Annotated in this window: 53 protein-coding genes (1 of these 53 running past the window's edge); 17 read left to right on the top strand and 36 right to left on the bottom strand. The window is 53.5% G+C overall.

Going from position 1 to position 57,671, the window contains the following annotated elements:
* Positions 1–117 precede the first annotated feature (117 nt).
* The 15 genes from JIN85_RS13530 to JIN85_RS13600 form a co-directional block, all read right to left on the bottom strand.
* Positions 118–741, bottom strand: a complete 624-nt coding sequence (locus JIN85_RS13530) for a hypothetical protein (RefSeq protein ID WP_200271619.1) — start codon at positions 739–741, stop codon at positions 118–120.
* A 75-nt stretch (positions 742–816) separates the two neighbouring features.
* Positions 817–1,377, bottom strand: coding sequence for a prepilin-type N-terminal cleavage/methylation domain-containing protein (locus tag JIN85_RS13535; RefSeq protein WP_200271621.1), 561 nt, complete (start codon positions 1,375–1,377; stop codon positions 817–819).
* Between the two features lie 40 nt (positions 1,378–1,417).
* A complete protein-coding gene (locus JIN85_RS13540; RefSeq protein ID WP_200271623.1) occupies positions 1,418–2,710 on the bottom strand; it encodes a type II secretion system F family protein in 1,293 nt (430 codons plus the stop codon).
* Positions 2,711–2,811: 101 nt separating this feature from the next.
* Entirely contained in the window at positions 2,812–4,476 is a 1,665-nt protein-coding gene (locus JIN85_RS13545) for a GspE/PulE family protein (RefSeq protein WP_200271625.1), read from the bottom strand.
* A gap of 19 nt (positions 4,477–4,495) precedes the next feature.
* Positions 4,496–6,175 (bottom strand): GspE/PulE family protein, encoded by a 1,680-nt coding sequence (locus JIN85_RS13550; protein ID WP_200271627.1) that lies wholly within the window; start codon positions 6,173–6,175, stop codon positions 4,496–4,498.
* 192 nt (positions 6,176–6,367) lie between these two features.
* Positions 6,368–7,516 carry an FtsW/RodA/SpoVE family cell cycle protein gene (locus tag JIN85_RS13555; RefSeq protein ID WP_200271629.1) on the bottom strand — a complete coding sequence of 383 codons (1,149 nt, stop codon included), beginning with the start codon at positions 7,514–7,516 and terminating at the stop codon, positions 6,368–6,370.
* Positions 7,517–7,531: 15 nt separating this feature from the next.
* Positions 7,532–8,320, bottom strand: a complete 789-nt coding sequence (locus JIN85_RS13560) for a LysM peptidoglycan-binding domain-containing protein (RefSeq protein WP_200271631.1) — start codon at positions 8,318–8,320, stop codon at positions 7,532–7,534.
* A 16-nt stretch (positions 8,321–8,336) separates the two neighbouring features.
* Entirely contained in the window at positions 8,337–9,647 is a 1,311-nt protein-coding gene (murD, locus tag JIN85_RS13565; protein ID WP_200271633.1) for a UDP-N-acetylmuramoyl-L-alanine--D-glutamate ligase, read from the bottom strand.
* Between the two features lie 3 nt (positions 9,648–9,650).
* Positions 9,651–10,883: a phospho-N-acetylmuramoyl-pentapeptide-transferase gene (gene mraY, locus JIN85_RS13570; protein ID WP_200271635.1), complete on the bottom strand. Its 1,233-nt coding sequence runs from the start codon at positions 10,881–10,883 to the stop codon at positions 9,651–9,653.
* Positions 10,877–12,250, bottom strand: a complete 1,374-nt coding sequence (locus JIN85_RS13575; protein ID WP_200271637.1) for a UDP-N-acetylmuramoyl-tripeptide--D-alanyl-D-alanine ligase — start codon at positions 12,248–12,250, stop codon at positions 10,877–10,879. The genes mraY and JIN85_RS13575 overlap by 7 nt, the downstream gene beginning before the upstream one ends.
* Positions 12,247–13,746 (bottom strand): UDP-N-acetylmuramoyl-L-alanyl-D-glutamate--2,6-diaminopimelate ligase, encoded by a 1,500-nt coding sequence (locus JIN85_RS13580; RefSeq protein ID WP_200271639.1) that lies wholly within the window; start codon positions 13,744–13,746, stop codon positions 12,247–12,249. Before JIN85_RS13580 ends, JIN85_RS13575 begins: the two co-directional genes overlap by 4 nt.
* A complete protein-coding gene (locus tag JIN85_RS13585) occupies positions 13,743–15,683 on the bottom strand; it encodes a peptidoglycan D,D-transpeptidase FtsI family protein (RefSeq protein WP_200271641.1) in 1,941 nt (646 codons plus the stop codon). Before JIN85_RS13585 ends, JIN85_RS13580 begins: the two co-directional genes overlap by 4 nt.
* Positions 15,680–16,021 (bottom strand): hypothetical protein, encoded by a 342-nt coding sequence (locus JIN85_RS13590; RefSeq protein ID WP_200271643.1) that lies wholly within the window; start codon positions 16,019–16,021, stop codon positions 15,680–15,682. The genes JIN85_RS13585 and JIN85_RS13590 overlap by 4 nt, the downstream gene beginning before the upstream one ends.
* 6 nt (positions 16,022–16,027) lie before the next feature.
* Positions 16,028–17,590, bottom strand: coding sequence for a 16S rRNA (cytosine(1402)-N(4))-methyltransferase RsmH (gene rsmH, locus JIN85_RS13595; RefSeq protein ID WP_234047426.1), 1,563 nt, complete (start codon positions 17,588–17,590; stop codon positions 16,028–16,030).
* A gap of 35 nt (positions 17,591–17,625) precedes the next feature.
* Positions 17,626–18,036 carry a division/cell wall cluster transcriptional repressor MraZ gene (locus JIN85_RS13600; RefSeq protein WP_200271645.1) on the bottom strand — a complete coding sequence of 137 codons (411 nt, stop codon included), beginning with the start codon at positions 18,034–18,036 and terminating at the stop codon, positions 17,626–17,628.
* Between the two features lie 422 nt (positions 18,037–18,458).
* On the opposite strand from JIN85_RS13600, the gene JIN85_RS13605 reads away from it, so the two are divergent.
* Positions 18,459–18,758, top strand: a complete 300-nt coding sequence (locus JIN85_RS13605; protein WP_200271647.1) for a hypothetical protein — start codon at positions 18,459–18,461, stop codon at positions 18,756–18,758.
* 8 nt (positions 18,759–18,766) lie between these two features.
* Here the strand turns inward: JIN85_RS13605 and JIN85_RS13610 are convergent, their stop codons facing one another.
* The 4 genes from JIN85_RS13610 to JIN85_RS13625 are packed head-to-tail and all read right to left on the bottom strand — an operon-like array spanning position 18,767 to position 22,362.
* Positions 18,767–19,846 carry a M42 family metallopeptidase gene (locus JIN85_RS13610; protein ID WP_200271648.1) on the bottom strand — a complete coding sequence of 360 codons (1,080 nt, stop codon included), beginning with the start codon at positions 19,844–19,846 and terminating at the stop codon, positions 18,767–18,769.
* 48 nt (positions 19,847–19,894) lie between these two features.
* A complete protein-coding gene (locus JIN85_RS13615) occupies positions 19,895–21,364 on the bottom strand; it encodes a hypothetical protein (RefSeq protein ID WP_200271650.1) in 1,470 nt (489 codons plus the stop codon).
* A 10-nt stretch (positions 21,365–21,374) separates the two neighbouring features.
* Complete coding sequence (locus tag JIN85_RS13620; protein WP_200271652.1) at positions 21,375–22,043, bottom strand: hypothetical protein; 669 nt, start codon at positions 22,041–22,043, stop codon at positions 21,375–21,377.
* Positions 22,044–22,086: 43 nt separating this feature from the next.
* Entirely contained in the window at positions 22,087–22,362 is a 276-nt protein-coding gene (locus JIN85_RS13625; protein ID WP_200271653.1) for an FmdB family zinc ribbon protein, read from the bottom strand.
* A 238-nt stretch (positions 22,363–22,600) separates the two neighbouring features.
* Between JIN85_RS13625 and JIN85_RS13630 the strand changes: the two genes are divergently transcribed.
* From JIN85_RS13630 to dxs, 7 genes are all read left to right on the top strand, one after another.
* Positions 22,601–23,218, top strand: a complete 618-nt coding sequence (locus tag JIN85_RS13630) for a L,D-transpeptidase family protein (RefSeq protein ID WP_234047427.1) — start codon at positions 22,601–22,603, stop codon at positions 23,216–23,218.
* A complete protein-coding gene (locus JIN85_RS13635; RefSeq protein ID WP_200271657.1) occupies positions 23,215–23,574 on the top strand; it encodes a rhodanese-like domain-containing protein in 360 nt (119 codons plus the stop codon). Before JIN85_RS13630 ends, JIN85_RS13635 begins: the two co-directional genes overlap by 4 nt.
* A 110-nt stretch (positions 23,575–23,684) precedes the next feature.
* Positions 23,685–24,854 carry a two-component system sensor histidine kinase NtrB gene (locus JIN85_RS13640; RefSeq protein WP_325109391.1) on the top strand — a complete coding sequence of 390 codons (1,170 nt, stop codon included), beginning with the start codon at positions 23,685–23,687 and terminating at the stop codon, positions 24,852–24,854.
* A 10-nt stretch (positions 24,855–24,864) separates the two neighbouring features.
* On the top strand, positions 24,865–26,223 hold the full coding sequence (locus JIN85_RS13645; protein WP_200271659.1) for a sigma-54-dependent transcriptional regulator: 1,359 nt from the start codon (positions 24,865–24,867) through the stop codon (positions 26,221–26,223).
* Between the two features lie 36 nt (positions 26,224–26,259).
* Positions 26,260–28,083, top strand: coding sequence for a glycosyltransferase family 39 protein (locus tag JIN85_RS13650; RefSeq protein ID WP_200271661.1), 1,824 nt, complete (start codon positions 26,260–26,262; stop codon positions 28,081–28,083).
* 2 nt (positions 28,084–28,085) lie between these two features.
* Positions 28,086–28,418, top strand: coding sequence for an exodeoxyribonuclease VII small subunit (xseB, locus tag JIN85_RS13655; protein ID WP_200271663.1), 333 nt, complete (start codon positions 28,086–28,088; stop codon positions 28,416–28,418).
* Positions 28,396–30,300, top strand: coding sequence for a 1-deoxy-D-xylulose-5-phosphate synthase (gene dxs, locus JIN85_RS13660; RefSeq protein WP_200271665.1), 1,905 nt, complete (start codon positions 28,396–28,398; stop codon positions 30,298–30,300). Before xseB ends, dxs begins: the two co-directional genes overlap by 23 nt.
* 79 nt (positions 30,301–30,379) lie before the next feature.
* Here the strand turns inward: dxs and JIN85_RS13665 are convergent, their stop codons facing one another.
* Positions 30,380–30,586 carry an entericidin A/B family lipoprotein gene (locus JIN85_RS13665; protein WP_200271667.1) on the bottom strand — a complete coding sequence of 69 codons (207 nt, stop codon included), beginning with the start codon at positions 30,584–30,586 and terminating at the stop codon, positions 30,380–30,382.
* A gap of 315 nt (positions 30,587–30,901) precedes the next feature.
* Here JIN85_RS13665 and JIN85_RS13670 point away from each other — a divergent pair, with 315 nt between their 5' ends.
* Genes JIN85_RS13670 through JIN85_RS13690 form a run of 5 tightly spaced genes read left to right on the top strand, consistent with a single transcriptional unit; the run spans position 30,902 to position 36,530 of the window.
* The gene (locus JIN85_RS13670; RefSeq protein ID WP_200271669.1) at positions 30,902–32,275 is read left to right on the top strand and encodes a sigma-54-dependent transcriptional regulator; all 1,374 of its coding nucleotides are present in this window, start codon (positions 30,902–30,904) and stop codon (positions 32,273–32,275) included.
* Positions 32,276–32,293: 18 nt separating this feature from the next.
* On the top strand, positions 32,294–34,111 hold the full coding sequence (locus tag JIN85_RS13675) for an ATP-binding protein (protein ID WP_200271671.1): 1,818 nt from the start codon (positions 32,294–32,296) through the stop codon (positions 34,109–34,111).
* Positions 34,095–34,724, top strand: a complete 630-nt coding sequence (locus JIN85_RS13680; protein ID WP_200271673.1) for a response regulator — start codon at positions 34,095–34,097, stop codon at positions 34,722–34,724. The genes JIN85_RS13675 and JIN85_RS13680 overlap by 17 nt, the downstream gene beginning before the upstream one ends.
* Positions 34,725–34,746: 22 nt before the next feature.
* Positions 34,747–35,676, top strand: coding sequence for a diacylglycerol kinase family protein (locus JIN85_RS13685; protein WP_200271675.1), 930 nt, complete (start codon positions 34,747–34,749; stop codon positions 35,674–35,676).
* A 14-nt stretch (positions 35,677–35,690) separates the two neighbouring features.
* Complete coding sequence (locus tag JIN85_RS13690) at positions 35,691–36,530, top strand: metallophosphoesterase family protein (RefSeq protein WP_200271677.1); 840 nt, start codon at positions 35,691–35,693, stop codon at positions 36,528–36,530.
* 67 nt (positions 36,531–36,597) lie between these two features.
* On the opposite strand, the gene JIN85_RS13695 is transcribed toward JIN85_RS13690, so the two are convergent.
* Both JIN85_RS13695 and JIN85_RS13700 read right to left on the bottom strand, forming a co-directional pair.
* Complete coding sequence (locus JIN85_RS13695) at positions 36,598–37,626, bottom strand: BON domain-containing protein (protein ID WP_200271679.1); 1,029 nt, start codon at positions 37,624–37,626, stop codon at positions 36,598–36,600.
* Between the two features lie 248 nt (positions 37,627–37,874).
* The gene (locus tag JIN85_RS13700) at positions 37,875–38,966 is read right to left on the bottom strand and encodes a lipid A deacylase LpxR family protein (protein ID WP_200271681.1); all 1,092 of its coding nucleotides are present in this window, start codon (positions 38,964–38,966) and stop codon (positions 37,875–37,877) included.
* Positions 38,967–39,190: 224 nt separating this feature from the next.
* On the opposite strand from JIN85_RS13700, the gene acs reads away from it, so the two are divergent.
* Complete coding sequence (gene acs, locus JIN85_RS13705; protein ID WP_200271683.1) at positions 39,191–41,149, top strand: acetate--CoA ligase; 1,959 nt, start codon at positions 39,191–39,193, stop codon at positions 41,147–41,149.
* A 28-nt stretch (positions 41,150–41,177) separates the two neighbouring features.
* Positions 41,178–42,047, top strand: coding sequence for a hypothetical protein (locus tag JIN85_RS13710; RefSeq protein WP_200271685.1), 870 nt, complete (start codon positions 41,178–41,180; stop codon positions 42,045–42,047).
* Positions 42,048–42,057: 10 nt separating this feature from the next.
* On the opposite strand, the gene JIN85_RS13715 is transcribed toward JIN85_RS13710, so the two are convergent.
* On the bottom strand, positions 42,058–43,362 hold the full coding sequence (locus tag JIN85_RS13715) for a hypothetical protein (RefSeq protein WP_200271687.1): 1,305 nt from the start codon (positions 43,360–43,362) through the stop codon (positions 42,058–42,060).
* Between the two features lie 19 nt (positions 43,363–43,381).
* Positions 43,382–43,960, bottom strand: a complete 579-nt coding sequence (locus JIN85_RS13720) for a hypothetical protein (protein ID WP_200271689.1) — start codon at positions 43,958–43,960, stop codon at positions 43,382–43,384.
* Positions 43,961–44,012: 52 nt separating this feature from the next.
* Here JIN85_RS13720 and folP point away from each other — a divergent pair, with 52 nt between their 5' ends.
* Positions 44,013–44,861, top strand: a complete 849-nt coding sequence (folP, locus tag JIN85_RS13725; RefSeq protein WP_200271691.1) for a dihydropteroate synthase — start codon at positions 44,013–44,015, stop codon at positions 44,859–44,861.
* A gap of 2 nt (positions 44,862–44,863) precedes the next feature.
* On the opposite strand, the gene JIN85_RS13730 is transcribed toward folP, so the two are convergent.
* The 10 genes from JIN85_RS13730 to accB all read right to left on the bottom strand — a co-directional run bounded on the left by JIN85_RS13730 (position 44,864) and on the right by accB (position 54,299).
* Complete coding sequence (locus JIN85_RS13730; RefSeq protein WP_200271693.1) at positions 44,864–45,922, bottom strand: N-acetylmuramoyl-L-alanine amidase family protein; 1,059 nt, start codon at positions 45,920–45,922, stop codon at positions 44,864–44,866.
* 184 nt (positions 45,923–46,106) lie between these two features.
* On the bottom strand, positions 46,107–46,559 hold the full coding sequence (locus tag JIN85_RS13735; protein WP_200271695.1) for a hypothetical protein: 453 nt from the start codon (positions 46,557–46,559) through the stop codon (positions 46,107–46,109).
* 27 nt (positions 46,560–46,586) lie between these two features.
* Complete coding sequence (locus JIN85_RS13740) at positions 46,587–47,426, bottom strand: phytoene/squalene synthase family protein (protein WP_200271697.1); 840 nt, start codon at positions 47,424–47,426, stop codon at positions 46,587–46,589.
* A gap of 3 nt (positions 47,427–47,429) precedes the next feature.
* On the bottom strand, positions 47,430–48,659 hold the full coding sequence (gene lepB, locus JIN85_RS13745; protein WP_200271699.1) for a signal peptidase I: 1,230 nt from the start codon (positions 48,657–48,659) through the stop codon (positions 47,430–47,432).
* 212 nt (positions 48,660–48,871) lie between these two features.
* Positions 48,872–49,504 carry a hypothetical protein gene (locus JIN85_RS13750; protein ID WP_200271701.1) on the bottom strand — a complete coding sequence of 211 codons (633 nt, stop codon included), beginning with the start codon at positions 49,502–49,504 and terminating at the stop codon, positions 48,872–48,874.
* Between the two features lie 24 nt (positions 49,505–49,528).
* Positions 49,529–50,548, bottom strand: coding sequence for a TIGR02597 family protein (locus JIN85_RS13755; RefSeq protein WP_200271703.1), 1,020 nt, complete (start codon positions 50,546–50,548; stop codon positions 49,529–49,531).
* 246 nt (positions 50,549–50,794) lie between these two features.
* Entirely contained in the window at positions 50,795–51,736 is a 942-nt protein-coding gene (locus tag JIN85_RS13760; RefSeq protein ID WP_200271705.1) for a PfkB family carbohydrate kinase, read from the bottom strand.
* An 11-nt stretch (positions 51,737–51,747) separates the two neighbouring features.
* Entirely contained in the window at positions 51,748–52,380 is a 633-nt protein-coding gene (gene thiE, locus JIN85_RS13765) for a thiamine phosphate synthase (protein WP_200271707.1), read from the bottom strand.
* Positions 52,381–52,418: 38 nt separating this feature from the next.
* A complete protein-coding gene (gene accC, locus JIN85_RS13770; protein WP_200271709.1) occupies positions 52,419–53,777 on the bottom strand; it encodes an acetyl-CoA carboxylase biotin carboxylase subunit in 1,359 nt (452 codons plus the stop codon).
* Between the two features lie 51 nt (positions 53,778–53,828).
* Positions 53,829–54,299 (bottom strand): acetyl-CoA carboxylase biotin carboxyl carrier protein, encoded by a 471-nt coding sequence (gene accB / locus JIN85_RS13775; RefSeq protein ID WP_200271711.1) that lies wholly within the window; start codon positions 54,297–54,299, stop codon positions 53,829–53,831.
* Positions 54,300–54,479: 180 nt separating this feature from the next.
* On the opposite strand from accB, the gene trmB reads away from it, so the two are divergent.
* The gene (trmB, locus tag JIN85_RS13780; RefSeq protein ID WP_234047428.1) at positions 54,480–55,106 is read left to right on the top strand and encodes a tRNA (guanosine(46)-N7)-methyltransferase TrmB; all 627 of its coding nucleotides are present in this window, start codon (positions 54,480–54,482) and stop codon (positions 55,104–55,106) included.
* On the opposite strand, the gene JIN85_RS13785 is transcribed toward trmB, so the two are convergent.
* Together JIN85_RS13785 and JIN85_RS13790 are read right to left on the bottom strand one after the other, a co-directional pair.
* Positions 55,096–57,351, bottom strand: a complete 2,256-nt coding sequence (locus JIN85_RS13785) for a ComEC/Rec2 family competence protein (RefSeq protein WP_200271713.1) — start codon at positions 57,349–57,351, stop codon at positions 55,096–55,098. The genes trmB and JIN85_RS13785 overlap by 11 nt on opposite strands.
* Positions 57,352–57,357: 6 nt before the next feature.
* A protein-coding gene (locus tag JIN85_RS13790; protein WP_200271715.1) for a tetratricopeptide repeat protein crosses the window boundary here: on the bottom strand, positions 57,358–57,671 show its end. 373 nt of this gene lie beyond the right edge of the window; only the last 314 of its 687 coding nucleotides appear in the window; its start codon lies beyond the right edge, outside the window; the stop codon is at positions 57,358–57,360.

Raw genomic sequence — 57,671 nt, forward strand, 5'->3', positions numbered from 1 at the left:
GGGGACGGCAGATGAGGAAAGCTAATAGGCTTCAAATAGTCGTACCAGCTTTTTATGAGATCTTTCGGCAATTATTTTTGGCAAACGGTCTATGCAATTCATTGAAATCCGAGCGGATCAATCGCGACGCCGACGGGCACGCTCTTCCAAAAAGATCTCGGAAAGCCGGAAGCAGCGACGTGCCAAATCCCTCGCATCCTGATCATTGATCAGCGCCACTCCTTCCTCACTGACTTCAGCGAGGAAAATTTTCCACGCTTTTACAGCGACAACATCTGGATCCAATTGAGGGCGCGGATTCGGATTGTTCCGGTTCTGGGGCGCTTGACCAACGGAACCTTCTGCGACTGTTTCACCTGCAGCCTGACTTTCCTCATGATGGGCGTTTGCCCCCTTTCCTTTCCGACGACGACGCTTCTTCTTCGAATCGTGCGATGGCTGACCGGAGGAAATCGTGGCAATCGGTTCCTCGGAAATGGTGGGGATCACATCGTTTTCCGATACATCAGAATCTGAAGAGGTCGGCTCGGATTTCGGCGCTGGTTCCTGAGCAACAATTTCAGCAGATGCTTGCTTTGGCTCAGCGACCATCTCAACCGGAGCAGACTCCTTCTCGGCCGTGTCCGATTCAACCTCGACTGCCTTTTTCGCTTTTTTCCTGGCGCGAGGGTTCGAGATACGGCGGACCTTAGCTGCCGGTTTGGAACCGGTATCTTCCGGTGTGATTTCTTCTTCGCTCATGTTGATATTGGTAGAGAAAATGCCCACCGACTCCGGCGGGCATTTGAAAAATCAGGTAGATTCTAACTGAATGAATTAGGACTTATTCAGGATATCGTCTCTATTCGAAGGGTCTTTTTGATCCGTGGTGCTGGTTTTGCCGTCTTTGCCAGCAGACCAAAGGTCGAAATCTGGATTCCAAGCATCTGTATTAACCTTACCATCTGGAAGTTCACCTGGACGATAATAGTATTCATTACCCCAAGGATCGACAATTCGGGCAGATCCGCCAGATCCATCAATCCAACCCTGAGGATTATCGTCAGGGTTCAATTGAGGCAGGTAAACCTTGTGTCCGTTTACGGCACCGCCTTCTGTGTCGTCCTCCACATCGCCCCAATACAGAGCGCGATAGAGGGGATTAGAATCATTCGGCTTTTCTCCACCAGCTGGATAAACGCCGTTGTCCAATTTGTAGTTTTCTAAAGCATCGGAGAGCAATGCCAGTTGAACACTAGCGGTGCTCCGCGCCTGCTTGTCCTTCACGAACCCCATGCCAACCATGATCATGGCGGCAAGGATAACAATGATCGTAATGACCGCGAGGAGCTCGACGAGCGAGAAACCCCGAGCCGAGGTGGATTTGGTGATTTTCATGTTCCTTCGAATAATTCGGATCCTATGAGTATTCTTGATCTCACGTTTGCTCGCCCATAGCACCGATGACCTTGATCAGCGGGAGGAACAGCGCGAAGACCACGGAACCAACAACCAATGCCAGGAAGACGATCATGATCGGCTCGAGAATCGAGGTCAAAGCGGTCACGGCGTTATCAACTTCATCGTCGAAAACGTCTGCTACTTTCAGAAGCATTTCAGGCAGCTGACCGGTTTCTTCACCCACGTCCACCATGGAAATCACCATGTCTGGGAATACGCCGCAGGCCTGCAGTGGGCTGACGATTGATTCCCCTTCTTTCACGGCCTCGTGAACCTTCTCGATGGCTTGGGAAATAATCACGTTACCCGCTGTGTCACGGGTAATGTTCAACGCTTGGAGAATCGGCACACCTGAGGTTACCAGGGTTCCGAGAGTTCGGGAGAAACGGGAAACGGCACTTTTGCGCTGGATGTCACCAAAGATCGGCATCCGAAGTTTCATGGTATCGATTTTCTGACGGCCACCTTTGGTTTTACCCCACATGTTGTAGAGGAAGACCAGCAAGCCGATGAACACAAAGATGAACACCGCGTTTGGAAGGAAGAACGGTCTTGCGATGAAGAACTCGGAGGCACCGAACACGATCCGGGAAATCAGCGGGAGTTTCTCATTCCCCATTTCCGCGAACATGTCCTTGAACTTCGGAACGATGAAAATCATCAGGAAGACCAAGATACAAACGGCGATGAACATCACGATCACCGGATAGACCATCGCGGAAACGATCTTGTTCTTCAGTTTGGCCGCTTTTTCCTGGTACTCAGCAAGACGGTTGAGAACGATTTCAAGAACACCGCCCAGCTCACCGGCTTTGACCATGTTCACATACAGCTTGTTGAAAATCCGTGGATGCTGGGAAAGCGATTCCGAGAACGTCGAACCACCTTGCACCGAATCAGCAAGAGTCGTAACGGTCGCTTTCAAAACCGGATTGGGCTCCTGTTTTGCAAGCACGCTCAGACTCCGAAGCAACGGCAGACCGGAATCGATCAGAGTTGCGAGCTGGCGAGTGAAGATCATGAGGTTTTTTGCCTTCACCTTGCCGCCGACAGCGGACTTGGTCGCCTTGCTCTTAGCGGCGGCTTTGCCCTTGGTTTTGGCGGCTGCTTTCTTCGCACCCTTCGGAACTTTCCCTTCTTCAACGATTTGAGTCGGGTAATATCCGCTGGCGCGCAGTTTCTGGATCGCCTCCTGTTCGGAAGCGGCGGCGATGACACCTGTGGTTTGCTCGCCCTTTGAATCGAGCGCTGCGTATTGGAAGTTGGCCATGGAGGTAGGTCTTTACAAGGAGTGGGGTCTTTTTTTGGAGGATTAGAACGGCTGGCTTTCGAAAGAGCGATTTGAAAAACCACAATTTCCGAAAAAGGGCATCAGGTGTATTTGAGAACTTCTTCAATCGTCGTCGCGCCCATGTAGATGCTGCGCAGACCATCTTCACGCAAGGTGTTCATTCCCAACTCCATCGCCTTCTGCTTGAGCACAACGGACGGAGCGCGATCGGTGATCAATTCCCGAATTGGATCTGAGATATTCAGCAACTCGTAGAGGCCTCGGCGCCCCTTGTAACCGGATTGGCCGCATCGTTCGCAACCCGCACCGGTGTAAAACTGTTTGTCTCCCAACTCATGCGGAGAAACACCAAGCTGGCTAAGGATCGCCTCACTCGGCTCGTAGGGTGATTTGCAATCCTTACAAATGGTCCGCACCAGACGTTGAGCAAGAACACCTTCCAATGAAGCTGAAACCAGGAACGGTTCGCAACCCATGTCGACCAGACGGGTCACAGCACCTGGCGCGTCGTTGGTGTGGAGGGTGGAAAGCACCAAGTGTCCCGTAAGCGCAGCTTGGATCGCAATCTGTGCGGTATCCTTGTCCCGCATCTCTCCAATCATGATGCGGTCCGGATCCTGACGGAGGAATGCCCGGAGAACCCGTGGGAAATCCAAACCAATCGACTCATTGATCGGGATCTGGATGATGCCGTCGATGTCATACTCGACTGGATCTTCAGCGGTAAGCAACTTGGCATCAACGGTGTTGATCCGGCGGAGTGCTGCGTAAAGAGTGGTGGTTTTACCTGCACCGGTAGGACCGGTCACAATGAAAATGCCGTTTGGCTTCTCAATGGTGTCGCCAATGTATTCGTAAATATTGTCCGGAAGACCGAGGTTTTCCAAAGACAGGTTGACCGAAGAACGGTCGAGAACCCGGAGCACGACGGATTCGCCGTGGTGGGTAGGAAGTGACGAAACCCGCATGTCGACCTGCTTGTCGCCGACCTGCTTCACGATCCGGCCGTCTTGAGGAATCCGGCGCTCGGCGATGTTCATGTTCGCCATCACCTTGACCCGGGAAAGGATCGGCAATGCGAGGTGAACCGGCGGTGGCGCCATTTCATAGAGCGCACCGTCCACCCGATAGCGGATCTTGAAGTCCTTCTCGAATGGCTCGAAGTGAATGTCAGACGCCTTTTCCTTGATCGCTTGATAGAGAACCAAGTCGACGTAGCGGATGATCGGGGCCGAATTCGCTTCGGATTCGGAATCACCTTTGAGCTCACCACCACTTTCAAGTTGGCCGAGGATGTCATCCATCGCTTTGCCTTCTCCGCCGTAGCACTCGTTGATCTTTTGTTCGACGAGGTAATCAGGAGCGATCACGAGGACCACTTCACGACCGAGCGCGAAGCGAAGATCCTCCATGGTTTGTGGATTCAAAGGATCCACCAAAGCCACGTGGAGGCCGACATCATCGAAATTCACGGGCAAGGCACCGTGGAGGCGGGCGGTACCTGCTGGAAGCAGGGAGAGCAAAGCGGCTGGCGGGGTGTAGCCGGAAATATCCACCTGCTCTGCGCCAAGTTCGGAAGCAATCACTGGCCAGATGTCATCCTTATCATTGATGACTTGGTAGTCGGCGAGGATTTCGGCGACTTGCTTGCCGCTGTGGTCAACCTCGGCGAGAATATCCTGGGCGAGAGCGCGATCGACAAGACCGCGGGATTTGAAAAGATCAATAAGCTGTTTGTTGTCCATGGACGAGAAGCGGTGGGATTTATTCGGCGTCGGACATCGTGGCGTGGACCACTTCGTTGCCGGAGGTGAGACCAGAAAGCACTTTGCGGATACCATCCTCGCGGAGGGTTCGCATGCCAAGCTCGCGAGCACGGCGTCGGAGTTCGGTAGTGGTAAGGCCGTTGTTGATCATTTGGCGAACTTCGTCATCGATCACGAAGATCTCGAAGATACCCATCCGTCCGCGATAGCCACCGCCACGGCATTTGTCACAGCCGACAGGGCCGTAAATGGTCGCTTCTGCTAGGCGGGTAGGATCCAGCGAGAGGGATCGAATTTCTTTTTCGGTCAATTCGGCAGGAGCTTTACAAACCGGGCAAAGTTTACGCACCAGACGCTGGGCAAGAACGGCGCGAACCGCAGACGCGATCAGGAACGGCTTGACGCCGATATCGGCCAGACGGGCAACGGCGGACGGTGCATCGTTGGTGTGCAAGGTCGAGAAAACCAAGTGACCGGTTAGAGATGCGTTGATCGCGATATTCGCGGTTTCCGCATCCCGGATTTCCCCGATCATGATGATGTTCGGGGCCTGACGAAGCATGGCGCGAAGAGCGGCTGCGAAGGTCATACCGACATCCGCTTTCACCATCACCTGGTTGATACCTGGCAGCTCATACTCGACCGGGTCTTCCACCGTGATGATCTTTTTGTCCGGGCGGTTGATGACGTTGAGACAGGCGTAGAGGGTCGTCGTTTTACCGGAACCGGTCGGACCAGTAACGAGGAGAATGCCGTCTGGAAGTCCGAGCATTTGTTCGAACAGCGCCTGGTCATCGGAGAAGAAACCAAGCTCAGGCAAACCGAGGACCAGCGCGGACTTGTCGAGAATCCGCATCACGATGGACTCGCCGTGGTTGGATGGCACGGAAGAAACCCGGAGGTCGATTTCCTTGTCGCCCATCTTCAGCTGGATCCGACCGTCTTGTGGCAGGCGCTTTTCCGCAATCGACATGCTGCCGCTCATCACCTTGAGGCGGGCAATCATCGGCGGCAGGAGTTTCTTCGGATGCGAGTCCACCTGAACCAACTTGCCGTCCATCCGGTAACGGATACGAACGGAGGTTTCGAGAGGCTCGATGTGAATATCCGAAGCTCTCAAACGGAAGGCTTCGGTGAGAATTTGAGTAACCAGGCGGATCACCGGGGCATCTCCGGTCTCCGAGCCAGCTTCAGCATCACCAGTGGTGACTGAAAAGGATGAAAGATCATCGCTGCTCGCGGCATTTTCAGCGCCGTAGATTTCCCGAATGAAATGTTGGATTTCCCGGTGCGTGGCGCAGGTCAGATTCAGCTCCCGCTCCAGAATGTGCGGCAGTGTGTCGAGCACTTCGAAATCGAGCGGGTCAGCAACGGCAACAGTGAGGTAAGTCCCATCGTCGACGACAGGCAGCACTTTATAGCGTCTTGCCACATCGGCTGGGATCGTGGATGTGATCTCAGAATTGAAATCAACGTCCGCCAAACTGACGTAGGGAACCCCTGCGTTCGTAGCGAGGGTATGAGCGACGTGCTCTTCGCCGAGAGCGGTATGGGCGAGCAAATGCTCAACCAACGTCTCATTTCCCGAAAGGGAGGCGCGCGCGTTCGCCACCTGTTCCGCGCTCACCATACCGGCTTCGGTGAGCAATTCCGCGAGATAATCTTCGTTTGAAAACACTGGGCTTGGAGTCCTTGGAGTGAAAGTTTAACCCAACAATGGGCGTATTACCCACGCTGTGCGTGTCGCAGATTGGTCAACCCCGCCCACCCTTGTCAACCTGGCACCGCGTAAGTTTTCATTGAATTTTCCCTTACATCCGTTTCAAGCCCACAAGTGATGGCTCATGTAACCACCATGCACATCCAGTAATCAGAGCCGAACCGCCATCCGTTGCTCTCGTGCAAGCGGGTATTCCAAAGCCCGCACTTCTCGTGTATTTCGTTGAATGCCAACTAGCAAACCAACCGAGATCAAGCTACAAACCAGGTTGGTTCCCCCATAACTCACGAAGGGTAAAGCAACACCATCATTCGGCAGCAGAGCCGTGGTCACTCCCACATGCATCATAGCCGGAATCACCAGAATGCAGGTCAATCCAAGCGCGAGGCATCGATTGAATACTTGATCCGCCTGAACGGCGATTCCAACGCCACAAACCGCGATCAGCACGTAACAAATGACAATCCCCAGGGTGGCGACCAGGCCAAGCTCTTCACCGATGGCCGGGAGAATGAAATCGCTGTAAGCGAGGGTGAGAGTGCCGAATTTTTCCACTCCATTGCCCAATCCAACGCCAGTGGCGCCGCCATTTCCGAGCGCGTAGAGTGCGTGCAGGTGCTGGAAATTGATGCTCTGGGAATAGGCTGGGTTTTCGAGATCAAGCCATGCCTGAATCCGCGCCCAGCGGTTCGGATCATTGTAGACGTAAAAAGCTGCCGCAAACATCCCCCCCAAAGCGGTAGGAACCAGATAAGCCAGTCGAACGCACACGCAGAAGAAAATAGCACCGGTAACCACAGCGAGCGAAAGCGCGGTCCCCACGTCCGACTCAAGCATGATCAAAAGGACCGGCACACCCGCCATGGCACCTGGAATGATAAAGCCACGCCACAAGGTCTTGGTCTCGGTCTGCCAACGGGCAAACCAACCGGCGAGTGATAGCACAACGGCGATTTTAGCAAATTCTGATGGTTGAATTTGCCCGGCTCCCGCGATCCCGATCCAGCGCTTGGAGCCCCATTGCTCCACGCCGATCCCCTTCACAAAACAAAGCGCCAGAGCGATGCTCGCAGCGATCAGTATAATCGGATAAAATTTCCGCAGCGTGTTCTGGTGAATAAAGACACAGCAGATCGCAATGACCAGCCCGACTCCGAACATGATGCATTGCTTGAGCAACAACCCGTAGGGCGTCGTTGATTCAGATGCCCAAACACTCGTGCTCGCAAGCATGGTTAGCCCGAGTGCAACCAGCGCACCCACACATACAATCAACAAAATCGAAGCGTGGCGGAGCATGCGAAGTTAGACAGGTTAACGCGGGATTTTCAAATTCATGCCCACACGAAGCTTGCGGGCGTCGGTGATGCCATTGAGTTTCATCAATGCCTTTTGATCCACTTTGAATCGGTTCGAAATCCGCCAGATGCTATCGCCCTCCTTGACCGTATAGCTTTCAGACGAAGCGCTCGAAGTCGTAGTGGCAACAGTTGGGAGCTGTCTGTTAGGGCGGACCAAAATAGCCCGTGGAGCAGTCTCGGATTGATCATACGGCTGAGACTCGACCAAACCTCGATCCCGATCCGACACCGCTGCCTGACGAATCTTTTCCACTTCAGGCGGGTCGACAGCAACGATCCGTTGTGGTGGAAGTTTCAAAATGGCACCCGGCACCAGATCCATACGGTTATTTGCTTCGCGCAACTCATTTTCGTCGACTTTCTGCTGCTCGGCAATCCGCGAGTAGTTATCGCCGGCTTTCACCCTGTAGGTCGAGTCCTCAGGACTGAGTTTAGTTTGGCGCTGCTGCACCTGGACTCTCCCCGAGGTGACTGTGGCAGCTGCTGCCACTCTCTTCGGAGCTTCCACATGATTTTTGTCCAAAAATCTCTGGTGGAAAATGATCAACCCGATCGCGACCACGTGAATCAAAACGATGATGGTTAATGCCCGGGCAATCTTCGAACTATGATCGCCAGGATAATCATCGGCCGAAGCAACGGCAGCGCGCTGTTGCTTCCGACGCTGGGTCACAGCGCTGAGGCGCTTCAAGACGCTTTTCCGAACTGGGCGGCGTTTGACGGGAAGGGTGTGCGGTTTCATGCGTGGGAACTAAGAGCTAACGGAGTTGATGGACGAGGGCGCGGAAGGTATCGCCGCGTTCCTCATAGCCGGAAAATTGATCGAAAGATGACGTGCCAGGTGAAAGGATGATGGTGGAACCACGAGGAGCCAATGTGCGGGCAGCGGCGATCGCTTCCCCCAGGGATGGAACCGATCGGCTGGTTACCGATTTGGAAAAAAGCTCAGCAAGCGGATCTGCAATCTGACCGAAAGTTACTGCAGCCAGCGCTTTCTTTTCTAACAAAGGCAGGACCGGTCTGTAGTCCAATCCTTTATCTTTGCCACCGGCGATCAGGATGACAGGTCGCGTTTGCGAACGCAAGGCGCTTTCCAACGCATGGAGATTGGTCGCTTTTGAATCATTGAGATACTCCACCCCATCCAAAGTGCGAACCAGTTCACAACGATGTGGGGGTGGCGCGTAGCCACGCATGGCTTCCCGCATGACATCCAATTCGATCCCCAACTCTTTGCAGGCTGCCAGAGCGGCCATTGCATTTTCCGCATTATGCAAACCGCGCAATCCAGTTTCATGATCGAGATCCAAAACGATCTCGCCACCGTGTTTCACGACATGGCCATCCGAATACCAATCAGCTTCCGGGTTGGTGGTCGAAAACGAAATCCTCGGCGGCGCCAGATCCCCGATTTCCTCTCCATCACGGACCACCGCGGCATCAGACGAAGTTTGATTTTCAAAAATCCGCAACTTGGCCACCCGATAGGATTCGACGGTTGGATAACGGTCCATGTGGTCCGGCGCGAAGTTCAGCCAGACAGCCACTGCAGGATGCAGGGTGCGAATGGTTTCCAGCTGAAATGAACTCAACTCTAACGAAACCGCCGCAGGTTGGTCTTTTTGCAATACGATCTCTGCAAAAGGAACTCCATAGTTGCCGCATGCGGAACCTCCCAAGCCGGCATGGGAAAGAATCCGGGCCACCAGCTCGGTCGTCGTGGTCTTGCCGTTCGTTCCGGTAATGCCGACGATACGGCCTTCATAGTAGCAGGACGCTAGTTCCACTTCACCGATCACCTCACCGGCATGCTTCGAAAAAGCTTCCACATACGGGCCATAGGTATCGATGCCCGGGCTCACGACCAACAAATCGCAAACCAAGGAAGCCCCCTGCTCTGCTGTTGCATTCGGATGGATTTCCACCTGTTCCGGCATGCCCTGAAAGGCAGCTGGACCCGCACTATCCCACGCTGAGACAGTCGCCCCTTCACGCAAAGCCAAGGCCGCAGCCGCACGACCACTGCGGCCGACACCTAAAATTGCAACATGTTTCCCTGTTAGATTCATCGGTTAGGCAATCTTCAGAATGGCGAGGCCGAACAGGGCCAACATGATGGAAAGAATCCAAAAACGGATGATCACCTGGCTTTCGTGCCAGCCTAACAACTCGAAATGGTGATGGATCGGCGACATTTTGAAGATGCGCTTTTTCCGCAATTTAAAGCTACCAACTTGGAGAATGACAGACATCGCTTCCATCACAAAGACACCACCGATGATGACCAGCAGCAGTTCTTGTTTAGTCGCAATGGCCGCCGTCCCGAGCGCTCCACCAATCGCCAACGATCCGGTATCGCCCATGAAGACTTTGGCGGGATGGCAATTGAACCATAAAAATCCAAAGCATGCTCCGACCAATGCCATCAGGAAAACCGCAAGCTCACCAACGTATCGGTTGTGCGGGATCACCAAATACTCAGCGGCCATAAAATAGTGACCAGCAAGATAGGCCAAGAGCGAGTATGACAATGCGACACTGATGGTGCAACCGGTGGCCAAACCATCCAAGCCATCGGTTAGATTCACTGCATTGGAGCAACCAATGATGACCAGCACGAAGAAAGGGATCACCAGCCATCCAAGGTTGATCAGTGGAGTCTTGAGCAATGGAAAGGATATCGCGCCAACGTCAATCGGGATATCCTTACCTGAAGCATCCTTACCGAGAATATATCCCGCAAAACGGCCTGCCAGTTGATCATGACTTGCCCCATGACCTGAAATTTCAGGCTTAAAGAAAATGAACAACACCGCGACCAGTGCGATCATGAACTGCCAGAAAAGTTTGGTGCGGCTGCTGAGTCCATCCGATGATTTCTCGACCACTTTTTTATAGTCGTCACAAAATCCTAACAACCCACACGCGGCCATAGTGCAGGCACACACCGCTACGAATGGATTCAGCGGACGTGCAAATACCAAAGTCGAGATCAACACCGCGCCGATGATGATGACACCGCCCATCGTTGGCGTGCCAAGCTTTCCGCCGTGAAGCTCTGCCAGTTTGTGAACTTCAGCTGCCGTCCGGATCGGCTGACCGACTTTGAGCGAAATGAGTTTACGAATGACTCTCGGACCAAAAACAATGGATAGCATGAACGACATCAGCCCCGCGCAGGCAGCTCGGAACGTGATGTATTGGAACAAATTGAGAAAACTGAAAGTATGAGCCCACGCGAAATCACCTGTTGGATTTTCGTGTTGAAAAGCTTGATACCAAAAATCGTAAATTGCGGTCAGCATGAGGTTCGGGGAAAGGCAGCGTGCATCACTTTTTCGATGGTTGCGGTCCGGCTTCCTTTGAAAAGCACCGCATCGCCGGGCTTGGTCTCACGTGTCAGCCAGGAAGCGGCTTCATCAAAATCGGTAAAATAGGGAGCATCGCCAGCTCCAACGGCAATGCCTTCCGCCCCTTGACCTACGGCGATCACCGTAAGATTGCGGGCCGCAGCGAGTTCACCGGTCCGTTGATGAGCTGCGGGCGCAAATGGCCCAAGCTCGCCCATCCGGCCCAGCACGATGATTCGTCGCGAGCCAGCCTCAACCGGAGTCTCCGCGAGAGTATCAATCGCCGCCGCCATCGATTCAGGATTCGCATTGTAAGTATCATCAATCACGGTGACGCCCTCGTAATCGAAACGCCGCAACCGTCCACCGGTGAGAACAGCATACTGCAAAGCATCTGCGATTTCTTCAGGAGGCACCCCGAGCTTCCAGCCCACACCGGCTGCCAACAGGGCATTGGTAACCATATGTCGACCTGGCACCGGCAAGGAAACCGAGACCGGTGTCTCGCCGTGAATCACCAGATCAAATTGCGAACCATCGCCCGTGAAGCGGAGATTCTCGGCTCTGACCAAACCACGGCCATTGCCCACTGGTATGAGCATGGCATGCGTTCGCTGCCGGAAGTATTCGTTAAAGTCACAAGCGGCGGGAACAAACAACTTCCCGTCTTCCGGCAGTGCTCTGGCGAGTGTGCCTTTTTCCTCCGCGATCGCTTCCCTCGATCCTAAAAACTCGATGTGGGCCGTGCCGATGTTGGTGATGATGCCGTATTTCGGTCTGGCGATCTCACACAATGGTGCAATCTCACCAGAGTGATTCATGCCCATTTCCCAAACGGCCGCGGTATGCTCTGGCGTGGTCGAAAGCACGGTGAGCGGAACCCCGATATGATTGTTGAGATTCCCTTTGGTCGCTGAAACTTGATATCGCTTCGACAGAACGGCCGCCGTGAAATCCTTGGTGCTGGTTTTACCGTTCGATCCGGTAATGGCCACGACCGGAATGTCCAACTGCTTCCGCCACCAGCAGGCAAGCTGCTGAAGACAAAGCAGAGTATCGGTAACAACGATGACCGCAGTACCAGATGGCGGAGCTTCACCTTCCCACGATTGAACCACCGCCACAACGGCGCCATTTTCCAGAGCTTTGCGGGCGAAATGATCGCCGTTGAAGTTTTCACCGCGTAGCGCGAAGAACGCCGAATGATCCGGAAGCTTGCGTGTATCTGTTGATACTCCACCGCTCACCACAACTTCGCGATCTCCTACGGACACCGTAGTGCCCAGGATTTGCGCGAGTTCTCGAGCGGTGATCGGTTTCATCTCTGTTCGGAAAGTTCCTGCGCACGATCGCGCAGCGATTTGGAAGCGTGCTTCCGATCGTCAAAATCAATAGTTTTGTCTGCAAACTGCTGGTAGGTCTCGTGCCCTTTTCCAGCGATCAGAACAATGTCACCGGAGCGTGAAGCACGGATGGCGAAATCGATGGCTTCGGCACGATCCACGATGCTCCGGTAGTTTTTATTCGTCATACCGGCTTCGACCTGGCGGATAATTTCAGCCGGGTCTTCCGAGCGCGGATTGTCGGACGTGATAATGCAAGCATCGCTATGGCGGGACGCTGCAGCAGCCATTAAGGGACGCTTGCCGTTATCGCGATCACCCCCACAACCAAATACGGTGATCAATCGACGAGGATTGAGATCCCTCAATGTGCGGCAAACGTTTTCGAGAGCATCAGGCGTATGGGCGTAATCCACAAAAACCGTGGCACCACCGGCATTTCCCACGTTTTCCAGGCGACCTGGGACTTGTGGTGAATCAGCCAAAGCCGCAATCGCATCGCGCGGACGAATTCCGCAGGCATTGGCAGCGGCAATGGCAGCCAGGATATTGTAAACATTAAACCGCCCGATGAGCGGCGAGCGCACCAGGAAAGTCCGGCCTTTTGCCTGCAGCTCGAACTCCATGCCCCGGGCATTTTGACGAAGGTTGTTCGCCCGGAAATCGCAATGCACGCCGAAGCCGAAACGGATCATCGGCAAACGCCCTTCCAGCGAAGCGGCGAGATCCGCTCCGTAGGCATCATCGATGTTGATGATCGCGGTGGATTTCTTCCCACGTGGATCTGCGGCAAGCGCTTCGAACCAATCCGCCTTCGCCTGGAAATAGGCTTCGATCGTGCCATGATAATCGAGATGATCCTGGGTGAGATTGGTGAACACCGCCGCATCAAATCCGATGGCAGCGGTCCGTTTTTGATGAATCCCGTGAGAGGAAACTTCCAATGCCACACCACGGCAACCGTTGTCACGCATCCGACCGAGAAGCTCGGATAACTCCAGAGATCCCGGTGTCGTGTGTTTGGCAACATCAATGGTTTCACCATCGTCCGTTAAAATCGTTCCGAGCAAGCCAGCCCGATGCCAGGCGGCTTTCATGATGTGATGAATCAGGAAAGTCGTCGTGGTTTTTCCATTGGTTCCGGTCACTCCAGCAACGGCAAAATCCTTCCAGGGATTGCCATAAAACTCGGAAGCCATGAGCGAAAGCGCCAACCGGCTATCCGGCACGTGGATCCAAGTGATCGTGGACGCCAAATCTTTCGGAGGTGCGGTTTCCGCAAGAATCGCGACTGCGCCGGCAGCGATCGCTCCCTCGATGAATTGATGACCATCGACGGTGGTGCCACGGATGGCAGCGAAAAGAGTCCCAGCCTCAACATGCTTCGAAGATGCGGTAAGGGAGGCAATTTCCAGATCCAACGGACCGGAGACCGTGAGACGGGAAAGACAGGTGGTGAGATCACGCAAATTCATCGGGAAGCAGAAGTGGCAACAGGTGGTGAGACGGGTTCCGATGGCTGCAAATTCATGCGAATGGCGGCACGGGCAGCAATACGGGAAAAAATGGGACCAGCTGTGGTCCCGCCGACGCGGCCTACCCCCACTGGTCTGGGATCGTCAAGGACGACGTAGCAAACAAAGGCCGGATCTTCCGCTGGCATCATTCCCGCAAAAGAAAGTATGTAGTGGCCTACCATGTAGCCTTTGCCGTCCGCTCTGAGTTTCTGCGCGGTTCCCGTTTTCCCCGCGACATGAAATCCTTGTACGTTTGCCCTGGTCGCCGTGCCTCCGGACGAAGTGACCTTCGTCAAGGCCGCCCGCATTTCGGCAGCAGCCTTTGGCTTGATCGTTTCACACACCACTTCGGGATCAAAACGCTGCACCACCGTGCCATCATTCGCCACGATGGACTTTACAATATGGGGTTTGCGGAGCTTGCCATCGCCAGCGATGACACAGTAAGCCGTCGCCATTTGAAGCGGGGTCACGCTCAAAGCATAACCAAACGCTGCTCTTGAGAAGGTTGTAGGATTCCGGCTCTTGGGATTCAGACCACGACTTTCTCCACTCAGGCTAACGCCGGTCTTACGGCCAAAACCGAATCGATCCTGATAGTCGTAAAAACGATTCATCCCAACCTGCCTCGCCAGGCTGTAGGCGCCGATGTTGTTCGAATACTTCAGAATTTCTTCGACCGAAATCGTTCCTTTGGGGTGCTCATCGGTAACAACCGCCCCATTGTCGTCCTTGAAATAACCGTTGTGACAAAAGATTTTGGTTTGAGGACTGACCAATCCTTCATTGAGGGCACTCGAAACCGCTACGATTTTAATCGTCGAGCCCGGTTCATAAATCGCCTGGATCGCAAAGTTGTAGCTATTCTTAGAAACGGTCTCGAGCCGATTGAGATCGAAATGGGGACGACTTGCCATCGCCAGGATTTCGCCGGTTTTGGGATCCATCATCACCACCGCTCCCCGCTCGCCGTTGAATTCCTTCAAACCCGCATCCAATTCCTCTTCAACAATGGCTTGCAATTGCATGTCCAAAGTCAACTGGACGTTCAACCCGGCTCTCGGCGGCAATAAACTTCCCGGATCACCCGGCAATCGCAATCCGCCCGTAGAGCGCCGGTATTCACGCCAGCCATCTTTGCCAGCGAGATACTCTTCCATTGCTGATTCGATCCCGAATTTTCCGACAACTTCTTCATGTTTGTTGCCATCTTCATCCGTCCGCTCCGAATAACCGGTGAAGCCGATGACATGTGTCGCCAAGTGAGGTGACGTGTAAACCCGTTTCAGCGAGCCATCGAAATCAAATCCATGGATGCGGTTTTCATCCACGATGTCGCGAAGTTTTTGCGCAATGTCATCCGGGATATCCTTGGCAATCGTGAAGTATTCGCCGGTGTTGTCCACGATTCGCTTGCGTAGGTCCTCCTTCCGCATGCCGAGTGGCCTGGCGAGAATTCCAATTGCATAAGCGAGATGTTTCTGAACGATGACATCCTCGGATTCCGTCGCCAAAATATCATTCCGCAGCCGCTTGATTCTGCGTGACTGATCACGAGGTGATAGGCTCGACCAATCCGGGCTGTTGTGCGCCTCCTCATAGGCCAAGCCCCATGACGCTTCATTCTCGTCGTAAAGGTGATTTTTATCCACCCACAGGCTGCAAACTGGAACACTCTTGGCCAGGGGCTCATCGTTGCGATCCACGATCATGCCGCGGATTGCAGGGAGTGTTTCACGACGCTCGAAAACGCTGCTGGATTGCTCCGCGTAGTGTTCGCGTTCGACCAACTGAATTTGGACCAATCTTGCCGAGAGCGCACTCAGCCCGGCCACCAGGACCGAGCACAGAACGATGCAGCGAGATTGGAATTGTCGGGTCACTATGAATTTCAAGGGGTGGCCGAAGCCACGCTTTCACGAGCGGGAGGAGCTGGATCGACCTGCTCAATCAGTCCCAGTGGAATGGCACACAAAGTGGATGAGTTTTCCTCAAGCTGCTTGCGAATCGCATATCGGTTCAGTAACTGATCCATCCGGTAGTCGGTGGTTTTGACATCAAGTCTGTATTGGTCCACCCGGCGATCAATGGCGTCGATTTCCCGCACCACCTGGATTTGCTGGTTCTTGTAGTAGACGTGCAACATGCCTCCGCAAGCTGCGATCAAAGTGGCAGCGATCAGAGCGAAGTAGACGGATGCGGGAGTGCGTGGATCCGATTTGCGACGATTCATGAGATTTTAAAGGAGTTGGGCGACCCGCAATTTGGCACTGCGCGATCTTGGGTTTGCGGAAATTTCAGCGGCTCCAGGAGCGATTGCCTTGCGGGAAAGCAGACGAAATTGGAAATCAGGATTTGGGCGTGGCTCAGGCCAGCCGGGTTCATCCAAAAACTCGGTAGAGCGGTGACGCAAAAAGCGCTTCACCATCCGATCTTCGAGGCTGTGGAACGTGATAATGAGCAATCGTCCGCCTGGTTTGAGCACGGATGGCGCAGCAGCCAAAGCATCGGCCAGCGATTCCAATTCCTCATTCACCGCCATGCGGATCGCTTGAAAAGCTCGCGTTGCCGGGTGAGTCCTGCCGTGGCGGCCGATGTTTTTTTCGATAAAATTGGCCAAATCCAACGTGGTGTCGAATGCCTGTTGCTCGCGTCGCTTGACGATGGCGGCTGCGATACGCCGGGCTTTTGGCTCCTCGCCGAATTCAAAGAAAATCCGAACCAGATCCTGCTCCGACCAGCCGTTCACCACGTCCGCCGCCGTCCTTGGGCTGGATGGCCCCATGCGCATGTCGAGCGGGCCATCTTTCTGGAATGAAAACCCACGAGCTGCTGAGTCCAGCTGCCGCGATGAAACTCCGAGATCCAGCAACCAGCCATCGGCTCTTTCACCGTTGCGGATGGCGGGCGTTTGCAGTGCTTGTGAGAAATTTCCTTCCCACGTCGAAAAGCGATCTCCGAACGGCGCGAGCCGCCGGCTCGCATGCGCAAGCGCTTCAGGATCGCGATCGATTCCTAGAACACGAGCGCCTGCTTTCAGAAAAAGCTCGCTGTGGCCGCCACCGCCGAGTGTTCCGTCGATGATGAACTTGTCCGGGCCAGCCTCCATCCATTCGACCGTCTCCTGCGGAAAAACCGGCAGATGATAGCCGCCCGGTGCAAGAGGTTGCTCCGAGAAATTTGCAAAATCATCCGGCTGCCGCACCGACAACCAGCCAGAAGCGGTGCGGGCAGCCGTCTTTTGATTGGCGGTAGAAAGTGCTGTCCCGAGCACTTCCGGCCGCCCAGCCAAGAAATCTCCCAATGGCCGCACCGACAACCAGCCAGAAGCAGCGCGGACCATTGGTCTAAAAAGCGAAAGAGCATCCATCCCGAGAGCGCTCTTCCGCCCAGCCAGAAAATGATCCGAATGCCCCACCGACAACCAGCCAGGAGCGGTGCGGGCATCCGTTGGATCGACGGTATCCGGCGCCGTCCCTTGCGCCGCGAATCGTCCAGTCATGAAAAGTCCCGATGGTCGCGCCGACAACCAGCCAGAAGCGGCGCGAACCATCGATTTGATTAGCGAAAGAGCGTCTGTCCCGAGATCACTCTTCCGCCCAGCCAAGAAAACCGCCGGACGCCGCGCCGACAACCAGCCAGGAGCGGTGCGGACATCCGTTGGGCATGTTGGGGAAAATCCTGTCCCGAGGATTCTCCCGCTGCCGGAAAAAATTCCCAACGCCGACGAGCAAGCGAGAGCGGCCGGAGCCGCTGTGGGGCGGACCGCTTGCTTCGACGGGGTTGGTGGGGTGAACAGCATGTTGCTGTTGGGTGTGTTGTTTGGTGAAAATGAAATCAGTCGTAGGTTCCAAGATCGTCTTCTTCGGCTTCGCCGAATTCGATCTCCATGGCTTTCTGGTAGTAGGCTTCGTTCCAGAGCTCGAAGTAGGAATTGCGGCCCAGCAGGACCACAGAACCTTCCGGCTTCAGATGCGCGCTTTCGCTCAAATCTTTGGGAACCAGTAGCTTCCCCTGCTCATTGACGATTACCTCGCGGCAGCGCCCCGCAAGACGCCCCAGCCTTCTGGTTTTGTCCGCGGTGGTCAGTTCCGCTTCCTGAATGTCTCGAACCCGGCGCTCATAGTCCGCACGTGGCAAGACCTTCACCACCGGCATGTCGTGACTCTTGGCCAACATCAAAATCAAGGACTCCCCTACAGGAGGCCGATACCCACTCGGAATGGAGGTCCGATATTTCGGATCCATTTTGTGGATATGAAAACCCAGGAAAGTCTGACCGGTATCAATCAAGAGGAAAACTACAGTGCGCCGAAGTTCTCTCAAATACACCAAAACTCACCAATGGCGTCAATTCCAAACTAAATGCCGGATCGTAAAATTTTAGATCGCTTATTTTTAACAACTTACAGGATAAATGCGAATGGGTTAATCATCAAGTTTTCCAAAATTTTTTAACCCCAACTGAAGTTTTTAAACAAAATTGCGCTCTCAAGCAATGTAAGTAATATCGGGGATTCGATCAATCTCAATGGCATTCAGCAAGCCAAGTGTACTGAAAAACTCTCAAAACCACCTTCCGAGGCACCTCAATGGAGAAAACCGAAAAAAGGGTGAACTTGTGGCGTTTTTGCTCGCGAATCGCCATCCCCTCTTCGGAAATCAACATCATGAACGCCGCCGAACTCGCTCAATCCGCCGCAAATGATGCCACACCACCACCGGGCATCAGCCCAGCGTTGCGCGCCTTATGGTTGGCAAGAGCTGGAAATTGGGAGGCCGCCCATGATCTTTGCCAAGACATTCCCGGGAAAACCGGCAGCTGGATTCACGCATGGCTGCACCGGGAAGAGGGCGACCAGTTCAATGCCGAATACTGGTATGGCCGCGCAGGAAAGCCCGTTCCTCCGCGCACCATGCCGTTGGCAGAAGAATGGATGAAAATCGCCGACGCCCTCTCCGGGGATTGAGCTCTGACTCACAAATACCGGGTCAGCTCATCCACCGTGGTCTGATCCAGCTTTTTGGCCAAGGCCACGGCCAAATTGACCATGCACTCGTAGTCTTTGAGATCGATGATGGCGTTGTGAGAATGAATGTATCGCGCTGGTACACCGAGCACAATGCTTGGAACCCCTTCATTGGCCAGATGGAATGAACCCGCGTCTGTTCCTCCGGCACGGCGCATGGCGATCTGATGACTGATTCCTTCTTTCCGTGCGGTATCGATGGCAAGATGTGCCAAGCGCGGGTTCATGATGGCGCTGGGGTCAAACATCCGAATCTGGACACCGCCCCCCAAGCGGCCTTGGGAATCCGCATGGGACATCCCAGGCGTATCATCCGCCGGCGGCCCTTCGAGCACGATCGCGACGTCCGGTTTGATGTAATTCGCGGCCGTTTTGGCACCACGCAGACCCACTTCCTCCTGCACCGTCCCACCAAAAATCAACCGGTTCGGATAGGTCGATTGAGTGAGAATTTGTCCCGCCTGAATCGCCCCGGCCATGCCAACTCGATTGTCGAACGCCTTGGCCATGAACCAGTCCTTTTGCTTCATCGGTGTGAATGGCGACCATGGTGCGATTGGATCTCCCAGTGAAACCCCAAAAACCTCCTGCGCCTCGCGCCGTGATGTTGCACCGATGTCGATGAAAAGCTGATCGATGGTCATGACCTGACTACGCTGGGCCGCTGTCAGTTGATGCGGTGGCTTTGAGGCGACCACACCGTGGATTTTTTCACCACTCCGCGTCAGAACCTCCACGCGCTGGGCCAATAAATTGTGTTCCCACCAACCACCAACAGCCACGAAGGAAATGAACCCATCGAGCGTGATCGATTGCACCATGAATCCCACTTCATCCATGTGACCGGCGATCAATACGCGCGGCCCTGGAGCGTCCGTCTCGCAAAAGACCGAGCCGTTTTTGTCCGTGGAAAGATTTCCGCAGCCTTCCATCTCATCCACAAAAATTGCCCGGACTTCATCCTCGTGACCGGAAACCGAGTGGGCTTCCGTCAATTCCTGTAAAAGAGAAACGGCCTTCTGACGCATGGCGAAATCTCACTTCAGAGCCAGCCCCGTACCAAGCCTCAATTTTGCTCAATGAGCGGGTTCAGGCGCTTCTGGATCATCGGAACGATCAAACAGTTTCTCCATGCGATCCAGATAATTGGAGATTTCGTCATCGCGAGTTTTCGGCTTCGATTTCAGCCGCTCCTTCAATTTCAGATAGTCATCAAATTCACCACTGGTCTCGCGCGCTCTGGTGATTTCGAACCAATCCAGAACATCCCTTCCGCGATCAGCCCGGGTGGACATCACGCTGCGATGCTCCTGCAGTTCCTGGATTTTTGCCGCAAGACCGTTGGAATCACCGTGCGATATCGAGCTCAGCACGGATTGGTATTCTTGAAGCAAAGGGCGGTAAGAGGGAAAGCAGCGATAACTCAATCGCAACAGGGCATCTTCCGCGATTTTTACCGCGTCGGCCCGCTCGCCAGCATCCAACTTGATCACTTCCTCCCAAGAACCTAGCGGCACATCTTTGGATTCGCCATCCTTGTTGCGGAAACGAAGCCGCAAAATGTCCTCCAGCCCTTTTTCCGTATCCTGAATCGTCAGGATGTCCGTTAAGGGAGGTGTTCCATTCATCGCAAGCTGGAGCATCCACCACTTGGCCATGCTGGTTTCGGACAAATTCAGTTCCGGGAAATACTTTCTCAACAAGTAGGGCATTTCTCCTTGGTAAGAGGCAGCTTCACCGAGGAAGTCATGAAAGCCTTCTTTTCCCTTCGGCTGCTCTAACAACGCCAGCACCAATGCCCCCGATGAAACCTGGAACGCCGCACGGGTGGCAGCATCCAGATTCGCCCAGTCTTCCTGTTTCACCGCAAAAAGACCATCGAGCTTGAAAAGCCCACCCCGCTTGAACAAGGCATCATACAAACGTCGATCGCTCTCGCCATTTTTCCAAGAGATGGCTTCGGTCATTCCCGCAACAAGCCAAGCAGGAACTAACAACGGAGTTGTCGAAGCAGTCGGCCGATCCCGTAGCGCCCGTTCGTAAATCAGCGACTCAAGCACGCCGCGATTCAACAGATCCTTCTGAAGCCCCCTGCCCATGTGCATGAACAAGTTCAACCGGTAGCCAGCTTCATTGAAGGTGCTCTGCACCGCCAACGATCGCCGTGGAAGCGGATCGCCCTGTTTGCCGACCAAAGTGATCACGATCGGGATCACTGGGGCTTTCGCATCCGGCTGCGGCTGGTCGTCTTGTTGTTCGGTTTCCCCTAGCAGTTTTAAAAAATCCGCCTTCGTTTGCTCAGCCAAAATCGCGACCATTCCGCGTTGCGTACCATCTCCCCCGAGCACCTCAAACTGATGCGAGCTGCTGATCACCTTCTCCACTTGAGGACCGATTTGCGGCGGCTCAACAATCGGAAGATCGACGGGCGGCAATTCTGCGGGTGCCTGCTCCAGCGGTGGAGCCTCCACCTCGGGTTGCGAATCCTGAGCAAAGCACCAACTGGTGGTGATCAGCGCGGAGATGATCAGGCTTTTCGCTTTCATGAAGAGTAGCTTAGAACGGCGAAGGCTGCCCCAAGCCCATTTGATCCGGCAACCTAGGCTGCAGAATCAAGCGATCTCCATCAATCTTGAGCACCGCCATTTTCCTGGCGATTTCGATTTCCGGTTCCAGCGCTTTTGCCAGATTGCGATAGGATGGGAGCACCAGCAGCAGAAATCCTTGCGGCACCACCAGCTTTCCGAATCTGCCGCCACTCAAGGGCTTGGGGAGTCCGCTGAAGTATCTGCCACCTTCGAATTGGAGTTCTCCCGATTCCTCGTTCAATTTCAAAAACATCGATACCGTGAACGGCTTTCCGAAAACGGTTCGCTCCGTGATCACCTCGGCACGGCCATCCTCCATTCGGATCCACACGCCTTTCAGTTTAACCATGCCGGAGAACCAACCACCCTGCTTCATATCAAGGGATTGGTAAATCCAGGCATTTAGCTGCTCCTCATTCAGTGGCAGCGGATAGCCGCGATTCAATGAGTTCTGCAATACCGCACGCATGTCGCGCTGCTGCACCTTGTCGATGCCGACATAACCGCCGATGTCCGTCAGATCCTGCGGCTGAGCAACAAAATAGAGCGCGACGACCAGTCCCACCGTGCAAACGAGCAGCGCCAGCGATACCAGCGTGCCGAAACAGCCCTTCTTCTTTGGTTCGTCTTCGCTCATGGGTGGCGTTCTAACATGCGAGTCGTTTTCTGGCAAAAAGAACTCATTCAGCGGATTTAGGTCCAGCGCTGTCGGACTTTTTCTCAGATTTGCCACTTCCGCCATCGGCCTTAGCGCCAGCTTGGTAGGAGGATGACCGATAGTCGGTCTGATAAAATCCAGTCCCCTTGAAAATCAACCCGCCGCCTGTCCCCAGAAGACGCTTCACTTGACCGCCGCATCCTGGCTCCGGGCAGTCAGTCAGTTTGGCATCATTCATACTTTGGAAAACCTCAAAACGTTTTCCGCACTTTTGACATTCGTAGTCGTAGTTGGGCATACAGTCTAGCTCCCGTTACCAAAGTCCAAAGCTGGGCGCAACCCCATCGGCGGGAATATTTCGCTCTGATTCCGGGGTTCCGTTGATTTCCCGATGAAATACCTGGCAAAAGCACTATCTTGCCGCCCCTTCGCTTAGGACCCGAGGAATAACCCCGTGGTCTAATGCGTCTCACTTGCACAAATGGGTGATCTGTTCACTTGACCTCATCGCCCATCCAATCAAACCTCCCATGTTCATGAAATTCATTTCCCCGCTTGCCCCAATCATCGCACTGAGCGCTCCCGGGCTTTTGCTAACCTCATGCTTTTCCAACCCTGGCTCGGATTATCTGGCAGGCATTGGCGGTCCGGTGCAGCGCCAGACTTCCGGCGAATATCACAAGCCACCTGCCATTCCGGATGATGTCTCGTATTGGGACGGCGACGGCGTGCAAGGCTCTCCGTTGGTGAAAATCAACCGCGCCCAACAAAAGGCCTTTTTCTACAAAGGCGGAGTACTTGTCGGCGTATCCCGCATTTCCTCAGGAGATGAAGATCATGGCACCCCACCGGGGACTTATAAAATCACGGAAAAAGACAAAGATCACGGTTCTTCGGTTTATGGCGTTTTCAAAGACGCGGCGGGTCACACGATTGATGACGATGTCGACATTCGCGTGAAGCCGGTTCCACCTGGTGCCCACTTTGTTAAAGCACCGATGCCGAATTTCATGCGCTTCAACGGTGGTGTTGGCATGCACACCGGTTACCTGCCCGGCTACGCGGCATCCCACGGATGCGTCCGCATGCCGAATCACATGGCGGAGAAATTCTTTGAAAACACGCAGGTCGGCACCCCTGTGATCGTCGAATGAGTTCGTTTTTACCCGATCCTGCCACGACTGCTGAGATCTCCCCTTCAGCAGTCGCCGCTTGGATCAACCTTCCTCCGGATCAACGACCACGACTCATCGACTGTCGGGAGGCGGATGAGCTGGCGATTTGCAAACTTCCGGGCATCGAATGGATTCCATTGGGTGCCTTTCCCGAAAGATGGCAGGCTTTAATCAGCAATCCGAATCTGGGCGTCGTCATCTACTGCCACCACGGCATGCGCTCGCTCCACGCCGCCATGTTTCTCCGCTCAAAGGGATGCGCGAATGCATTCTCGATGTCCGGCGGAATCGACCTTTGGTCGACCTCCGTCGATCCTGATATTCCACGCTATTGAGTCGCCCTCAGCCGAAGACACCATCACTCGCTGGCTTGAGGCGCGACTGATCCCGGTGTTGGTTGCGTTCCGGAGCAAACCGTGTCAATCTGACGCGCAACCGCATCCCTGTGTCTGTGCAATCCGGCTTCCTTGAAAAACTAATCGCTCGGCTTGATCGCGTTGAGCCCAGCGAGGTTCAACAAATTCTCGTTCGGCTAATCCGGGAGAAAGGTTTTTTAACCAAAGTCTTCGATGCCTTGCACGAAGGGGTCATCATCATCGATCACGATGGGATGATCGAATTCATCAATCCGGCCGCTTGCCAGTTTTTCGGCCTCAAGGCTGAAAAAGCAATCGGTCAAAAAATCTCCAGCCAGATCCGCGGTCTGGACTGGAAAATCCTCAGCAAACCCGGTCGCACGATTTCCCGTGATCTGGAAATCTTCTATCCAGAAAACCGCTATCTGAATTTTTACCTCGCGCCGATCGAAGACACCGGCAGCCCGCTTGGGCATGTCATGCTGATCCGCGACTTGACCGTAACCCGAGCCGAAGCCGAGCAAACTCTGGAATCCGAGCGCCTCAATGCTCTCACCCTCTTGGCTGCAGGTGTAGCTCATGAAATCGGCAACCCATTAAATTCGCTCGACATTCATTTGCAGCTACTTGGGAGAAAAATCCGTAAACTCCCCCCCGGCGATCGGCCAGCGCTTGAAGAGCACCTTTCGACCGCACGGCAGGAAATCCAGCGATTAGACACCATCTTAAAGCAATTCCTGCACGCCGTGCGCCCCACGGCGGCAGTGCGTGAACGGTGCGATATTCACCAGATTTTGCATGAAACCCTGAAGTTATTGGAACCAGAGCTGGCATCTCGACACATCGCGGTGCAGCTGGATCTGGCGCAGAATTTACCTCCGGCCCAGCTCGATCCCGGGCAATTTCAGCAGATTTTCTACAATCTCATCAAAAACGCCTATCAGGCGCTACCCAGTGAAAACGGTCGCATCATTCTGCAGACGAAATTCAGCGAGTATGAGTTTCTCATCACCATCCAGGATAACGGCACCGGTATTTCTCCAGAGCACATGGGCGCGCTATTCGAGCCTTACCGCACCACCAAGCAATCCGGGACCGGGCTAGGACTCCTCATTGTCCGCCGCATGATCCGGGAACATGCAGGAGAAATTGAGATCGAAAGCGAAGAGGGTCACGGCACCCGAATTCTCATCCGCCTGCCAAGAACCGAACGGACGGTACGCTTACTGGGTCCACCTACTCCAACCATCGATCTCTAAAGCTACTGCCATGCTCCCCACCTTGCTCATCGTCGACGACGAACGCGCTACCCGAGACGGCCTCCGGGCCGCGCTTGAGGAAGAATTTGAGGTATACGTCGCATCCGGCACCCAGGAGGCGCTTACGATCCTCAAGTCCGAGTCCATCCAGCTATTGCTGACAGACTTGAGACTTGGTGGAGAATCCGGGATGGATTTGCTGCAAGCCGCACTGCAGCTTCCCGATCCGCCGGTTGCGATTATGATGACGGCTTACGGCTCGGTTGACACAGCAGTTGAGGCCATGCGGCGTGGCGCTTGGCATTTTGTGACGAAACCGCTGAATCTGGATGAAGTGGAAATGCTTCTCAAACGGGGCCTGCGTTCGAAAAACCTCGAAACCGAAAATCGCCAATTGGTGACTCAAGTTCGCCAAAGCCATAAAATCGACAAACTGATCGGCAAATCATCGGCCATGAACCGTGTCTTTGACCTGATCCGTCAAGTCGCCCCCACCCGCGCGACGGTTTTGATCGAGGGCGAATCAGGAACCGGAAAAGAAGTGGTTGCGCACACCCTGCATCATCTTTCGGGACGTCCCGCGGCCAAACTGGTCATCGTCAACTGCGCAGCCCTTTCTCCGCAGCTGCTGGAGTCCGAGCTTTTTGGCCATGAAAAAGGAGCTTTTACCGGAGCCTCGCAGCGACGGATTGGCCGCTTCGAACAAGCCGATGGCGGAACCTTATTTCTCGATGAAATCGGTGAAATTGACGGCTCAACCCAAGTTAAACTGCTACGATTGCTCAGCGAGCGGACATTGGAACGGGTCGGCTCGAATCAACCGATCAAAATCGATGTTCGCGTGATCGCGGCGACCAACAAGAATCTCCGTGAAATGGTCGATGCAGGAACTTTCCGCGAAGACCTTTATTTCCGCCTGAATGTGGTAAAAATCGACATGCCACCGCTGCGAACCCGCAAGGAGGACATCGTTCTGCTGGCAAATGCATTTTTGCAGGAATTCGCAAAAGACAACAATCGGCCACAAAAACCGCTCACGGATGGCGCCATGCAACTCTTGCTCAATTATCCATGGCCCGGGAACGTGAGGGAATTGCGAACTGCGATCGAACACGGCGTCGTGATGAGTAACGATTCCGTCATCGACACCAAGCACCTTCCGGCATTCCTTTTCACACCGGTTCACGAAACCCTGCCTCTGGTTAAAAACTCCCTTGATGCACCCGCCGAATTCAATTTGCATGCGCTTGAAGTCAACGCCATCCGCGGTGCTCTCGCTACCGCTGACGGCAACCGGACACGGGCGGCGGAACTTCTGGGCCTTAGCCGAAGAACGCTCCAGCGCAAGTTGAAGGAACTCAATCTCTAGAATCGCCCCCTTGTTTTTCCCAAATCCTTTCAATTCATGAGTAACAGCTCCTCCGTTGTTGATACCGGCACCTTGATCCGCCGGATTTTGTTTTTCCTGGTGATGGTCCTGTTAGCTCTGGGTAACCTTTTCACACTTTTTGGCGGCCTGACTTCGCCGCAAGCGATGGATCAGGCGCAAATCGCCCGGGAAATTGCTCGTGGTAACGGCTTCACCACCAAATTCATCCGCCCGGTTGCCTACTATCAAGCATCCCAAGCCAAAGGCGGAGCGGTGCCGTTTGACGGATTCAAAGACACCTATGAATCCCCGCTGAACCCTCTCATCAACGCTGCAGTCTTCAAATTGATTGGTGCCGACGATGCCGACGCCTGGAAAATGGGACCAAAAGAAATGGTCTATCAACTGGACCGGGTGGTGGCGACCGTCTGCGTGTTCTTCTTTCTACTTTCGATCGGTGTGACTTACCTGTTGGTTTCACGGATTTTCGACGCAAAAATCGCCGGAGTCACGGCCTTGCTGATGCTGTTCTGTGAGACGTTCTGGAATTATTCGCTAAGTGGATTGCCGCAAATGTTGATGCTGTTCCTCTTCTCCTGCGCGATCTACTTCGCCTATCGAGCCGTTGAAGCATCTTCTGAAGGACGCTCACCGTTTGTTCCTGCAATTGTCGCCGGGGTATTCTTTACGCTTTTGGCGCTCGCACACTGGATGACCGTCTGGATCGCGCTTGGTTACATCATTTACGCAGCAGTCGCCTTCCGACCACGCGGTGTGATCGGCATCTCGGTCATCGTGTTGATCCTGCTAGCTTCGATTTACCCAATGATACGGGCCAGTGATGCCTCAGGAACTCCATTTGGCACCGCCTTTTTGACTGTCTACAACGGTCTCGCCAGTGGATCGGAAGAAACCGTCATGCGCACGGACGACTTGGAAACAGCTCCTCTATCACTGGATGGACTCACCCTGAAAACCGTCCGCTCCACCCTGATTCAGTTCTCTCAAATTATCCCGTTCTTAGCGGGAATTTTGGTCGCCCCGGTGTTTTTCCTGTCGCTTCTCCACCCGTTCAAGCGCGCAGCAATTGCAAATTTCCGCTGGCTGATCCTCTTGATGTTCGTAGGAGCGGCAGTTGGATTGGCACTCTATGGCATCACTTCTGACCCATTGGACCCCAATCAGATTCACCTCCTATTCGCTCCAGTGATGACCGCATACGGGTTGGCATTCATTTCCATCCTCTGGAGTCGCCTTGAAATTGTCGCCCAAAACAGCTTTTTGAAAAACGCTCACCTGTTTGTGATTGTTACGATTTGCGCTGCCCCACTTGCCATCGCGATGCCAACCAAAGCCATAGCTGGTATTCGTCAACAAGGTACTGGTGGTCTGAACAACTGGCCTCCATATCGCCCGGATGCGCTCAATATTCCACTGCGCCAGTGGATTCCGGAGAATGAATTGATCGTATCAGATCAACCATGGGCCGTAGCTTGGTATGCAGACCGCAAGAGCATTTGGATTCCGCCTACCGCAAAAGCCTTCAAAAAATACGAGGAAATCGGAGAGAATTTCCAAACACCCATTGGCTGCATCCTGATTTCACCGACTTCGCATGAAGCAGGTGGAATGGCTGGAATTGCCTATAAATACCGGGATTTCACCTCGTTGGTCATCGACGGCAGAGTTGCAGCCTCCACACTCAACACGAAAGACACGGCGAGTGCTTTCCAACTGGATCAGAAACCCGATGTCCAGGAAATCGCCCGACGCTACCATTACCGTTTCGCGCTCGTTCCTCTCGATCTTGTGATCTATATGGACCGTCCACTCCGCCTTGCAGACGAAGCGTCCCAGTAAAAATGGCAGCGAAAAAGTCAAAATCCGCCGAAGCTCCTGACGAGGCGACCTTCGAGGAAGCCATTTCCCGACTGGAATCCATCGTCGAATCGATGGAGCACAGCCAGCTAGCTCTGGAGGAATTAGTCGCTCATTATGAAGAGGGTTCCAAACTTCTAGGCCGCTGCGAAGCAGTGCTGAAGTCCGCTCGCAACCGGATCGAATTGATCACTCTGAAAAACAGAAGTGAAATCGGACTCGCATCGGATTCAAGAATCGACCACTCTTCCGGACTCCAAGATTCAGCCGCCCCTCCGGACGATAACGACGACGATGACGACATCCGCCTCTTTTGAGCCATACGCCCTCGGGCCTATCCTTTCATTCATCAAATCCCCCGACGATGTCAAACACCTCGCCGATGATGAGCTTATCGATCTCGCAGCCGAGATTCGCGAAACATTGATCAAATGCCTGTCGAAGACAGGCGGTCACCTGGGACCCAATCTTGGCGTTGTTGAACTGACCATTGCGCTCCACCGGGTTTTCAACACCCCGCAGGATAAGTTTGTTTTCGATGTCGCTCATCAGGGGTATGTCCACAAAATGCTCACTGGAAGGGCTGATCGGATCGACACAATACGGACCTACAAGGGCCTGAACGGGTTTTTACTCCGATCGGAATCGGAGCATGATTCTTATGGCGCCGGCCATGCCGGAACCGCGCTTTCGGCAGCCCTCGGGATGGCCGCAGCACGGGACCTCGCTGGCGGTAATAACCACGTGGTGGCTGTTGCGGGAGACGCTGCTTTCACCTGCGGACCCACTCTTGAAGCTCTTAACAACATCGCGGAAACGACTCGCAAATTCATCGTCATTCTCAACGATAACGAATGGTCGATTGATAAAAACGTCGGAGCAGTCGCGCGATATTTCAATGCGCTCCAAACTCATTCCACGTATTCCGCAGTCCGAAGCAAGGCTGCGGAATTCGTCGAAAAGGTCGCTGGCAGAACCATGCGGTCTTTTGCCCATAAAGTGGAGGAGGGAGCCAAAAACCTGATTTTCCCGAACGTATTGTTCGAAAAATTCGGCCTTCGCTACTTCGGCCCCATCGACGGACACGATCTACCTTTGCTGGTCAAAACCTTCGAGCATCTGAAGACTCTCAACGAACCAGTTGTCCTTCACATCATCACTGAAAAGGGCCGTGGCTATCAGCCTGCACTCGATAATCCGGGCAAATTTCACGGCCTCGGGGCCTACAAAATTGAGGACGGCTCGACCGATGTCGCCACCACTCCGACCTGCTCGGAAATTTTCGGCCGAACCGTGACCGACATGGCCAAGAACGATCCGAAGATCGTCGCGATCACAGCGGCCATGCCCGGCGGAACCAAGCTGGATATTTTCAAAGAAGAGCTGCCAGATCGCTATTTTGACGTCGGGATTGCTGAAGAACACGCTGCCTTATTTGCATGCGGGATGGCAGCCGAGCACTTCCGGCCGTTTTTGGCAATCTACTCGACTTTCATGCAGCGCGCCTACGACATGATCATTCATGACATGGCCTTGCAGGGCTTACCGGTGCGCCTCTGCATGGATCGCGGCGGCCTGTCTGGTGACGATGGCCCGACCCACCATGGCCTATTTGACATTGGCTACCTGCGGCACATTCCGGGGCTGATTCACATGCAGCCAAAAGACGAGAATGAGTTCGTCAACATGCTGCACACGATGGCCGCGTATGACGATGGCCCTTCTGCCATTCGTTATCCGCGGGGCACCATCAAAGGAACCAAGATTGATGAAACTCCAACCATCCTGGAAATCGGTAAAGCCGAGGTCGTCGCCGATGGTACCGATATCGCCCTGATCGGACTTGGGACCATGTTCGAGATGGCGGAAACCACGAAAAAAGCCCTGGAGGAAAAAGGCTACTCCGTCGCACTGATCAATCCGCGTTTCATCAAGCCCCTTGATGCCAGGGTGATTCAGGAATACGCGACCAAATGCAAAGTGATCTGCACCTTTGAAGATCACGTCCTCATGAATGGGTTTGGTGCTTCCGTGATTGATTTACTCCACACCCAAGGAATTTACACCCCAGTCGAGAGAATTGGCTGGCCCGATGAATTCGTGGAACATGGGAAACCTGAAGTGTTGCGCGAGCTTCATGGACTCACAGCCCAGAACGCTGTCACCAAAGTGCTGAAGCATTTTTCCAGCGCCCAGTGACACAAAAAATCCCCGGAGTTTGAACTCACGGGGATCTCTTTGTTTTCGTAGGTGTTATGGCTAAAAATAACAAAGAAACTTATTCGGTGCCGCCAGTTTTCACGGCCTCGGTCTCTACTTTCTGACCAAGTTTTTGCATATCCTGCCCAAAACCCTTTGTGGTCGCGCAGGAACTGGTTGCAAAACTAAAAGCCGTAGCAGCGGAAAGTGCGAGAAGGCCGAGGGCACGACGACGCATTTTTGATTTGTGACTGGAAAATTGGTGGGAGATGAAGATCGGATGCATGATCGAGTCATTGCAAGAAGTTTGCCATCATTCAAAAACTCACTCATTGCATTCATAATCAATCATTTACGATTTTCCTCAGTTCCAACCGCGTCCTTCTAAAAATGCAAATTGCACGAGGAGGTTGGATTTCGCAGCATCATGCATATTGCAATATGCATCACGGTCGAATTTCGATCTGCACGATTTGCCACCTTCCACAATTACCCCAATTCCATATTACTCATTGTCTGTCATAGCCTTACAAGTAAACTCGATTAGGGCACGCTGAATGATAAAGAGAGAGATTCCCACCGCCTCTTCTCCCGAAACTCCATGGACATCCTTATTGTTGACGACGAAAAATCGATTCGCCTCACCACTTCACTCGCTCTTGAAAATGAAGGGCATTATGTTGAAACCGCAGAAGATGGACCAACCGCCCTTCGGCGTCTAAAAGAAGAGAATTTCGACCTCGTGTTTTTGGATCTCCGCCTGGGAGATGAAGATGGCTTGGAGGTATTGCAGCAAATTCTTTCCTCCAAACCACGCCAACTGATTACCATCTTCACCGCTCATGCTTCGGTGGCTACAGCGGTGAAAGCCACCCAGCTCGGTGCATTTGACTATTTGGAAAAGCCGTTCACGCCGGATCAACTGCGCGCCATCTTGATTAAGGCGAAAAAAGCCATCCAGACTCAAGGTGAAGTGACCCGACTTCAGGAAACCGTGCAGGAACTGAAGAGCGAGGCAAAACACTCATCCCCTCCCCTTCAGTTTGCATCCGAAGACAAACGAACTCGGGATGAATTCGATACCCTGTTCCGTGCTGCAGCCACCAACGCATCTGTGCTCATCCTCGGAGAAAGTGGAACGGGCAAAAGCGTCATCGCACGTGAGGTCCATGAACGATCCCATCTGCGAGACAAGCCTTTCGTTACCGTCAGTTGTCCATCGCTCTCCAAAGAATTGTTAGAGAGTGTTTTGTTCGGCCACATCAAAGGATCATTCACCGGAGCAATCCGCGATACTTGGGGAAAAGTTCATGCTGCTGAGGGCGGCACCTTGTTCCTCGATGAGATCGGTGAACTTCCCATGGAGATTCAGCCAAAGCTGCTCCGTTTGTTGCAGGAACGCGAATACGAGCGATTGGGCGAAAACAAAGTCCGCTCCAGCAACGTGCGCGTCATTGCCGCTACCAATCGGGATCTAACAGAAAGTATCGCTTCCGGCGATTTTCGTGAAGATCTCTACTATCGCTTGAACGTGATTTCGATCACGGTCCCTTCACTCCGCGATCGCCCGGCGGATCTATTCCAATTTGCAACTCAGTATCTGGAGTTCTTTTCCAGCCAAATGGGTCGAAAAATCGATGGCTTCAGCGAAAGCGGCAGATCCGCCCTGATGCGCCATTCATGGCCAGGTAACTTGCGGGAACTTCGCAATGCCATCGAGCGCGCGGCGATCCTTGCACGTGGCAACAAGATCGAAGCGGAGGACTTACCTCGTCCAGCTCCCCTTGCTGCAAACGATCTCAAAGAAAAAGTCGGTGGTCTCGGCATTGGTGGCGAACATTCGCTCGATGAGATCGAGCAGGCCCATTTAGGCAAGGTGTTGGAATGGGCACCATCCCTCCAAGATGCAGCGGCTATTCTCGGGATCGACAAAGCGACCCTCTACCGCAAAAGGAAACGCTTTGGAATGGAGTAAACGCCATCGATCTTGATCATGCTTCGCGTCCGACTTTTCTACGGTTTATTGACACTTGTTGTCCTCCTCTGGGCAGTGGGAGCTACGGCTTTGCTCCTGATGCGGGACGCGAGTAAAAATTACGAACGTCGCCTGGAGAAAAACTACAATGCGATCAGTACTGCGCAGGGGATTCGAACCATCACCTCAACCATCAATTCGCGCTACCTTCCTGTTCTCGCTGGCCCGCCTCGAGCTGAAGGACCGGAGCGAACCAGTTATGACACGATCTACAGTGAACTGGATTCCCGCCTTGCGACTTTAAAAGAAGAAGCAAGCCATGAGTCGAACTGGGATGACGCGATCACAAGGCTCGAAAATTCGATTCAAGCTTACTCCGATGGCTATGAAAAATATTTCGGTGGCGGCGTCACGGAACGTGATGAAAGAGAGCTGCTCCTTGTATTCATCGCCAATCAAACTCAGCAACTGACAAGCAATGCTGACACGATCGTCAGCCTGGCAGAGGAAAAACTTTTCTCCGGGACACGCCAACTGCGTGAAGAATCTCGAAAAGATGTCTACTTCGTTACCACCCTGGTTCTGTTAGGTACGACGATTGCCATACTCATCTATAGCCAACTGGTTCACCACATGGTTGATCCGATCGTTGGTCTGAAGCATTCGATTGAAGAAGTGAGGAATGGAAATTTCGAGCTATCCCTGCCTACTCCCACCCCCGGCAGTGAATTTGGCTCCGTCGTTTCCGCGTTCAATGACATGGCCCATGAGCTGCGAATTCATCGTGGTGAAACGGACGAGCACATCAAACGTGCGAGCCTGGTAAATCGCGCCATTCTGGAAGCAATCCCGTCGCCACTTTTCGTCTTGGGGGACGATGGCCGTATCCTGCAGATCAATCCGTCTGCAGAGAGATTAACCGAAAGCTTGGGAGTTTCCGGTCGGCTTCCGCTGAAAATTCAGAAGATCATGGATCGATGCAAGGAGGAAGGAAGCCACTTCCTGCCCGAAGATCCACGCGAAGCCCTTCTGTTCCGTATTAACGAAGAAGAATTCTTCTACCTGCCCAGAATCTTCCGTTTCATCTCAGAGGACCAAACCCGTTCAGGTTGGGCGGTGCTGCTCCATAACGTCAGCCGCATTCGCTGGCTGGACGATATGAAAACCAACCTGCTTTCTACGGTCAGCCATGAGATCAAAACACCTCTAACAGGAATTCGCATGGTTCTCCACTTGTTGTTAGAGGAGAAATCCCTCAAGCTAGACCCGATGCAACACACCATGGTTACATCTGCCAATGAGGACTGCGAGCGTTTGTTAGTAACACTCAATACGCTGTTAGACCTATCTCGCGCTGAAAGCGGAACGACCTATTTGGCAAGGGTTCCGGTGCAACTTGCTGAGAGCCTCAATCGGGCGGCGCGCCTCTACAAGAGCGCTGCTTCGGCAAAAGATATCGTGATCGATGTCGAACTGCCGGAACTGGAATTACCTGAAGCTTATGCAGATCCCTTGAGATTGGACGAGGTCCTCAATAATCTCATCTCCAACGCCATCAAACACAGCCCCAGCGGCAGCACCATTACATTGCGACTAAGCAAGCCTGAAGCCGAGTTCCTCCGCGTTTCCGTCATCGACCAGGGCGATGGCGTTCCGGAAGAATTTCAAGGAAGAATCTTCGAGCGTTTCTTCCGTGCATCCGATGAAAGCATTGATGGTGTAGGTCTCGGCCTATTCATTTCCCGGGAAATCATAAGAGCCCACGAAGGTCGCATTGGTCTGTTAGATCGGACCAACGACGAAACTGTTTTCTATATTGATGTTCCAATCGCCTGACAATTCCGGAGCAGCAAGAGGCACCGCCCTTCGCCACATTCTGGTCGTGGATGATGAGCCCACGCTCAGGCTCGGATTTGCTTACGCACTCACGAACGCATACACCAAAGTCGAAACTGCATCCTGCGGGCGGATCGCCCTGGATAAAATCGCGGAAGCACACTTTGACCTCATCATCCTCGATTTGCGCATGCCGGATATTGACGGAATCGGGGTGATCGAAAGCCTCCGCCGCGCAGGAAATCAAATTCCCATTGTCCTGTGCAGCGCCGCTTTAACACCAGGTGCCGCCCTGAAAGCGATCCGCAACAGCGTTGTCGATTTCCTATTAAAACCAGTCCACCCCGCTGACCTGCGTGAAGTGGTGCAATTCATTCTGAACTCGCCTGAAGAACCCATCGCACGGGCACTGAAATCTGCGCGTGAAGGCCGTTTGGAAGATGCTGTGGAAGTACTTGCCGAGGATCAGGCACCTTCAAAGCGGAGCAGCGCATGGTTGGATTTCCTCAAATCCCTGTTAGCTGAAGATCGACCAGACGACGCAACTTTGTCCGATAGACTGTTGCGCTTCACTCTTTCCAGTCTGGCATTCCGCGCCGCTCACACGGCCTAACTACCATTTCCAACCAATCCCGGTGAAAGTTCAGTTGATTATCAATCGTGGTTCCGGTGCCAGTGATCGTGGGCTGAACATCGAGGAGTTCGCGAAAGAGCTAACAAAAGAATTCGCCAAAAGCGGCCACGAAGTGACCTCGCACATGGTTCCGCCTTCATCGATAGAGCAAACGATTCGCAGTGCGATGAATGAACGTCCGGACGCCATCATCATCGGTGGTGGAGATGGGACTGTTTCTACTGCGGCACGCCTATTGGGCGGAAGCGACATCGCGCTGGGAGTCTTACCCATGGGCACATTCAATCTAGCAGCAAGAGACTTAGGAGTTCCTTTGGATTTGTCTGCCGCCATTCAATTTTTGGCCAATGCCGAAGCTCATCAAATTGATGTGCTTGATGTATCCGGCCACGCCTGCCTGTGCACCACGATTCTCGGATTCTACCCTGAGTTTGCCAGCATCTTTGAACGACGGGATCACGGTGGCGTATGGTGGAAAAAGACCATCAAGCTCATCACTGGCGTGCCAAAAATTTTCAGTCACGCCAGACATTTGAACATTTCATGGATCGGCCCAAATTTGATTGGCCACGCCAAAACCAAGTTCTCTGCTTTCGTTCCTGGTTCATATCGAGCTACGGCAGGTATCGTACCTGCTCGGACTGACTTCAACTGTGGAACCCTGACCGGCTATGTTGGCATGCAGAAAACAGCATCATCTGCTCTTCGAGGAATCATCGATTATGTGCTCGGCAGGCATGAACTCAATCCCGAGCTGAAGGTTGTCAAAGCTTCTGAATTGGAACTTCGAGCTCATCGCCGCAAGCATTGCACCATCATGCTTGATGGTGAAATCATGCGTCTGCCATTTCCGATCAAACTTCGCATCCTACCCGGGCACCTCAAGGTTCTCACCAGTTCTGAAAATCTCCGACCAGAGACTGAAAAGTAGTTCTTTAATCCGTAATGCCCTGCCTGCTTCATTTATCAGATCCTCACTTCGGCGCCCTTGAGCCGATAGCCGCATCGGTTTTTCTTTCGCACGCGGCAGATCTCGCTCCCGACATCACTGTCTTGAGTGGGGATCTAACGATGCGCGCCAGACGTGATGAACTCGAAAGTGCCCGCGATTTCGTCGATGCCCTACCCACCCCGCGCTTATTGATTCCCGGCAACCATGATGTCCCGGGGTTTAATGGTCCATTCTCGCGCTTTTTTGCCCCATTTCATCGCTACCGTTCTTATTTCGGAGAGGATCTCGAACCTGAACTCATTCTCGATGGGGTGCATTTGGTATCGTTGAACAGCACGCGGCCGTTTGGCCTGAACTTGGATTGGTCAGAAGGGTTTCTAACCGATCATCAAATTTCCGGTATGGTCTCGAAATTCAAAGCCGGATTGCCAGACCATTTTAGAGTCCTGATCTTGCACCATCCATTGCTCGCACCAAGCCATCATCAAAGGAATGTGGTGAGTCCATTGCCTGAACTTTTGGCCGCCATGGGTAAAGCCAAAGTGGACCTTGTGTTATGTGGTCATTTCCATACCTCTACCCTAGCTACAGCAGGCACGATCGGCGGCTGGGCCTCGGTCGTTTCACAAGCTCCAACGGTTTGTTCAACGAGGATTCAAGGTGAACCGCAGGGTTTCCATAAAATCTCTATCTCTAACAATCGTCTGGAAATTACACCATTCGTTTTCGCAAAAGATCGTTTTCTCCCCAGACAATCGGTCCACTTCCATCGGGGAAAAGATGGTTGGGGCCGCGAAGAGCAATCACCTGCAAACGAACTTCTAACCACCTAATTCTGACACCAAAAAGCGCTGCCAGGATTTTTTCCCGACAACGCCTATGGCTGGATTTAAGAAGTTCTTATCGATTTCCTGCACCCAGTGAAACCATTTCACGGGATGGACCGATTTGGATTTCATTTGCAACTTTCATCACTCCTGGGACTCCGCGCACGGCGATTTCAGCAATCGCTTTTGCCTCAACCGAACGGACTCGTCCTTTGAGAGTGGCAGTGCCTTCAAAAACCGTGGCAGAAATCGAATCATCATTGATGCGTGGATCCATCTTCAGCACTCGTGCCGCAAGTTCATTGATGCGATCCGGCGAATAGTTTTTGTCACTCATCGCTTCCATCTTCAGGTCGCTGTTGATGTTTAATTGATCCGCATTCACATCGAAGATCCCGGTCACGTAAACATGGCGAACGAGGCGGTCATACTCGCCTTTGCTACCAACTTCGCCGTGAAGTTTTACCACTCCGTCTTTGACCTCAGCTGAAATGGAAAGGCCATCATAAAGCGGATCATCAGCGATCAGTTCGTTGATCTGCGCTGCCATTTGCCGATCGGTTCGTATCCCTTCAAAGGATACCTCCAACCGATTATCGATCATGGTCACGCCTTCGATGTGGGACACAATTTCTCTCGCAATTTCCTGTTCATCCCAAGTTCCAACCGTTCCGTCGAGATGCACCAAGCCTCCTTCACTGGAAACTGAAATATTGCTCGCATCAATCGCTGGATCCTTTTTAAGCGCTGTAGCAATGCTCTTGTTGAGGTCATTGGTATCACCCGAATACTCTGTGATCTGGATTTGATTGGAAACTGCCAACACATGATCGACCGCCATCGCCCTGGCCGCTGCACGCTCAGCGATGTTCAGGGATTTCGCCTTACCGGTGAGAATCGCGATTCCATCCTTCAATTGGATGTCGAGAGGCGATTTGGAAAGCTGGGAATCGGAATTGACTTCTAAGGTAACGAATTCCGCCGTTTCTGCGCCAGGTGCAGGTGGTGCAGCAGGAGTGGCGTAAGCCATGGTGGAGCTGATTGCCATCGCCGCGAGCCACAGGAAGCGATTGCCTGGTGATTGATGCGTTTGTGTTTTCATGGCGTCCAAAAATGAGTTGATCGTCGGTTGATCCGACAATTTCCTCATCGCAATCGCTGTGCCAGACACCCACTTCTGCAGCTAACTCACTGATGACGAGCCGCCTTCTTAACACTTCAGCTCCACTCCACCACCTCGGGAGTTTTCTGAATTCATGCATGAACCCTTTTCAGATCAGGCATTTTGCATGATCAAAATGAGGATTTTAATACGCCGCCAACCCGACGATTTGAGTGATTCAGCGGCTCTTAAAACATCACCCGAATGGCTACCGTTCCAAAGTTTGAGGCCTCATCCTGCTCACGGTATTCTTGGGTTCGGATCGTGTGAACGTAGCTGAATTCAACATTCCGATAGCGCACGCCTAGTCCGACAAACACTTCGCCCACCCAGACTTCCCGTTTGTTGCCAGTCTCAAAGGATCGAAAAACCGGCCCATCCAAGGTCGCATCGTAGCCAACCACCCGAGCAGTCGCGCCAAACAAGGTGTAGATTGACACGTTGCCAACGTAGAGCTCGGAGCCATCACTGAAATAACGATGCGAATAGGCGGTGGATGACAATCGAGGATCGGAAAAATCGGTCGGAAGATTGAAACCCGCGCGGAAAAATCCGCCGAGATAGGCCTCAGTCCGGAATGTCCCCAACCGAAGGCCCCATTCCGTCAATCCGTCCATTCGGAACCAGCCACGTTCAATATCGACGAAGTCTGCACGACGCTTTTGAACAAAACTGATATCGGCAGTGACTTCGTTCGGGACCTGATCGTCCCAGCCATTGAACTTCTCCATGTTACGAAGGTCATGGATGAAATCCTGCGTTTCCTCTGCCTTCGAGTGTGGGCCGATAGTCCCTACCGTAAACTCGACCGAGTTCAAAATCCGATCGTCTTTGACATGGAGTGAAAATCCGAGCCCGAGCCAACCTGCGTAGCGCCTTTGGCCGACAGGCTGGGTGTAAGGTTCATAGTCCTCCGGTGTGTACATCAACTGGGTGAGGGAAAACCCATAATTGTAGCGGACTTTGTCAGGATCCTGGAACCCGGTGATTCGGCGGAAAATGTTGAACGACTCATCATCGCCCGAAAACCGACGCAAGACCCCTTGGAACGCGCCCAGATCATCGGCTGTTTCGTTAGGTGAAATCCACGAAAGACGGGCACCGTTGGTGTAGTCACGGTCTTCTCCCGCAAACAAATCGTTATCCAGATAGAAAGTCAGATATCCGCCGTTTACTGAAGTCTCGCGCTGAAGCGGGATATCATCCCCATACGATACACTAACAGCTGTGGTAAGGGTCGAGAGGACCGCGATGGGGAGAAAGGGCTTTTTGAAAATCACGGCGGAAAGTTGTTATAGAGAGGGAAGCGGACGATTTTAGTCGAATATCCGGTGCTGTCTAGCAGGCGAAATCGATTTTTCCAGTTCAATCCCGGCACCGCTCCGAGAATCGCAATCAACTCACTTCCCCCGCACTGCCGACTTGCCCACGCAGCCAGCCGATTCTAGTTTTCTAAACAAGGACGCCAAACCCAGCGTTACTGAATCCTCAAAACCCAGATTCCATGAGTTCCAAGAAATCCACTTCGGCTGATCCAGCGGAAGCCACTTACAAGCCCGACAAGAAATTTGCCAAGAAAGCACGCATCTCCTCCTTATCAGAATATCAGGAACTCTATCAGGAATCGATCCGTAAACCGCAGAAATTCTGGGCCAAAGAAGCGAAGGAATTGCAGTGGAGAAAACCCTGGTCCAAGACCCTAAAGTGGGATCCGCCATTCGCTGAATGGTTCACGGGGGGCGAACTGAACGTCTGCGAAAACTGCGTGGATCGCCATGCCGAAGGCCCACGGAAAAACAAAGCCGCCATCATCTGGGAAGGTGAACCTGGCGACAAGCGGGTCATTACCTACGCCCAGTTAAAGCGCGAGGTCTCGAAATTCGCCAATGTTCTGGAAAAGAACGGCATTGAAGCTGGCGACCGCGTGCTCATCTACATGCCGATGGTCCCCGAAGCGGCCATCGCGATGCTTGCCTGCGCGAGAATTGGAGCCGTTCACAATGTCGTCTTTGGTGGCTTCGCAGCGGATGCCATCCTGGATCGGTTAGAAGATTCCGGAGCCGTTGCCGTGATCACTGCGGACGGTGGCTGGAGGCGCGGCAAAGTCATTCCACTGAAGCCAACCGTTGATGACGCACTGCAAAGATTTTCCAAAGTCCGCCGCGTCATCGTTCTGAACCGCTGCGGCAATGATATATCCATGCAGGAAGGGCGGGATGTCTGGTGGGCAGATGAAATGGAAAACGTTTCGGCCCAACACACGGCGAAAGGGTTCGATTCGGAACACCCGTTGTTCATACTTTACACCTCCGGCTCCACCGGAAAACCCAAAGGCATTCTCCATACCTCCGGCGGCTATCTCACCGGAACCTATGCGACCTGCAAATACATCTTCGATATGCGGGATGACGATGTTTATTGGTGCACGGCGGACGTCGGCTGGATCACCGGTCACTCTTATATCGTCTATGGCCCATTGGCCAACGGAGTGACCCAAGTCATGTATGAGGGCGCGCCCAATTTCCCGGATTTCGGGCGATTCTGGCAAATGATCGAAGAATACGGAGTCACCATTTTTTACACCGCTCCCACTGCCATTCGCGCCTTCATCAAGGCGGGGGATGCATTCCCGGCAAAATATGATCTTTCCTCGCTTCGCCTCCTTGGCTCGGTCGGTGAGCCGATCAACCCCGAAGCCTGGCTGTGGTATCACGAGCATATCGGCGGCGGCAAATGTCCGATCGTTGATACCTGGTGGCAGACGGAAACCGGGGCCATCATGATTTCACCTCTGCCGGGGGCCACACCGTGCAAACCGGGAACCGCCACCCTGCCCTTTTTCGGCATCGATGCTGCCGTGCTGGATGACGCCGGTAATGAGTGCAAACCGAATGAGGATGGCCGCCTGGTGATTCGCCAGCCCTGGCCATCCATGACGCGCACGCTCTACAAGGACAAAGCCCGATTCAAAAAAGTCTACTGGTCGGATTATCCCGGATTCTATACCGCCGGAGACGGTGCCCGCCGCGATAAGAAGGGCAATTTCTGGATCATCGGTCGACTGGACGATGTGCTGAATGTTTCGGGCCACCGTCTCGGAACTGCTGAAATTGAAAGCGCACTGGTGGCGCATCATGCCGTTGCTGAAGCGGCGGTGGTAGGTCGCCCTGACGATCTCAAAGGGCAAGCAGTCGCAGCCTTCGTGACGTTAAAGACTGGCTATGAAGAATCGCCGGAATTGGTGGTCGAACTGCGCAATCACGTCGCCCACGTGATCGGCGCCATCGCCAAACCAGACGATGTCTACTGCACGGCCGCGTTACCCAAAACGCGTTCGGGAAAAATCATGCGCCGCTTGCTGAAAGAGCTTGTGTCAACCGGCAAAATATCTGGTAACATCACCACGCTTGAAGATTCAGAAGTAATCACTAGCCTTCAAAAAAAGATCACTGGCGGAAGTTGAGATCCGCAGCCTTACTTTCCCGACCCAAATGACCCGAACACGATACTTTTTCGCCAAAATTGCTCAAAATTTCGGCATTCACCGGCGAAATATACGGATGACAGATGCTGCCAGCGAGATGCATCTCCTGCGCGAGGCGGAAGCTCATTTGGGAGAAATCATTTGGGATCGGGTTGAAAACATTGAGGCTCTTTCCGTTGAATATTGGAATCTTCGGAAACTCATCAAGGAACGCGAGGCGCTGGTGGAGGAACTCAAGCAACGGGAATCCCACCTTTCGCTGGCTCACGAAGAACGCTCCACCCTGCTGAGCTCCACCGCCAATCCGCAGGAAGCCTTGATCCAGCAACGCCAGGCGATCGTTTCCCAAATGGAAAAACTCACGATCCGCCGTGATGAGATCGTCCAGCAAGCGCGGGATGTCCGCCGGACTTACGATGGGCTCAACTTGAAATTGGAAGTTCTCACCCGCGACAATGGCGCGGCGGAAGAAATCCATTCCGTGAAAACCAGACTCGCCGCGTTGAAAGCCAACTTCGCCGCGTTAAAAACGGAACGGGTCCGGGTGGCCAACGAAATTGATGCCGGTGAGGCAAAAATCGACGCCCTCAACGAGGAATATCAGGAAACTTCAAAAGGCATCCGTAGCCAAGCCTCGCAAGCGTCTCAACAAATCGGAGAAACCAACCGCGGCATTTCCAGTCTGCGTTCAGAGCTTGCGTCGATCGACACCCAGATGAATCACCTCTATACCGAGATTGGTCGCTACGTCAGCCGCAACGTCGAAGCCGATCCCGCTTGCGCTCAAGCCGCCAAGCCTAAGAACGGTTTGATTCAGGTGATGAAGGCGTTGAGACACTCCATTCTTCTGAATCACCAACTTTCCGGCATGAACTGAGCAAGCCCTCTCAATTCATCAATCGCTCCGCCGATTCTTTGGTGGCGACGTTGATAAAACGGACTTGGTCCTCTGATTTCCGAATCAGAGCCAGATAGCGACGCTGACCGGTCAGCACGAGCTCGCCTGCTGTGACTGGCTGATCGTTCTCGCGTGCGGACGCCACGAGGATCAACCCCGATGCCATCAACTTATCAGCAGCATCTTGCGAATCCATCCGCACATCCCAAACGACGGCAGCCGATACCTCGCCATCGGGAAACAGCTGGTAAGCATCGCCTAACCAATGTGAAGAGATCTCGTTTGCAGCCTTCTCATCCTCCAAAGCATCGAGCCAAAGCTTCAATCCAAGCCGCCCCGCTGTTTCGGAAAGGAATGGTTCTTCCGGCAAGTCCGGCAGACTCATCACATTCGGCGTGATACCCCCAACCTGCTTGGCAAAAATCTCCGCAGTCGTCAGTGGAGGATTTCGCAGAACATTCTGGAGTTTGTCATTTCCAGCCTGATAGAGCGCTTCCGCATAGCCTCTTCCTTCGGACTCTGGAAAGCGAACCAAGCCCCGCATGAATGGCGACAGACTCTCAAAAAATGCGGCCGCTTCGGGATTTTCGTTCATTTTCATGAACCCGATCGATCTCGCCATATCGGAGAAATATCGCATCTCGGCTGCAGCGGCACTTCCTTCGTGCAGGGCCTCACGCGCGCGATCTTGGTCATCTCCCGGATAGGCTGGTGGCGGTGCAAAGTTTTGATTCAACAAAATCCGGACCAGCACCCGGAACAGCGCTGCCTGATTCGGAATGTTCTCGATATCAAATCGATCCGTCACCCAGCCATCGCCACTTTCTTCATCAAACCAAGCGATAGCTCCGAGCGAATTGATCGCGGAAAATTGCCCAAGAAGACGGTCATCCGGCCCCAACCATCCGATCAACGAATAAGCTTCCTGGCGATCATCCATCCCGGCTGGGCCATATCGGCTTTCGTACGATGCAGCGATGCGATCGCTCAATTCTTCCGTGGCGATCCGGTGCACCACCGGATTGGATTGGAACTTCAGGCTGAACTCACGTTCCGCTCTGTCCAAAAATTCCTGAGGCACCGCAAACTCACCGCCACCTTGTGCCAGTGACCGCAGCGCTTCGTTCTCCCTCGCCAGGAGATCATTTTCCTCACGGGCAATACGAAGCTGGTTCAGCAAATCCGACTGGTCACCACGCTGATTGGCAGCTTCACGATGAAGCCCCCTCAGAATGCCTCCGGCTCCGATAGCAGCACCAATTAGAATTGGCAGAACCGTTCTAGCCGAAGGCACGGACGAAGAAATACTCGAATTAATGGCCTACAGGCTTCGCCTTGGGATTTGCCAGCTTTTCCTTGGCATCTGCATCGAACGGGTTGACCTCGATTGCGGAAGAATCCGAACCATAAATTTCACGGAAGGTTTTGCCGGGAAGCAGGTTGATGGTAATCGGAGCACTTCGCTGGCCCTCTGCATTGTAGAAATAAATGACCCGTTGAACTGGGATTTCCTTGCCAGAGTTCTTGTCGATCCGGCGGGTCCGGCTATCAAACATCTGTTCTTCCACCAATTGGCCGTCCGTCTTCCGATAACCATAGCGGACTCTGAATAATTCCTGCTTCTGGCCGCCGTCGTAAATGATGCAGCTCAGTGGATTGCCAGACTCATCCATGCGATAAATGGTCACCATGGTTGGATATCCACCTTTTGCGGCGAATGTTTTCTTCACCATCGTCTTATTGTTATCCATGCGCTCAAATTGAGCCTGGGAGCCGTCACGATAATGGATGACGCGAACATTCTCCCCCTTCACCTCAAGATCCTGGCCTTGTAAAAGTGTTAGCGATGCCAGAAACAAGGCCGTCAGCTTCAGGGTTTTCAGTCGCTTCATGTGACGAAGGCTAGAAATTCAGTCGAAATGTGCAAGCCACCAATTTCACTCCATGCACTGGAAAATACGCGGAAATAAGGTCGATCTCAGTCAGATAGGCATGATCATGGGAATTCTGAACGTAACTCCGGATTCGTTTTCAGACGGCGGCAGTCATGCGGATGTCCCGACTGCACTTGCCCATGCTCATCGCATGATTGAGGACGGTGCCGACATCATCGATATCGGTGGCGAATCGACCAGGCCTGGCGCCGCCGCAATTCCAGTGGACATCGAAATTCAACGAACCTTGCCGATCATTCGCGCATTGCGGTCTGAATGGGATGGGTTGATCTCGATCGATACCCACAAGAGCGCTGTCGCAGCCGCTGCGCTGGAGGCAGGCGCAGACATCGTGAACGATATCTCCGGCTTGGAAGGCGATCCCGAGATGACTGCAGTCTGCAACGCCGCCGGATGCGGAGTGGTCGTCATGCACATGCAAGGTGATCCGCGTACGATGCAGCTAGCGCCTGCCTATGAAGATGTCACGGCAGAGGTAAAAACGTATTTCACGCGTCGACTGGAAACATTGGAGCGTGCTGGAATGGACCTTGCGTCCATTTGTCTCGATCCAGGTATCGGCTTCGGCAAAAGCGCCGCACACAATCTCGAACTCATCCGCAATTTGGATAAAATCAGCCCGGCAGCTTCGCCCGTGTTGCTCGGCGTTTCCCGCAAGTCCTTTATTGCCAGCACGCTTGGAAACACCGATCTTTCCTTGCGCGATTGGCCGACGGTGGCGCTCACCTCATACGCCCGCGAACGTGGCGTCATGATTCACCGTGTCCACCAGGTGAAACGAAATGCCCAAGCACTTCGCATGACCGAAGCGATCATGGGCCTGAGCCGAAAAAACTGAGATTAGCGTCTACCGGCAGTCGCTGTACTGACGTTACTCCGGTAGCACTCTACCGCGTAGACGACTGACTCAGCGATCAGGTTCTGGTAAGCATCACTGCTGATGAGTTTTGCTTCGTATGGATTCGACATGAATCCACCTTCAAAAAGGATTGCTGGATGGCGCACGCCTGACAAAACGCTGAAGCGAGCGCGCTTGATACCTCGGTCGAATGTGGTGACGCCTTTCTTTTGCAAGAGCCGCAGGGTGTATCCATGAACCGCAGTTGCCAACGCGATGTTGGCTGAATCGTGTTGATTGCCAGCTCTGGAAATGCTGTCCGCAGCGACAACGCCACGGCCATAGTGCGCCACTCCGGGAGGAGAGAGGGTGAAAGTCTCAATTCCTCGCGCGCTTCGGCCTCCAGAATTGAAATGCAGCGAAATGAAAAGCGCATTCTCTTGCACCGCATTGGCGATATCCACCCGCCCTTGTAGCGAAACATATCGATCGGAGTCACGTGTCATGATCACCCGAAATCTTTCGGGTCTTGATTCAAGGATCGCTTTGACCCGATAGGCCAGCTTCAGGGTGTAATTTGCCTCTGTTCCGATGGAATTGGTGGAACCCGGATCTTTGCCACCGTGGCCGGGATCGAGAATGATCGTTCGGAAATTCCCAGCATCGGAGATGAATTGCGGCCTCAGAACCGGATCGATGAGCTTCGTTAAATCGAGGCGGGAAACGTAAGTTTTCGAGCCTTGCTCCACGACAGGATTCGAGAGGATGAACTTCACATTGTTCATCAGGCATTCTTGCGCACCGACCTGCAGCTTCATTTCGATGCTCTTGCTATCGAGGACCAATCGATCTCCGGACTGCTTGAAACTGGTGAACTTGTAAAAATTCTTCACCCCTTCAACCGCCACGTATTCCTTGCCGTTGATCTTCGTAACATCCCAGCCTGCCTCATTTTCAGCATGCGCAGCCGTTGGGAAACCAGTTCCGATGGTGATCAAACCTGTTGTCAGAAATGACAAACACAGACGTAATAGGGATTTCGGGTGGGGAAAAACGGCCATGAGATTTGGGTTCTGTGGCTTATCGAGATCCCAGAAATACCTTTTTCACCGATAGTTGACAACCGGTTTTCCCTTACTTGAAACAAATGCCCGGGTTTTATGAAAATCCGCAAGCACGAGCTGTGCGGAAATTCAATCAACCAGATCACATGCCGGGCAGCTTAATTAGCTTAATTCCAGCACCTTAAGGCACACGAAAGATTTTATGATCTGATGTAGTTGGATCTTTCACATACTGCCCTGATGCGAAGCCAGATACGTCAACTTCATTGTAGGGCGGGTACGGACTCAAAACGATATTCGGCTTCACCGTCTTTTCTGCAACCGGGTATCTAGAGGAATCGGGTCGACTCGTGGGCACATCAGAGCGATAGGAATCGTTCGATCCATAAGCTCCACCCTGGCCATAAACATCGCCAGCGCGTCGTTGCTGATTTTCCTGATACGCTGCAACGCCTGTTCCGACTGCGGCGCCAATTGCAGCACCTCTCACGACGTCGGCACTGCTGTCACCCGCAATCGCGCCAAGCGCGCCACCACCCAATGCTCCAAGACCAGCTCCTTGCTGTTGATAAGGGGAACAAGAAGCCAGGAGAAGGAGCAAGCCGGCAGCCGCTGGATAGATGATTCGTTGCATGTATTTTTGACGGGTGTGTTTGCTAGGTTATTCGATCATGTGGTTTCTAGCAACTAGTTGCTTCGAAAGTAGGGCAAGTTTTCTGGCTTTCGATAACTCGTAGCGCTTGTCAAAAACCCGGAATCCATCGTCCCGCATCTTTTTCAGCAGGGTTCGATAGATATCCCCCATCACTCTTGCAGCGATCAATTCCTGAAAGTCCTCCATGGGGAGCAGCCGATCAGCTTGATCAAAATAATCTTCAGCGCGTGCTGCCTCGAACTCCATCAATTCGATAAAACGTGCATCGCCCAGCTTCGATTGGAGATCTTCCACCCCATAGTCAAATTGCTTCAGATCTTGTAGTGGCAGATAAATTCTGCCGCCATTATTCAGATCCTCATGGATATCGCGCAGAATATTCGTAAGTTGCAAGGCCTTCGCTAGGGTCAGCGCGTAGGCTTCGCTTTCAGGATTTTTGCAGCCAAAAAGCCGGATCGATACAAGGCCCACAGCTCCGGCCACGTGCCAGATGTAATCTTCAAGCGCCTCCCAATTATCAAATCTCTGGATTTCCAGATCCATTTTGCAGCCTCTGGCAATCGCACCGAGCAAGTTTCCCGGGATTTGATGACGAAGTTTCAATTCCTCGACTTCCCGCTGGAAATCATCAGGTGAGGTAAATTGATTTTCGACTCCATCGATCCAGGAGGCCAATGCCGCCGCTCGTTCCGCAAGTGGCCGATCCGGCTCGTCGGCGAGATCGTCCATGGTCCGGCAATACGCGTAAAAAACCACCATGTCGTCGCGCCGCTCCTTGGGAAGGAGCTTCAGCGCCAATGCGAGATTGGATTTCGCTTTGCGGGTGATTTCAGACGCGGACCGCACAAGTTAATGGATAAAGCCCCAGTGACCGGTCGAAAATGGCCAAAGTGAGAACAAAGCAGGGCCAACCAGGTTGAACTCTTTCACCGTTCCCCAATAGCGGGAATCCAGAGAGTTCCCGGTGTTGTCACCAAACGCAGCATACTCGCGTAGGCCTGGAGGTGCATCCGCACTCAGAACCAGTTGATCCGTAGGCTTGGTCAGATACTGATACTTACCCACTTCAGGTGATGCCAAAACGTAGCCGTGATGATCCTTTGAAAAGGGCGGACCTCCTTTAGCAACTCGCTGGAATCCCGGCTCCTGAGCCACTTTCCCGTTCACGAGCAAATTCGGTGTTTGGATCGACAAGCTATCCCCCGGGACGCCTCCAAGTCGTTTGATGTAGTGAGTTCCACCAGCCTGCTCATGAGCTCCACCCGGTTCAGCGCTCGCCTTCTCCCGATCATATTCCTCGATTCCTCGAATACCCAACGTATCGAACACGAACACTTCACCCCGGTGTGGGCGGCGGAATTGATAGGACATTTTATCGACCAGGACCAAATCGCCTGAATCCAAATAGCCTTCGCAAAGCACCGTTCCCGCAGGAATCATACCGCCGTTGGTGTAGGCCTTGTTGAATGCATCACGCAGTCCAATCTCAAGCATTTGGGAAGCCGGGCCAGGCAACTCAATGCTCGAACCATCACGACAAATGATGCGTGAGCGGGTGAAGAAATGAAGCTTTTGGTAGTCCATCACCGGAAAATGCCCACCTGGAAAACTAATGAGGCAGTCACGATCGCTCACCACTTTGACGTAGTTGCGCCCCTTGGTTGCCATCTGGAGCATCCGAGTCGGGAAGCTGGGCCATTTTTCTTTCGACTCTTTGGTGCCGACAATGCCGTTCAAAGTTGGCTGCATCGAGCCGGTTGGAATCCGGAATGGCTGCAAATAATACGCTCGAAGCCCAAGTGCGATGACGATCGCAACGAACATCACTTCGACATTCTCCTCAAACCAGCCTTGTGGCTTTTCACGTGGAAGCGAATTCTCGCAGATCGCTTTCAATTGCTTTGAGGCTTCGTTGCTCTTTTCGCGATCCCCCTCCTTCACGGCTTTCAGCAGATCCGCCCGCCGGGATTCAATTTCCTCCACCCTATCCGGCTTGAGAAGATCCCGCTTATAATTGACGAACTTGCGAGCGCCTTTGGCCAAAAGCTTCGCATCCTTCTTCCACTTTGCCGTGAACATGGCTGGAGCATCCTATTCGTTGCCCAAAACTGCAAGCGCCAAGCAAACCGTAATACAATCTGGAAGAACCAACTCAGACCTTCCTAAGAACCTTCAAACTCGATCCAGAGGAAGAGATCGATTTTGAAACCAAGCCCAAACCATCAAAACAAAAGAGGCGGGCCGAAGCCCGCCTCTAAAAAATATTCAGGAATCAAAATCCCGTCACCGCATTAGCGGCGGCGGCGAAGAAGCCCAAGAGCACCAAGAGCACCAAGAAGTGCTACGGAAGGTTCTGGGACAACTCCGAATGTAAGACCAGTTGCTGATCTGACAGGGTCGGTTCCTACAAAAGGATCATCATAGTCAGAGGCAGATCCATCAGCAGGAAGAATAAATGACGCATCAGTCAGAATGCCTGCCTGAACTCCATCTGAATCAAACCAAACTATCGAGAAACTATCTCCCTGAGAAATACCGAGTTCTCCAAGAACCAAGTCCGTAATTCCCGTAATTCCGCCATCACCACCGGTGGTAACAAAATCACCTTCAGAATAAAGGGAGGTGTCGGTGGTTAAATCACTTGAAAGAACCAAAACGTTGGTTGTAGCAGTGCCACCAGTAGTTAACACAACTTCAGTGCCGGCAGTTAAATCAACAGAGTCGTATGTGGTGGATAAACCAGATCCGTCCGTATCAATGATAATACCCCAGTAGAGACCATTAGATACCGTACCGCTTGCATCTGCAAAATTTGATGTCACACCACCAGCAAATGCATTGTTAAAATTAAGTGTTACAGTAGCAAAAGCAGGACTAGCAAAACCAAATGCGGCAACCAAGCTCAGTATAATTTTCTTTTTCATAATTTAATTAATAACAAGAATCAATTAAAGTTCACTAACATAAGAAGGCGTAGCAGTCCAGTCGATATCACCAACAGGAGCAGTCGATACGCGTCGATAAACATAGCCTACGCCAGCTTTAATCGTGTAAGCGTCCGTTTGAATACCAGAGACTCCAAGAAGACCGATCCAATCAGTTCCATTCCAAACCAAAATCTCACTGGCAGCTTTGTTCACACCCGTCGATGCATTATTGAATGCAAGCAAACGGTCACCAGCTGTGAAGCCCAATCCAAGGGATCCAATGGTCTGGTCAACAGGACTAAAGAAACTAATGCGATTATCCTGATTGCCCGTACCAAGCTTAGAGATGAGCGCTCCACTCGCATAAGTAGGAACCTCTCCGCTAACAATCAGACTTTCGATAGCGGTAGCACCACTCCGAAGGATGAATGATTCGCCTGGATAGAGAATTGTATTCGAGGCTGTACCTGAGCCACCAACGAGCTGAACCCAGCTACTACCGCTCCAAACGTATTGCAAGTTAGAAGCGAGGTTCTCACCTGCTGTTGTTCCACTGAATGCAAGAACGCGAGTTCCAGCAGGAAGATCGGAGGAAAAGAACGAAGATAACGTCCACGCTTTGGAAACCGAGACCATATCTCCAGCAACAACAGCGGAAAGATCACCACCACCAACAACTGACACAGTCAGTGAATCTGTGGAAGTAGCAGTCACAAGGGCCATCAAACCTTCGCCATCTCCCGACGTTACAACGCAAATGTAAGGGGTGCTAGAATCGGATGAAAACTCATCGGCCTCAAATGAAGCACTTGAAAAGGAAATCACAGACCCGGAGACCGAAGTTACCGCTCCTGAAAACTCTGTAGACCTCTGAAGAGGAATAGAGATAGCAACATCAGTATTAGCAGGAACTGCAGCGCTACCATCGGTAACACCAAGGCTAACATACCCAACAGGAGTGGTTTTCGCGGTAACCTGCGCGGAGGCAGCGCCGCATGCGGCTAGTGCGGCTAAAATTGAATAAGAAATGAATGGTTTCATGACGGCTTGGAGTTTGGCTGGGGACTGATTTTGTTCGAGAATAATCGTGTTTGGGTTTGTGGCATGTTCGTCACATGCATGGTATTTTTTGAGGCTGATTCAGCTTTCACCGCTAATAAAGCAGGCCAGCGGCCAATCCCGCAAGAAAATTTGTCGAAATTTTTTCGCTAATTTTGGTTTTTTTTGGCCAGTCAATATCACTCCTAACTCGTTCGCTACCAATGATTGGATTGCAGCGTTTGAAAATCATGGCCAATGAGTGATCGATTTCAGGAAGGTCAGACGATCTGCTATTTCCTGCTGGGTGAGCGTTTGAAGCCGACGGGTGGAAAATGCTTCGCAGGTGAACGATGCCACCACAGTTCCCTGCACCACTGCCTGACGAATATCATCGAAAAGGAACTCGGATTTGGTGGTTGCGGCGAGGTAGCCGGCCAGGGCTCCGAGGAAGGAATCGCCAGCGCCGGTCGGGTCAGCAACTTCGGTCAGAGGAATCGCCGCACAGCGGAAAAGTTGTGGTTCCGCATCGCTGCCCGATGAAAACAGAATCGCTCCAAACTCTCCGAGCTTGATGACTACGTGCTGCGGCCCTTTTTCAAGCAATCGTTTGCCTGCAACGATGAGATTGCTGGTCCCCACGAAATCCCGTGCTTCGCTCTCATTGATGACCAGGAGATCGATCCGCTTGAGCACCTTGTGGAGCGACTCATTGGCGATCGAGATCCACAAGTCCATGGTATCGGCCACGACGAATCGCTTTTCCGCCGTGCATTGATTGAGCAGCTCCAATTGGTTATCGGGCGCCATATTGGCCAAAACAATGATCGGAATGCCTGCAGCCGTGCTCGGAACACTCACTTTCCAGTCTTCCAGCACGTTGACCGCCACCTGCTTGGTCGTCCGGTCGTTCATGTTTTCATGATATTCGCCCGACCAGAAAAAGGAATCACCCTCGGATTTCTCCAGGCCATCCAGATTGATTCCGCGACTTTCGAGCAGATCGATGTGCTCTTGTGGGAAATCCTTGCCGATAATCCCCACCAGATGAACGGAAGGAGAATAGTATGACGCTGCGATAGCCGCATAGGATGCTGACCCGCCGAGAAGGTTAACGGCCTCTGCTGTTGGAGTCTTGACGTTATCGATCGCGACCGAGCCGCCGATTAGGATGGGGGTAGGATTGGCCATAAAAATGGAGTTCAGGAATGATTTAGCGAGTCTTTGAAAAATCGGGCAGCTTCAGAAATGTTCTCAGCTTGGAGCAAATCCGAAACCACGACGATCCGACGCGCTCCAGAATTGATGACCAAGGGCAGCGTCGTCCGGTTGATCCCGCCGATGCAAAACGCCGGCAGCGCTGAACCGACTTCAGCTTCCATGATGGGGATATTTTCCAGTCCGATGGCCGGGCGTCCGGGTTTGGTCGGCGTTGGGAAAAGCGGACCAAAACCAATGTAGTCAGCCCCTTCCGCCAAAGCGGCTCTCGCCTGATTCAGGGAATGCGTTGAACGGCCGACGATTTTTCCGGGGCCGACGATTTTTCTCACTGCCGCAATTTCGCCATCGTCCTGGCCGATATGGACACCATCGGCATCCAATCCAGCGGCCATTTCGGGGAAATCATTCAGAATGAAAGGCACTTGGGCTTCGCGACAAAGCGGGATGAGCCGCGAAGCGACATCGCGAATGAGATCAAGCTCCTTCCCCTTCGCTCTCAGCTGCAACAAATCCGCCCCGCCCTTGAGCAATTCCCGAGTGACCTCTTCCGCATCGGTCGCCGAAACGTAGCCGAGATCAAGGATCGCGTAGAGCTTCGGGTCGGAAGGAAGCATCAGCTTGGAGAAATGGGGATCGTGTCAGCTCAGCAGGTTCACTTCGACTTCAGCCGCTCTTCCAAATAGCGAGCAACCCAGCCGATATCGTAATTTCCTGATGCAAAATCCGGATGCGCGATGATTTCCTGCTGGAAAGGAATCGTGGTCTTGATGCCGTTGATCATGAACTCCGACAATGCCCGGCTCATCCGAGCGATCGCGATTTCCCGGGTGGCACCGGTGACGATGAGCTTGGCGATCATCGAATCATAGTAAGGAGGAACCGAGTAGCCCGAGTAAACGTGGGTATCGACCCGGACTCCCTTGCCGCCGGGCGCATACCAGAGGGTGATGGTGCCTGGGCTTGGGGCGAAATTGTTGTAGGGATCCTCCGCGTTGATGCGGCATTCGATGGCGTGGCCGCGTGGAATCACTTCCAACACGTGGCGGGAAAGCGGCTCACCCGCAGCGACCCGGATTTGCTCTTTGATCAATTCACAGCCCATCACTTCTTCCGTCACCGGGTGCTCGACCTGGATCCGGGTGTTCATTTCCATGAAATAGAAGTTCTCTGCGGCTTCATCGACCAAATATTCGATCGTTCCAGCATTCTGGTAACCAATCGCTTTGATCAGATTCACCGATGCCTCACCCATGCGTTCGCGCAATTCGGGAGTCAGCAGCGGTGAAGGACATTCCTCGATGATTTTCTGGTTGCGGCGCTGCATGGAACAGTCCCGCTCGCCAAGGTGAATGAAATTGCCATGGGAATCGGCAATCACCTGAAATTCAATATGGTGCGGATTCAGCACCAGCTTTTCCAGGTAGCATTCACCGTTGCCGAAGGCAGCTAGAGCTTCGTTCGAAGCGGCTCGGAACAGGGAGATGAATTCCTCTTCCTTAAAGCAAGGGCGCATTCCGCGTCCGCCGCCACCTGCGGTGGCTTTGATCATGACTGGCAGGCCGATTTTCTTGGCTTCTGCCAAAGCCGTTTCCGCATCAGCCATGATGCCGGAGCCAGGAGTTACGGGCACTCCATTGGCGACCGCCGTTGCGCGGGCAGTCGCTTTGTCGCCCATCATCGAAATCACTTCCGCAGATGGCCCAATGAACGTGATGCCGGAAGTGCGGCAAATTTCCGCGAAGCGGGCATTTTCCGAAAGGAAACCGTAGCCGGGGTGAATCGCGTCAGCACCGGTGATTTCCGCAGCGGCGATGATGCGATCCGGCTTCAGATAGGATTCCTTGCTGGGGCCGGGTCCGATACAGACGGCTTCGTCTGCAAGCTGGACGTGCATGGAATCCACATCCGCCTCCGAATAGACGGCGACAGATTCCACACCCAATTCGCGACAGGCGCGGATGATTCGGAGGGCGATTTCGCCACGGTTAGCTACCAGAACGCGTTTGAACATGGGTCAGTTGGACGAATTTCTGTCTTTCAGATTGCGAGGGCGGATCTTGAATTACTTGATCCGGAAAAGCACATCGCCGAATTGAACCGGTGTCGCGTCTTCGGCAACCACGGCGCAGATCGTGCCGGATTTCTCGGCTTTGATTTCGTTCATGACCTTCATCGCCTCGATGATGCAAAGCGTTTGGCCTTCGGAAACCGTGCTGCCGACGTCGACGAAATTCGGCGCGTCAGGAGCGGACTTGCGGTAAAAAGTTCCAACCATCGGCGAGGTGATTTCCGAACCTTCAGCAGCAGGAGCGGCGGCCGGGGCACCAGAAGCTGCAGGAGCGGCCACGGCGACAGGGGCTGCGGCAGGTGCGGCAGCCGGAGCGGTTGGCAAGCTGGCGAGCAACGCGCGAAGATCTTCGAAGTCAGGACCTTTCTTTAATTTTAAATGAAAGTCCTTCTTGGTGAGATCGAAATGAGTGAGGCCATGCTCGTTCATGAGCTCGACGATTCGGCGGATTTCCTGGAGGTCCACGGTAAGAAGGGGATTCGGAGTTGGTAAGAAAGGGAGACCGCCCGGGCGGCGCGCCTCAGTCCTTCAAGGTAGAAGGCCGAAGGAAACAGCGTCAAGCGTCAACCCGAGTCGAAATCTTTCCAAACTAAAATCGCATTGCTCCGGAGCGCCCCGCGACTTTGAATCCGCGCCGCCAACGTCATGCAACCGTTCAATGTCCTTCCCCGCCCCGCCATGCCCGGGGAACTCGTTCCGGCTGATTATTTTGCGCCCTTCAACGTCGAAGAAATCCGCAGCAATGGCCGACCTTTGGAAGTCGATCTCGGCTGTGGCGATGGCGCATTTCTCCTGGCGATGGCTCGAGAATACCCGGATCGGGATTTTATCGGAGTCGAGCGCCTGCTTGGCCGGGTCCGCAAGCTATGCAAAAAAATCACCCGCAGCGGATTGAGCAACGCCCGCATCCTGCGACTGGAAAGCCGCTACACTGTGGAGTGGTTGTTGCCCAAAAACTGCGTCTCCCGCCTGCATCTGCTCTGCCCGGACCCGTGGCCGAAGTACCGCCATCACCGCCGACGCCTGATGCAGAACGATTTTTTTGAAGCCGTCCGGCAGGCCCTTGAGCCCGGTGGTGAGTTTCTGTTCATGACCGACCACGAGGAATATTTCCACTGGGCCTGCGAACGGATGGATGCTTACGGGAAATTCGAACGGCTCGAATGGCAGGAAGACACGTTCTTCTATCCAAAGACCGATTTCCAAATGCAGTGGGAAGCGGAAGGCAAATCGATGTGGCGCCTGCGCTGCCGCAAACCGATCAATGCGTGAGCCGCACGGAGGATTGATCGACAAAGCCATCGACCCACAATTCGCCATCGCTGCCAATCCGCACGGTGACGCCACCCGTTTTTCCCTGATCGATCACTTGGATGCCGCGCGAGCTCCAGTAGTCGATTTCTCCCGGCTTGAGCCTCTCCTCCGCCGGATAGCTGGCATTCGAGGCGATGATTGCCTTTGGGTTGACCCGATCCAGAAAGCGATCGCCTAAATGTGAGTCGGTTGGATGTCTGCCGACGATGACAAGATCTGCGCTGAGGTCTTTGCCGCTCTTGAGAAGCTGCTGCTCGATCACATCCCCGGCATCGCTCATGAACAGGATTTTCCAGTTTCTCCAATGAAGCCGGTAAACTGCAACGCGGTTATCCGCCATGATGTTCTGAGCACGAGATGGCGGCGTATTGAGACACTCCAGCCATGCTCCATCCGGAAAATTCAGGCCTGCGGTTTCCTGGACGAAGCGCTTCTTGAGGTCACGATCCGTGTCTGACAACCAAGACCGATAGGCTGGGCTGCGTGCCAGCTCCACCGGCAGCAACACTTGTTTGATCGGGAATGCCTCCCGCACCATCGGCTGCGTCGCGATGTGACTGCCATCGGGATGACTCAAAACGACGGAATCCGGAGAAATTCCCAATCGCCGCAACGACGGTGCGATCCGGTATTGAAATGAATTCCGATCGCCACAATCCATCAACACCGCGCCCTCTCCCCAACCGCCGGAGAAACACCCCGCACCGGCTCCATACTTCAAATCGTAGATCAACAACTGCGCCGAACCCTTTGCAGGGATCTGAAAATGCGAAGCTGGCAATCTGCCAAACCAAGCCGCCGTAGCCACGCAAACATTCGCCAGTGAGGCCGTGCCTTGAGTGGTCCAAGCCGCTGCCCGGCTCGAAAACGGATGCAGCGCCGCCGATAACAACGCCAGGGCCATCATCGGATAAACGATCAGAATCAGCGGCAAATTCGCGATGATCGAAACCGGAGTCAGCAACCGGAAATGCCAAATCGTCAGCGGCGTCGACCCGATCCACGCCGCTGTCGACACCGCGAGCGATTGCGCCGTGCGTCGACGAATCCACAGTCCCCCAGCTCGCCATTTGCCCATCAGTTCAGACGGCAAATAATTCTCCTCCGCTCCCATCCAGGAAAATGCCCGCATCGCCCACGCGGTCCCGATCGCGATCACCGCGACCACGCCGTAGGACAATTGAGCACCCGCTTGGAAGATGAGATTCCCATTCCAAAGCAACATTCCCAGCAACACCGCACCCAGCACATTCAGAAGATCGGGTCTGCGTTTCCAAACGAATGCCATGAGAAATACCGACGCCATCCAGGCCGCGCGAACCGCTGGCGAACCATTCCCGGTGATCCACGCGTAGCCGAACACCAATGGGATAAGCGCCAAAACCGCCGTGCGCCGGGGAACTCTAACAACTCGCAGCAACAGCCACGCAATCCCGGCAACCATCGCCACATGCATGCCACTCACCGAGAACAAGTGAAGTGTCCCTGAACTCCGGAAGGCATCTAACAGCTCATCCGAATCGCGCGGATGATCGCCCATCACCACCGCACGGATGACTCTCGCCTCCTGCGACTGCTCGTCCAAACCTGCGGTGATTCCCTGACGAAAACCGACCCGAATCCGTTGAGCCAATTTTGCCCAAGCTCCGGTTTGCACCACGATTTGCCGCCACCTTGAGGCCTCAAAAACCGCAGAAATCCCCTCACGCCGCAACCACGCAGCTTCGTCGAATTCTCCCGGATTCCTTGGTTCTGGTAGGGGCAAGAAATCGCCACCCGCCTGCACCATCGCTCCTGTGACAGGGATTTCCCCACTGCCAGACCAATCCACCTTCGCCCCTGCAAATGGACCTTCAGTGACCTCGACCGGGGCTGACCAATAGCGGCCCGTGCCAGAAGCCGAGTCCAGCACCCTGCCTTTCAGCTCTGCATGGCCACGTTGCAGCATGGCCTCTCCCAGTTGATCGCGATGCGCATTCCGCTGTTGAAAAATGCCGACCGCCACCGCGCAAATCAGCGCCAGGGTAAACCCGCGCCGCCAATTTCCATCGAGAAACCCGAACAGCGAAAGGCACGCCGCCATGGCAAAACCGAGCCGACCATCGATGTCCGCCAAGACGATGCATGCGACAACGCAGATCCCCGCAACGAACAACGGGTGCCGCCCGCAAAATGCCGAAACCACCCTCGCTGCTTGCTTCATCGCCGTTCAGGACATGCCCCACTCTTGCAACTTGTGACGGGCATTCCCGGCATGTCTGGAATCGGGAAACTTCTCGATCACCTTTTTCAACGCAAGCGCCGCGCGGCCACGATCTCCGAGTGACTCTTCGAAAATCTCCGCGATGCGAAATTGGAAAAATGCTTCATCATCCTGCGACCACTTCTGATGCAGCAACGCGGAGTGAAGGGTGGCGATGGCCTCCATCGGCTCATGAAGTTCTTCCCGCTGCAGCTTGGCCATTTCCATCCAAGGAACCCGATCATCCGGCCTCTGCTCGGCAATCGCCCGAAATACTTCGA

Source organism: Luteolibacter pohnpeiensis, assembly GCF_016595435.1.
GTDB classification, from domain to species: Bacteria; Verrucomicrobiota; Verrucomicrobiia; order Verrucomicrobiales; family Akkermansiaceae; genus Luteolibacter; species Luteolibacter pohnpeiensis.

Bases quoted from the DNA above. Each gene is read 5' to 3' on its own strand.
- JIN85_RS13530 (WP_200271619.1), bottom strand. From the start codon at position 741: ATGAGCGAAGAAGAAATCACACCGGAAGATACCGGTTCCAAACCGGCA.
- JIN85_RS13535 (WP_200271621.1), bottom strand. From the start codon at position 1,377: ATGAAAATCACCAAATCCACCTCGGCTCGGGGTTTCTCGCTCGTCGAG.
- JIN85_RS13540 (WP_200271623.1), bottom strand. From the start codon at position 2,710: ATGGCCAACTTCCAATACGCAGCGCTCGATTCAAAGGGCGAGCAAACC.
- JIN85_RS13545 (WP_200271625.1), bottom strand. From the start codon at position 4,476: ATGGACAACAAACAGCTTATTGATCTTTTCAAATCCCGCGGTCTTGTC.
- JIN85_RS13555 (WP_200271629.1), bottom strand. From the start codon at position 7,516: ATGCTCCGCCACGCTTCGATTTTGTTGATTGTATGTGTGGGTGCGCTG.
- JIN85_RS13560 (WP_200271631.1), bottom strand. From the start codon at position 8,320: ATGAAACCGCACACCCTTCCCGTCAAACGCCGCCCAGTTCGGAAAAGC.
- murD (WP_200271633.1), bottom strand. From the start codon at position 9,647: ATGAATCTAACAGGGAAACATGTTGCAATTTTAGGTGTCGGCCGCAGT.
- mraY (WP_200271635.1), bottom strand. From the start codon at position 10,883: ATGCTGACCGCAATTTACGATTTTTGGTATCAAGCTTTTCAACACGAA.
- JIN85_RS13575 (WP_200271637.1), bottom strand. From the start codon at position 12,250: ATGAAACCGATCACCGCTCGAGAACTCGCGCAAATCCTGGGCACTACG.
- JIN85_RS13580 (WP_200271639.1), bottom strand. From the start codon at position 13,746: ATGAATTTGCGTGATCTCACCACCTGTCTTTCCCGTCTCACGGTCTCC.
- JIN85_RS13590 (WP_200271643.1), bottom strand. From the start codon at position 16,021: ATGAATCGTCGCAAATCGGATCCACGCACTCCCGCATCCGTCTACTTC.
- rsmH (WP_234047426.1), bottom strand. From the start codon at position 17,590: ATGCTGTTCACCCCACCAACCCCGTCGAAGCAAGCGGTCCGCCCCACA.
- JIN85_RS13600 (WP_200271645.1), bottom strand. From the start codon at position 18,036: ATGGATCCGAAATATCGGACCTCCATTCCGAGTGGGTATCGGCCTCCT.
- JIN85_RS13605 (WP_200271647.1), top strand. From the start codon at position 18,459: ATGAACGCCGCCGAACTCGCTCAATCCGCCGCAAATGATGCCACACCA.
- JIN85_RS13610 (WP_200271648.1), bottom strand. From the start codon at position 19,846: ATGCGTCAGAAGGCCGTTTCTCTTTTACAGGAATTGACGGAAGCCCAC.
- JIN85_RS13615 (WP_200271650.1), bottom strand. From the start codon at position 21,364: ATGAAAGCGAAAAGCCTGATCATCTCCGCGCTGATCACCACCAGTTGG.
- JIN85_RS13620 (WP_200271652.1), bottom strand. From the start codon at position 22,043: ATGAGCGAAGACGAACCAAAGAAGAAGGGCTGTTTCGGCACGCTGGTA.
- JIN85_RS13625 (WP_200271653.1), bottom strand. From the start codon at position 22,362: ATGCCCAACTACGACTACGAATGTCAAAAGTGCGGAAAACGTTTTGAG.
- JIN85_RS13630 (WP_234047427.1), top strand. From the start codon at position 22,601: ATGAAATTCATTTCCCCGCTTGCCCCAATCATCGCACTGAGCGCTCCC.
- JIN85_RS13635 (WP_200271657.1), top strand. From the start codon at position 23,215: ATGAGTTCGTTTTTACCCGATCCTGCCACGACTGCTGAGATCTCCCCT.
- JIN85_RS13645 (WP_200271659.1), top strand. From the start codon at position 24,865: ATGCTCCCCACCTTGCTCATCGTCGACGACGAACGCGCTACCCGAGAC.
- JIN85_RS13650 (WP_200271661.1), top strand. From the start codon at position 26,260: ATGAGTAACAGCTCCTCCGTTGTTGATACCGGCACCTTGATCCGCCGG.
- xseB (WP_200271663.1), top strand. From the start codon at position 28,086: ATGGCAGCGAAAAAGTCAAAATCCGCCGAAGCTCCTGACGAGGCGACC.
- dxs (WP_200271665.1), top strand. From the start codon at position 28,396: ATGACGACATCCGCCTCTTTTGAGCCATACGCCCTCGGGCCTATCCTT.
- JIN85_RS13665 (WP_200271667.1), bottom strand. From the start codon at position 30,586: ATGCATCCGATCTTCATCTCCCACCAATTTTCCAGTCACAAATCAAAA.
- JIN85_RS13670 (WP_200271669.1), top strand. From the start codon at position 30,902: ATGGACATCCTTATTGTTGACGACGAAAAATCGATTCGCCTCACCACT.
- JIN85_RS13675 (WP_200271671.1), top strand. From the start codon at position 32,294: ATGCTTCGCGTCCGACTTTTCTACGGTTTATTGACACTTGTTGTCCTC.
- JIN85_RS13680 (WP_200271673.1), top strand. From the start codon at position 34,095: ATGTTCCAATCGCCTGACAATTCCGGAGCAGCAAGAGGCACCGCCCTT.
- JIN85_RS13690 (WP_200271677.1), top strand. From the start codon at position 35,691: ATGCCCTGCCTGCTTCATTTATCAGATCCTCACTTCGGCGCCCTTGAG.
- JIN85_RS13695 (WP_200271679.1), bottom strand. From the start codon at position 37,626: ATGAAAACACAAACGCATCAATCACCAGGCAATCGCTTCCTGTGGCTC.
- acs (WP_200271683.1), top strand. From the start codon at position 39,191: ATGAGTTCCAAGAAATCCACTTCGGCTGATCCAGCGGAAGCCACTTAC.
- JIN85_RS13710 (WP_200271685.1), top strand. From the start codon at position 41,178: ATGACCCGAACACGATACTTTTTCGCCAAAATTGCTCAAAATTTCGGC.
- JIN85_RS13720 (WP_200271689.1), bottom strand. From the start codon at position 43,960: ATGAAGCGACTGAAAACCCTGAAGCTGACGGCCTTGTTTCTGGCATCG.
- folP (WP_200271691.1), top strand. From the start codon at position 44,013: ATGCACTGGAAAATACGCGGAAATAAGGTCGATCTCAGTCAGATAGGC.
- JIN85_RS13730 (WP_200271693.1), bottom strand. From the start codon at position 45,922: ATGGCCGTTTTTCCCCACCCGAAATCCCTATTACGTCTGTGTTTGTCA.
- JIN85_RS13735 (WP_200271695.1), bottom strand. From the start codon at position 46,559: ATGCAACGAATCATCTATCCAGCGGCTGCCGGCTTGCTCCTTCTCCTG.
- lepB (WP_200271699.1), bottom strand. From the start codon at position 48,659: ATGTTCACGGCAAAGTGGAAGAAGGATGCGAAGCTTTTGGCCAAAGGC.
- JIN85_RS13750 (WP_200271701.1), bottom strand. From the start codon at position 49,504: ATGAAAAAGAAAATTATACTGAGCTTGGTTGCCGCATTTGGTTTTGCT.
- JIN85_RS13755 (WP_200271703.1), bottom strand. From the start codon at position 50,548: ATGAAACCATTCATTTCTTATTCAATTTTAGCCGCACTAGCCGCATGC.
- JIN85_RS13760 (WP_200271705.1), bottom strand. From the start codon at position 51,736: ATGGCCAATCCTACCCCCATCCTAATCGGCGGCTCGGTCGCGATCGAT.
- thiE (WP_200271707.1), bottom strand. From the start codon at position 52,380: ATGCTTCCTTCCGACCCGAAGCTCTACGCGATCCTTGATCTCGGCTAC.
- accC (WP_200271709.1), bottom strand. From the start codon at position 53,777: ATGTTCAAACGCGTTCTGGTAGCTAACCGTGGCGAAATCGCCCTCCGA.
- trmB (WP_234047428.1), top strand. From the start codon at position 54,480: ATGCAACCGTTCAATGTCCTTCCCCGCCCCGCCATGCCCGGGGAACTC.
- JIN85_RS13785 (WP_200271713.1), bottom strand. From the start codon at position 57,351: ATGAAGCAAGCAGCGAGGGTGGTTTCGGCATTTTGCGGGCGGCACCCG.